This window comes from Pseudomonas avellanae BPIC 631 (assembly GCF_000444135.1).
Taxonomy (GTDB): Bacteria; Pseudomonadota; Gammaproteobacteria; order Pseudomonadales; family Pseudomonadaceae; genus Aquipseudomonas; species Aquipseudomonas avellanae.
Window position 1 is genome coordinate 1 of record NZ_ATDK01000242.1, and the last position, 57,671, is coordinate 57,671.

Sequence of the window (57,671 nt, forward strand, 5' to 3'; positions counted from 1 at the left end):
CGCTCTGCGTCGCATGCCGTTCTGGACGCTCTGCGTCCGATCCTGGATGCATTGGTCAGGGCACGAGCGTCGCAACGTCAAAAGCTCAATCCCTGAGCGCAATCTTCTTGCCGCGTCGCGCAGCGATATCGCTGGCCTGGCCGTCGCGCTGCTTGCCCGTACGCGCCTGGGTGATGAGTGCCGGGATCAGTGGGCCTTCGGGCAGGTTTTTCCAGAAGCGTGAAGGGAAATGACCTTCCATGACCTTGGGGTTGAGGCGGGCAGGGTTGAAGATGTGGCTGTAATAGGTCAACCACAATTCGCAGTGCGGGTCTTCGACCTGTCGGGCCATTGTTTGCCACTCTTCAGGGCAACGGCGTTCGTGGATCAGTTGCTTGCCGTCGTAATATACGCCGTCTTGTGGCGTGGCAATCATCCAGCGGTGCTGGCCCATGCGGCCGATGAAATGCTCGCTGGCACTGAGCAGAATATCGTGGGCAGGTTCATGCCAGGCCACGTATTGCGGGCGCATGATCGCCGCATCGTTGTCGGCCGGCGGCAATGCGACAAAACGCAAAAAGGCATGCAGGTGATGCGCCTCGCGGCGTACAGCCTTGAGACGTCGATGCAGCTCGCTGCCCAGTTTGTCGCCAGCCATCATGGCCGTGCGGTCCCCGTGAGTGACGCGCCACAGCACTTCGTACAGCAAACTCCAGCGCTGTTCGCCTCGATAGCGCGATGTGCTTTGCAGCAGTTGCAGCAATTCCAGCGGCACACGGGCTTGAAACGGGCCGGACTCCTCTGGGTATTGTTCCTCGCTGCCAAACAGGTCGGCGGCATCGGGGGATTTCCAGCTGACCTGGCTGGGGTCAATTTCATGGCTCAACAACCAGCGCGCTTGCAGCCGCCAGGTGTCGAACAGGTCGTCACAGTCGAGGCAGATCATCCCCATAGCCCCATTTGCTGCGGTTGCGGCCGGTCACGCAACTGGTGATGGAGGAACTCGCTGGTGGTTTCAGCATGCGGCGGGTGGTAATCACTGGTGATGATGAACGGCTTGGCCTTGGCCAGTATGCAGCGCATGCGCGTCAGGTCTTCGTAGCGGATGCGCCGCTGCATGCGCAGTTCGACCAGCCGCTGTGTGGTGCGGATACCTATGCCTGGCACCCTCGCAATCAGTGCCGCGTCGGCCTTGTTCAGGTCCAGCGGAAATACCTGTCGGTTACCCAGCGCCCAGGCCAGCTTGGGGTCGATGTCCAGCGCCAGATCGCCGGGGCCGCTGAGCAATTCGCCTGCGGTAAAGCCGTAGCCGCGCAGCAAGAAGTCGGCCTGATACAGCCGGTGCTCGCGCATCAAGGGCGGCGCGGCCAGCGGCACGCTGTTGGGGCTGTTAGGGATCGGGCTGAACGCCGAGTAATAGACCCGGCGCAGCTTGAAGTCGCTGTAAAGCGACTGCGCACTGTGCAGAATGGTGCTGTCATCGGTGGCGTCGGCGCCAACGATCATCTGGGTACTTTGCCCGGCCGGGGCAAAGCGCGGCGAGCGCGGTTCGTTGCGCACGGTCTGTTCGCCGGTGTAAATCGTCTGCATGGCCTGCTTGATGGACGCGACGTCTTTTTGCGGCGCAAGGGTTTGCAGGCTGACGTCCGTGGGCAGCTCGATATTGACGCTCAGGCGGTCCGCGTAACGCCCGGCTTTTTCGATCAGCGCCGGGTCAGCGTCGGGGATGGTCTTGAGGTGGATATAGCCGCGAAACTCGTGCACTTCGCGCAGCAAACGCGCCACTTCAACCAACTGTTCCATGGTGTAATCCGCCGAGCGGATGATCCCGGAACTCAAAAACAGCCCGCTCACGCAATTGCGACGGTAGAAGTCCAGGGTCAGGGTGACCACTTCTTCAGGCGTAAAGCGCGCGCGGGGCACATCACTGGAGCGACGGTTGACGCAGTACTGGCAGTCGTACAGACAGAAATTGGTCAACAGGATTTTCAGCAGCGAAACGCAGCGCCCGTCAGGCGTATAGCTGTGGCAGATGCCCATTCCGTTGGTGGAACCCAGCCCGGATTTGTTCTGCGAGCTGCGCTTGGGTGCTCCACTGCTGGCGCACGACGCATCGTACTTGGCGGCGTCGGCCAGGATGCTGAGCTTGTCGATGAGCTCCATGAAGTGCCCCTTAACTGTTTGGATGTACAGTATAGGGTTGTCCGTGCAGACTCAAGCAGCCTTACTCTGATCAGACCGAAGGTCGACGCACCCGTTAGCTCTGCAGCCGCTGTAAACTTAAATGTTATTTTATAACGGAAAAACGTATGGCTATGTAATACTGTAACGAATAGTTGCAGGTTACTCTCGCGTGAAAATTCCTTCTACCTCTTCAGTAGCAAGTGCTTCGATATCAGGCTCCGTTCTGGCTCAGCCAGCCTGGAAGCGGGTCCTGTTTTCTCTGGCCATATTGGCGTTGCTGTGGCTGGCCATCGGCTGGTCGGTGGCCATTCCGTGAGCGCTGCCATTGCCCTGGAAAACCTGACCGTCGCCTACGAGCGTCGCCCGGCGGTGCACCACATCAGCGGGCGCTTCGAGGCGGGCAGCCTGACGGCGATTGTCGGGCCGAATGGCGCGGGCAAATCGACCCTCATCAAAGCCATCGCCGGCACAATGAAACCGGCCCAGGGGCATATCGACCGGGGCCATCTGGCGACCCGCACGATTGGCTACCTGCCGCAGGCCGCGGAGATCGACCGCAGCTTTCCGCTGAGTGTTGCCGACACCGTTTCGATGGGCGCCTGGCACAGCATCGGGCCATTTCGCAGCCTGACGCGCAATCATGCTCGCCTGACCCAAGAGGCCTTGCACACGGTCGGGCTGGAAGGGTTTGAAGCGCGCAGCGTTGGCTCGCTGTCATCCGGGCAGTTTCAGCGTGTGCTGTTTGCGCGCCTGTTGTTGCAGGACGCTTCGGTGATCCTGCTGGACGAGCCGTTCACCGCCATCGACGCACGCACCACCCGTGACCTGCTGGAACTGGTGCGGGTCTGGCACGGGCAGGGCAGGACGGTCATCGCCGTGCTGCACGATATCGAACAGGTCAGGCAGCACTTTCCGCAAACCCTGCTGATGGCCCGCGAAGCCATTGCCTGGGGTGAGACCTTGCACGTGCTCAGCGACGCCAACCTGCGTAAGGCGCGCAACATGGCTGAATACTGGAGCCCCGACGCCTCGCTGTGTGATGCCGAGGATGAACGCTCATGATGCTGTATAGCCTGATTGTCGAGCCGTTTGTCGAGTTCGGTTTCATGCGCCGCGCGCTGGTGGCGTGCCTGGCATTGGGGATTGGCTCAGGCCCGGTGGGTGTGTTGCTGATGCTGCGGCGCATGAGTCTGGTCGGCGATGCGATGAGCCATGCGGTTCTGCCAGGGGCTGCGGTGGGTTTCATGATCGCCGGTCTGTCGCTGCCTGCGATGGGCTTTGGCGGGCTGATCGCCGGGCTGGCGGTGGCGTTGCTGTCCGGGCTGGTCAGCCGGCTGACCTCGCTGCGTGAAGACGCCAGTTTTGCCAGCTTTTACCTGACTTCATTAGCTGCCGGGGTGCTGATCGTCTCGCTGCATGGTTCCAGTGTTGACCTGTTGCATGTGCTGTTCGGCACCATTCTGGCCATCGACGACACCGCCATCTACATGGTGGGCAGCATTGCATCGTTCACGCTGGTGCTGTTGGCGGTGATCTATCGCCCGCTGGTACTGGAGTGCTTCGATCCGGGGTTTCTGCGCGCAGTCGGCGGGCGCGGCTCGCTGTACCACGTGCTGTTCCTGTTGCTGGTGGTGCTGAACCTGGTCGCAGGTTTTCAGGCGCTGGGCACCTTGATGGCGGTGGGCATGATGATGCTGCCTGCCACCGCCGCACGTTTCTGGAGCAATTCGCTGAGTGGCCTGATGGTCATTTCGACGTTGATTGCCACGCTGTCCGGGCTGATCGGCCTGATCGTTTCCTACCACCTTGGCGTCGCTTCGGGACCGGCCATCGTCCTGACCGCCAGCGCGTTTTACGGCTTGTCCCTATTGTTCGGGCGCACGGGCATCGTGCGTCGACTGTTCCCCAAACCTCACCTGGCTCACTGAAAAGGTATGTCATGAAACGATTGATGGTGTTGAGTTCCCTCGCTGCACTGGCGCTGTCGGCATTTGCCAGCCTTGCCCAGGCCAAACCGCTGGAAGCGGTGGCATCGTTCACGGTAATCGCCGACATGGTCAGCACCGTCGGCGGCGACCGTGTCCATGTCAAATCGCTGATCGGCCCCAATGGCGACCCGCACGTCTACGAGCCGACGCCCGGCGACGCTCAGGCGCTGAAGAATGCCGACCTGGCGTTCGTCAGTGGTCTGCATCTGGAAGGCTGGATGGACCGGCTGATCAAGGCGTCGGGCTACAAGGGCCAGCCGGTGGTGCTTTCCGAGGGTATCAAGACCCGCAGCATGGACGAAGATGGCAAGCGCATTGTCGATCCGCATGCGTGGAACAGTGCGGCGAACGGGGTGGTTTACGTGCGCAATATCATCGCTGCGCTGAAAAAAGCTGATCCACAAGGGGCCAGTGAATATCAAGCCAATGGCGAACGTTACATTCTTGAATTGCAGCAACTGGATCTATACGCCCGCGATCAGATCCATTCGATTCCTGCGGCCAACCGCAAGATTCTCACCTCTCATGACGCGTTCGGTTATTTCGGCGATGCCTACGGTGTGACGTTCCTGTCACCGTTGGGGCTGTCCACCGAGTCTGAAGCCTCCGCAGCCGATGTCTCGAAACTGATCCGTCAGATCAAGGCCGAGCACGTCAGCGCCTACTTCTTCGAGAACTCCAGTGACCCGCGTCTGGTCAAGCAGATTGCCGAAGCCAGCGGTGCTCAGCCGGGCGGCGAGCTGTATGTGGAGTCGTTGTCGCCCGCAGACGGTCCGGCAGCGACTTACGCGAAGATGTTTCGCTACAACGTCGATACCCTGACAGCGGCCATGAAGCGCAATCAATAAACTGACAGTCGCGCAGCTCAGGATTTGCCGGAGCTGCGCGAGTCGGCGCCTCAGTTGTTCAGGAATTTGAACACGGTGGTCTGGGTGTAGGCCTTGCCTGGGTCCAGCCGGGTGCTGGGGAATTTCGGCTGATTGGGCGCGTCAGGGTAGTGCTGGGTCTCCAGCGTGAAAGCGCCCCAGTGCGGATAGACCTTGCCGCCCTTGCCGTGAATGCTGCCATCCAGGAAGTTGCCGGTGTACAGCTGCACGCCGGGCTCGGTAGTGAACAATTGCAGCGTGCGGCCCGATTGCGGGTCGCTGACCTCGGCGGCGAGTTTCTTCACATCACCTTTGCTGTCCAGCACCCAGTTGAAATCAAAGCCGCCCTGTTTGGGTTCGGCATATTTCAGCTGCTGATGGTCATCCTTGATGTGTTTGCCGAACGCGGTGGGTTTGAGGAAGTCCACCGGTGTGCCGGCGACGGCAGGCAGTTCGCCCGTCGGGATCAGCGTGTCGTTGACCGGGGTGTAGTGCGAAGCGTGAAGGGTGGCAACCTGTTTGAGCACATCGCCGCTGCCTACACCCGCCAGGTTGAAATAGCTGTGGTTGGTCAGGTTCAGCACCGTGGGTTTGTCGGTGGTGGCGCGGTAGTCGATTTTCAACTCGTTCTTGTCGTTCAGGCTGTAGGTGACTTCAGTCTGCAACCTACCCGGGAAACCCATCTCGCCGTCCGGCGACACGTAGGTCAGCTTCACGCCGACCGAATCAGCGGTCTTGGTTTCTTCCGCCTTCCAGAGTCGCTTGTCGAAACCTTTGTCGCCGCCGTGCAGGGCATTGGTTTTGTCGTTCTGCGGAACCTGGTAGGTCTTGCCGTCCAGACTGAATTTGCCGCCCGCCAGTCGGTTGCCGAAGCGACCGATGGTCGCGCCGAAATAGACCGTGCCGTTGTTCTGATAGCCCTGCACGTCGTCGAAGCCCAGCACGATGTCATCCACCTTGCCAGCCTTGTCGGGCACCAGCAGTGATTGCAGGGTTGCGCCATAAGTGATGATGCTGGCCTGCACGCCATGGCTGTTGCGCAGGGTATATTTCTCGACGGCGGTGCCGTCGGGCAGTTGGCCAAAAGCGCTGTGTTCGCTGGAGAGTGCTGCGGCCTGTGCGGTCAAGGTGCTGATCATCAAGGACAGTCCGAAGGTGCTGAGAAGAGCATGCTTTTTCATCTGATCTACCCGCTTTTATTGTTATTGGTAAGACTATTTGACCGGATTTCATCCGATGCATGCATTTATAGTCGATAAAATGCCGCTTGAAAAATGAATTGTAATACTATTTAGTAGTGCAAGCGGTACTGAGCGGTAGAAGGCAGCGTGCAAGCGCGTCGAGCCACCTTAGCCGATCTGACCCTGCTTTTTCGCCCGGCAGGCCCAATCCACGAGAATCGGGCTGTCGGGATGCGCAGGCTGGCAACGCGCCTCATAAGCCGTGCCATGCTTGCAGAAGCAACACAGACACATCAAAAAGTGCCTTTACAACAATAACAAAGGACATTTTTCATGAACTGGCTGCCCGTTTCCGAGCACCGTTTCAAACTGGCCGAAGGCGCCTTCTGGGATGCCGAAGAACATGCCCTGTACTGGGTCGACATTGCCGGATTTCTGGCCTGTCGGCTGATCGCCGGGGAGTATCGTCAATGGCGCATGCCCGAGCCGGTGTCTGCGTTTATCCCCACTGAGCAGGGCGATGCCCTGGTGACACTGGCCAGCGGCGTCTATCGCCTGGACCTGACCTCTGAAAAAACCTCATTGTCATTGTTCTGCGTGGCAGACCCTACCCCCGGTAACCGCGCCAACGAAGCCCGCTGCGATACGAGCGGTCGCCTCTGGCTGGGCAGCATGCAGAACAATATCGATGCTGAAGGCGGCGATGTACCTCTGGTTCGTCGTTCGGGCGGGCTATTTCGGGTCGATGCCGACGCGAGTGTGACGCGTTTGCTGGACGGGCAGGGCATCGTCAACACTTTGCTCTGGAATGCCGACAGCAGCGTGCTGTACAGCGCCGATACCCTCGATGAGGTTATCTACCAATACCCCGTGCTGGCAGATGGCACGCTGGGGCCACGCCAGATCTGGGCGGCCGAGCAAAGCCGTGGTTCGCCCGACGGTTCGGCGATGGATGCCCAGGGCTATGTCTGGAACGCACGCTGGGGTGGCAGTTGCCTGATCCGCTTTGCGCCCGATGGCAGCGTCGATCGGGTTGTCGATTTACCGGTCAGCCATCCCACCAGTTGCGTGTTCGCAGGTCCCGACCTGCAGACGCTGTATGTCACCAGTGCAGCGCCTGGCGATGCGCATGGCCAGTTCGACGGCGCGGTACTGATGGCGCACGTCGGCGTCAGCGGCAAGGCATGTCAGCGGTTTGCAGGCTGACGAAGCGTGCGCGGCCGACCGCATTTACAAGAGTGACATTCGGTTACATAGCGGTCATTCATTATATGGTATGACTATTTGATCGGTTCTGGGCGCATCCGCGTTCTCGACCGCCACCTCGCTGAACGTTGTAGCTATTCAATAAAAATAAGGAGTTAGCTATGTTGAGTCGTCACGGGATTCGTTCCCTGTGCTGTGCCGCCGTCACCACTGCCATTCTCGGCATGAGTGGCGTCACCTCTGCCGCTGAAGAAGTCAAAATCGGCTTCCTGGTCAAGCAGGCTGAAGAGCCGTGGTTCCAGACCGAATGGGCATTTGCCGAAAAAGCCGGCAAGGAGCATGGTTTTACGGTGCTCAAGATTGCCGTGCCAGACGGTGAAAAGACCCTTTCCGCTATCGACAGCCTGGCCGCCAACGGCGCCAAGGGCTTTGTGATCTGCCCGCCCGATGTTTCTCTGGGCCCTGCAATCGTGGCCAAGGCCAAGGCGCTCGGCCTGAAAGTCATGGCCGTGGACGATCGTTTTGTCGACGCCAAAGGCAACTTCATGGAGGACGTGCCGTATCTGGGCATGGCAGCCTTCGAAGTGGGCCAGAAGCAGGGGGCCGCCATGGCCACCGAAGCGAAGAACCGCAAGTGGGATGAGGGCGGATGGAAAGGCACCTACGCGATCATCAACACCTACAACGAACTGGACACCGGCAAGAAACGCACCGACGGTTCTGTGAAGGCGCTTGAAGAGGCCGGTTTGCCGAAAGATCACATCCTGTTCACCGCGCAGAAAACCCTTGATGTACCGGGCAGCATGGACGCCACCAACTCGGCGCTGCCAAAACTGCCGGGCGATGCGAAAAACCTGATCATCGGCGGCATGAACGACAACACCGTACTGGGTGGCGTACGCGCTACCGCCAGCAACGGTTTCAGCGCCAAAAACGTGATCGGTATCGGCATCAACGGCACCGATGCCATCGACGAACTGAAGAAAAAGGAAAGCGGCTTCTTTGGCTCGATGCTGCCAAGCCCGGACAAGGAAGGCTACAACACCGCGCTGTATATGTATAAGTGGGTCACCGAAGGTGTGGAGCCGCCTAAATACACCGCCATGGACGACGTGACATTGATCACCCGCGCCAACTTCCAGGAAGTATTGACCAAGATCGGTCTGTGGAAGTGAGCTGAACGAGGGGCCTGATTTTCAGGCCCCTCACACGTGCGAGGAGGTTGGTTTCATGCAACAGGCTATCGAGCAAACAGCCACAGGCGGTGCCTTGCGCTTCAATGGCATCGGCAAGGTATTTCCCGGCGTCAAGGCGCTTTCGGACATCAGCTTCGAGGCCCGCCCTGGCAGTGTCCATGCGCTGATGGGGGAGAACGGCGCAGGCAAATCCACGCTGCTGAAGATTCTGGGCGGCTCTTATCAGCCCAACAGCGGCGCCCTGCAGATCGGTGAGCACAGCTACCAGTTCAAATCCACTGCCGAAAGTATCGCGGCGGGTGTGGCGGTGATTCACCAGGAGCTGCATCTGGTGCCGGAAATGACCGTCGCCGAGAACCTGCTGCTCGGGCATATGCCCAACCGTTTTGGCCTGATCAATCGCGGCGCCATGTACCGTCGGGCCGGTGAGTTGCTCAAAGGTCTGGCCGACGAGATCGACCCGCGTACTCGCTTGGGCGACCTGTCGTTGGGCCAGCGGCAACTGGTGGAAATCGCCAAGGCCATGTCGCGCAACGCTCATGTCATTGCTTTCGACGAACCCACCAGCAGCCTGTCGGCACGTGAAATTGACCGTTTGATGGCGATCATCGTGCGGCTGCGGGATGAGGGCAGGGTGATTCTTTATGTGTCGCATCGCATGGAAGAAATCTTCCGCGTTTGCGATGCCGTGACCGTCTTCAAGGACGGTCGCTTTGTCAAAACCTTCGAGCAGATGGCTGATCTGGACCACGACCGGCTGGTGACTTGCATGGTCGGTCGCGATATTCAGGACATCTACAACTATCGTCCACGTCAGCATCAGGGGCCGAGCCTGCGGGTGACCGGTCTGTTGGGGCCGGGCTTGCAGGAGCCTGTGAGCTTCACTGTGCAGAAAGGCGAGGTACTGGGCTTTTTCGGGCTGGTGGGCGCGGGTCGTACCGAGTTGTTTCGCATTCTTTCCGGGCTGACGCGCAGCACTGCCGGCAGCCTGCAACTGGACGGCCAGCCGCTGACCTTGAAGTCGCCGCGTGATGCCATTGCGGCCGGGGGGCTGCTCTGCCCGGAAGACCGCAAGAAAGAAGGTATCGTGCCGCTGTCCAGCGTCGCGGAGAACATCAACATCGGTGCGCGGCCCCGTCATGTGAATCTCGGCTGCCTGATCCAGGGCGGCTGGGAGCGGGACAACGCGCGTACTCAGATCAAGTCGATGAACGTCAAGACGCCATCGCCCGAGCAACAGATAATGTTCCTGTCCGGCGGTAATCAGCAGAAGGCCATTCTCGGCCGCTGGCTGTCGATGCCGATGAAAGTGCTGTTGCTGGACGAGCCCACTCGCGGCATCGATGTCGGTGCCAAATCCGAGATCTACGAGATCATTCACAAGCTGGCCGCCGATGGCATTGCCGTGATCGTGGTGTCCAGCGACCTGATGGAAGTCATGGGCATTTCCGATCGCATTCTAGTGATGAGCGAAGGCGCCATTACCGGTGAACTCAACCGCGACGAGGCTGACGAGTCGCGACTTCTGCAATTGGCTCTGCCACGCACGCGCGGCTAAAACGGTCCCCTGACCATGAACAATAAAAAAGAGGTGCGTATGTCTACCGAATCCAGCCTTCAGGCTCCCCGTCAGGGCATGAACCTGCGTCGTTTTGTCGATGACTGGGTGATGCTCCTGGCTGCCGTGGGAATCTTCCTGCTGTGTGCCGTGTTCATCGACAACTTCATGTCGCCCCTGAACATGCGCGGTCTTGGCCTGGCGATTTCTACTGTGGGTATTGCCGCCTGCACCATGCTGTTCTGCCTGGCGTCCGGGCACTTCGACTTATCGGTGGGCTCGGTGCTGGCTTGCTCCGGGGTCATTGCCGGTATCGTCATTCGCGACACCGACAGCGTGTTTCTCGGTGTGTCGGCAGCGCTGGCGCTGGGGCTTGTGGTGGGCCTTATCAACGGCATCGTCATCGCCAAGCTGCGCATCAATGCGCTGATCGCGACATTGGCGACCATGCAGATCGTACGCGGGCTGGCCTATATCTTCTCCAACGGCAAGGCCGTCGGTGTTTCCAACGAAGACTTCTTCATCTTCGGTAATGGCCAGATCTACGGCGTGCCGGTGCCCATCCTGATCACCATTGCCTGCTTCATGTTCTTCGGCTGGCTGCTCAACTACACCACCTACGGGCGCAACACCATGGCCATCGGCGGTAACCAGGAAGCTGCGTTGCTGGCAGGCGTGCATGTCGATCGCACCAAGATCATCATCTTCGCGGTACACGGCCTGATCGGCGCACTGGCGGGTGTAGTGCTGGCCTCCCGCATGACCTCGGGCCAACCGATGATCGGCCAGGGCTTTGAGTTGACCATCATCTCGGCCTGTGTGCTGGGCGGTGTCTCGCTGAGCGGCGGTATCGGCATGATTCGTCATGTGATCGCAGGCGTGCTGATTCTGGCAATCATCGAGAACGCGATGAACCTGAAGAACATCGACACCTTCTACCAGTACGTGATTCGCGGCACGATTCTGTTGCTGGCGGTGATCATCGACCGGATGAAGCGTCGCTGAGCTGCACAGGGCGCTGGCTCCCATGAGCCAGCGCCTTGCCGTCACACCGAATTCAATCCCTTCTCGCGCCTCATCTGCGTAACCAGCGTAAAGCGGTCTTCGGGATGAATGGTTTCTGACACCACCATCAAGACGCCTGTGTCATCACGATACTGACGCAGAATCTTCAGTCCCGGTGAGCCTGTCTCTGCATTCAGGCTTTTGGCGTTTTCGTTCGTCAACAGTACGGCGCGTACCTGCTGGTCGATCACCTCGATATGGCGGCCAAAATGCTGTTCGATCAATGCTGCGATCAGTTCTCCGGGCTGCTCGCGGGCCAGTTCGATCACCTCGCTGTAAATTTCCTGAGCGTATACGTCGGTCCAGCACAGCGGTGCCAGCGGGTTGTCGCAGTCAACCCGAATGCTTGACACACAAAAGTAGTGCTCTCCCGGTATCAGCCCCAGACGCCTGGCCTGGGCGATGTCTGCCACAAAATGGCTGACGTTCCGGATGCTGCGCACTTGGGTTTCGGCCAGATGCGCCAGATCTGCAACGGTCGCCAGCGATTGCGAATAGCCGCCTCTGGGCGATGCCGATTCGACCCGCGTGCCGACACGCTTGCGTCGTGACACCAGGCCCTGCGTCTGCAACTGGGTAATTGCGGCGCGAACTGTATGGCGGCTGACGGCGTAAAGCTCGCACAACTCAAACTCGGTCGGCAGCAGCGAGCCGACCGGGTAACGACCACTGGCGATGGCCTCGATCAGGTCTTTGGCAACCACTGCGTAACGTGTTTCGTTCATGCCTTTTGTCAGCTCTGTGGTTTAAGCGAGTTGACAGTGTATCAGTGCGGGCGTAAGAATTATGTACGGACATATATAATATGTACGATCAATAACAACATAATCAGGACCTCGCTCATGTCCAGCACCGTTTTTGACTCCGCCCTGTTTCGCGACATGTTCGGCACCGCCGAAATGCGCGCTGTGTTTTCCGATAAGTCCCTCATCGAACGTTACATCGAAGTAGAAGTGGCGCTGGCCCGCGCCGAAGCCCGGTGCGGCGTTATTCCTGCTGACGCCGCCGAACAGATCGCTGCGCTGGCCACCTACGAGTCGCTTGATCTGACGCTTATGCAGCATGAAACCGAGATCGTCGGTTATCCCATCCTGCCGCTGGTGGAGCAGTTGTCAAAAACCTGCGGCGAGGCTGGCCGTTATGTGCATTGGGGCGCAACCACCCAAGACATAATGGACACCGCCGTTGTACTGCAGGTGCGCGCTGCGCTGGCCATCGTCGAGCGTGATATCCAGGCCGTACGTGGTTTGCTTGCTGACCTCGCGTTGCGTTATCGCACTACGCCGATGGCGGGGCGTACCCACCTGCAACATGCGCTGCCGATCACCTTCGGTTACAAATGTGCGGTATGGCTGAGTATGTTTGACCGTCACGCAGAGCGTCTGGTCGAGCTGCGTCCGCGTGTTGAGATCGGTCAGTTTGCGGGAGCTGCCGGTACGCTTGCCTCATTGGGCGACAAGGGGCTGGAGGTGCAGGAAGCGCTGATGAGCGAACTGCAACTGGGTGTGCCGCAGGCGACATGGCATGTGGCGCGTGATGGTCTTGCGGAGACACTCAACTTTCTGGGGCTGGTGACCGGCTCGCTCGGCAAGGTTGCGCTGGACGTCATGATGATGATGACCAGCGAGTTGGGCGAGGTGTACGAGCCCTTTGTCAAAGGACGTGGCGCCAGCAGCACCATGCCGCAGAAGCGCAACCCGATATCGTGCGAACTGATGTATGCCGCGGCCAAGGGGGTACGTCAGCACGCCGGGCTGATGCTGGATGCCATGATTCAGGATTTCGAGCGTTCCACAGGCCCGTGGCAAGCCGAGTGGATCGCCATTCCAGAGGCTTTCGCCCTCAGCGCAGCGTCTCTGGGACAGGCGAAGTTCATGCTCGCCGGGCTGGAGGTGCGTACCGAACGTATGCGTCAGAACCTGGACATGACTCAGGGGCTGATCGTTGCCGAAGCGGTGATGATGGGCCTCGCACCAGCGCTCGGCCGTCAGGTTGCTCACGACGTGGTGTATGCCGCCTGCCGCATGGCCAACGATCAGCGCATCAGCCTGCTGGATGCACTGTTGGCGCAAGGCGAAGCCACAGCGCAACTGGATATCGAAGAACTCAAGCGTTTGACCGATCCGGCCAATTACCTGGGGCTTGCGCCGCAAATGGTGGACATCGCCCTTGCGCGTCCTGGTGCTATTAAACGTTGAGTCATCTCGCCTCTGGTTCACCCGGAGGCGAACAGTCCTGCAGCCGCTCTTAATAACAACAACGAGATCGCAGACATGTCTTCATACAGCAAGAAACCGTTCTACAGAGACCTGACGTTTCAGGTAGTAGCCGCCATGCTGTTGGGTATCGCCTTTGGCTTTATCGCTCCAGAGCTGGCTGCCAAATTCAAGATTCTCGGCGACATTTTTCTCAAACTGATCAAGACCGCCGTTGCGCCATTGGTGTTTTTCACCGTTGTGCATGGCATCGCATCGGCGGGGGATATCAAACGCGTCGGAAAAGTAGGGTTGCGTGCGTTGATTTATTTCGAAGTGGTGTCGACCATTGCTTTGGCGATCGGCTTGCTGTGGGGCAACCTGCTGCAGATCGGTTCTGGCATGCACGACGCGCACCCCAGTAGCGCTACGGCTGCCGCATCGGCAGCGGCGGTCGCCAAAGGGCACGCACCGGCTTCGACGATGGATTTCATCTACGGAATCTTTCCGGATAATTTCGTCGGTGCGTTCGCCGGTGGCCAGTTGCTGCAGGTGCTGGTGATTTCCGTGCTGTTCGGTTTTGCCCTGCTGTCACTCAAGGAGGAACGTCGGACAGTGATCGAAGAAGGCCTGAGCCGGATTTCCGAATGTTTCTTCGAGTTCATCAACCTGATCATGAAGTTCGCGCCGCTGGGTGCATTTGGTTCGGTGGCCTACGCAGTGGGCAGCAACGGGACCGCAGTGCTGATGTCGCTGGCCAATCTGGTGCTGATGTTTTATCTGTGCATCGCGTTTTTCATCTTTGTTGTGCTGGGCATTGTGTGCCGGATTTCCGGTTTCAGCCTGTGGCGTTTCCTCAAGTACATCAAGGATGAAATTTTCATCGTACTGGGCACCGCTTCTTCGGAAAGCGCCTTGCCGCGCCTGCTACAGAAACTGGAAAAATTCGGTTGCTCGAAACAAAGCGTCGGCCTGGTGCTGCCCACCGGTTATGCATTCAATCTGGACGGCACGTCGATTTACATGTCGTTATGCGTGCTATTTATCGCCAATGCCTACGGTGTGCCGCTGAGCTGGGAGCAGCAGTTGGGTATCATCGCGATCATGCTGGTGACCTCCAAAGGTGCGGCAGCGGTGTCCGGTGGCAGTTTCGTGGTGTTTGCCGCCACAGTGACAGCCATTGGCGTGCTGCCCGCCGAGGGCCTGGCGCTGCTGTTCGGTGTCTATCGGTTCATGTCGATGGCCATCGCGACCTGCAATACCATTGGTAACAGCGTGGCAACAGTGGTTGTCTCCAAATGGTCGGGCGAGTTTACCGAGCAGACTGCTCGTCGCGAGTACCACCGGGTGCTGGGGCGCAAGCTGGAGGCGGCGCTCTGAGCGTGTCGGCTGTTGACTTCAATTTTGCAGTACAGAGCAGCCGCAACGTTTAAGGTGCGGCTGCTGTTTCGGTGAGGTGCTTTTAGCCGCGAGGGCAAGGGAGGCCGGTATCATCACAGGCGGTGTTGATACGCAAGCCGCTTTTCAGCCTCGTCGCTACTTGCAGTGGTGCCGATGTGGTGCGGGTGGCTTCAGTCTTGCCGGCCTCTTGCACGAGCGCGTGTTTGCCATCGACAGCGGGTGCGGTTTGTATACCGGTGGCGGCAAATGCCGTGCCCTGCAGGCCGATGATTGCAACGGTTGTGACAACGAGAACTTTCAATGCGGACTTTGCTGTTACTCGGTTCATGATGTTTCCTCTGCGTGGATGAATGATTGAATAGCGACAAGTTGCTGAATGGCTGAGTGAGGTTCTATTTCGATAATGTACGTTGTTTGTTGCGATAATAATACTCATCGAAACATGAACAAAGTTTAACTTAGTGTGCTTATTAATAGGCAGGCATCGATGATTGTATGGTGGTGATCATCTAATAAGTATGCCAGCGTTAGTATGCATTTATTATCAGGCTGACGGGTACTGCACTGTCTGAACCCGAAAGTCCAGCCTCGCGCGGGTGCCCAGTGTCGGCATCGATTCGAGGGGCAGCGTCCACTGAAAACGCTCGCAGATTCGCCGCACCAGGAACAGCCCCAGGCCTTTCCCGATGCCTGTTCTGGTCGAGTTTCTCAGCAGTGACAGGTAGTGGCGGTCGGCTTGCGCCGTGTCGAAGCCTTCGCCCGAATCGGTCACGCTCAACACGCCTTCCTTGAGTTGCACGGCAATTGTTCCGTCGTAGGTATTTCGGCGGCATTGCGCAACAGGTTGCCGATGGCGATGCGGCAGCAGATCACCGTCGGGCACGCTGTCGCCCCAGATGAGCAGCTCCAGCTGCGCGCGTGTGACAACGTGCGGCGAGTTGCGCATCAGAACCCTCCAGCAGGGTTCGTCGGATCGGCGAAAAGGGCAGCTGGACGCCGCCACGCATGATGGTTTATGTGCCAAGGTCGAAACACAGATCAGCGACTTCCAGCACCTGCCGCACATCCGAGCGCTTGTGACTGCGCGCGGCCAGCACCCGCAGACGAATTTCCAGCTCAGGCAGGGCCAGCGGTTTGACGATGTAATCGTCCGCGCCCGATTCAAAGCCCAGTAGCTTGTCGTCCAGTTGATCCTTTGCGGCCAGCGCCAGATTGTCTTCGACGATTAAAACACTCAGTGATCGTTCGATCATGATGGGCTCACAGTGAGTCGATTTCAGGCGCTGCACAGGCAGTTTGCTGCATCAGAACTTCCTCGAAATGCCGATGAACATCGACGTGGAACTGTCTGTGTCACGCTCCAACAGCGGGCTGTCGCTCAGTTCATCCGGCAGTGCGCTGTAGCGCAGGTTGCCCGAGACTTCCCATTGTTTGCCGATGGGTTGGGAGAATCCAAGCCCCACATAGGACACCGTGGCGCTGCCTGGGCGGTACTGGGCAATGCCGCGTTGCTCTTCTTCTTTCAGAGTACCGTAGTAGTAATCCACCAGGTTGCCAGACATATGGGTGGCACCGGTGTTGGGCTTGAAGCGGGTGTTGCCCCAGGTGAAGGGGTACGCGTATTCAAGGTTCAGCGAGTAGCCATCGCTGGCACCGCTGATGTCGTTTTTGGCGACCACTTCAAGCTGGCCGGCAGAGCCGCGCAGTTTGGCGGCCAGTCCTGCGTCGATGCCGTTGTCGCGGTCTTCCAGCAGGTCGCGGTCGATGCCGTTTCTGGCCAGTTCGCGGCGACCAAAGTCGTCACGATCGATGCCGTCCATCTGCAGGGCAACAATGGCATCGAGGGAGAACGACTCGGTGTTGATCAGGTGGTAACCCGCGGTTACACCGTTCACGTAAAAGCGTTCGCCTTCATATTTAATCAGCGGGATCGGATTGACCTGTGTGCCGACGCCTGCATAAGGGCTCTCGCTGATTGCCGCGCCCAGGCCCAGGCTGAAATCGCCGGGTTCAGCGTGGGCGAACGGCAACGACAGGGCAGGCAAGGCAACAACGGTCAGTGCGGGAAGGAAAAAGTGTTTCATGAAGGTGGCTCTCTGAGTGATCTTTCTGACGTGCATCAGTGTGCGATGGCGCGTGTCGTTTGCATGTCGCTGTGGGTGATCTGGCCGGGTGTGCCGGTCACCCTGGCCAGATAGCGCTCGATGGCTGCCGCGAAGTCGTCCACGGCCACCAGACCGACATACCCGTCGGGCCGTACCAGAAAAATGATGTTTTCCTCAGCGCTCACGCCATAGGCTTGGCAAGCCTGAGCGGCTTCATCAACCAGACCGTCGCGGTCATCACCGATGTACGCGGGCCGCACGGCAAAGGCCTGCAGGCAGCGCTTGTCGTGGCTGTCGAACGCTTGCACCGCCGCGATGGCATGCGCACCGAACGCCAGCAATGTGAAATGCCCGCCCCTGAAGACGTCGAACAGCTGTGTGCTCCCGGAGCGCTGCTGGGAGCAGGTGGCATCGGGCGCGCGGTCGCCTGCCTGGACCTTGCCTTCGACGTTGTCGTTACTGTTCACCGAAAGCGACCTGCCGCGGTAGTTGAGCAACAATTGCCGCTCCTTGTCGCCACGCCTGAACTTGGGTATGCCGGCCCCGGTGGTGTTATTGAACAGTTCGCTGGACAACTCCAGCACTGCCGCCGCCACCGGTCTGCGTTCCTCTTCGTAGGTGTCGAGCAGTGTTTCGGGCGCGCCCCCCAGCACCGCTGCGAGTTTCCAGCCCAGGTTCCAGGCGTCCTGCACGCCGGTATTGAGGCCTTGTGCGCCTGCGGGGGTGTGCACATGGGCAGCGTCGCCCGCAAGAAACACCCGTTCGACCCGATAGCGCTCGGCCAGGCGCACATTGGGCCGGAACACTGAAAGCCACGTCGGGCTGTGCAGGCGAATCTTCTTCTCGCCGGTGGCTGCCAGCCAACGGGTCTGGAGGGTGTGCTCTGACAGCTCCGGAACGGGTTCGTCGGCGTCCAGGCGCATCATCAACTGGAACAGGTTTGAATGCGGCATTGGACACAGGCCGATCATTGCCACTGCGCTGGAGACGGTCGATGAGGTAGGCGCGCAGGCGTTCAATATGCGCATGCTTGCCGAGCGCCTTGGGTCCGGGACGGCGACGCTCTATCGGCATTTCGCCAGCAAGGACGAGATACTGATTTACGTGGTCGATAGCGTGCTGGGCGAAATGCGTACGGATCAGCCCAAGGTGGCTGAACACGCACTACAAGGGCGGGGCAGCGGCGGACATTCCTGTCAAAAGGCCTGCGCATCCGGGGCCGAGCGCCTTTATGGCGTGCTGCGCAGGCATCCGGGCATCTTGCCGTTGCTGGTGTCGCAGATACCCATCGGGCCTAACGGGCTCAAGCGCCGCGAACAGGGCATTGCGCTGTTTCTGGCTAATGACTTCCCTGCCGAGCTGGCTGCCCGTGCCTATACATCGGTCGCTCACTATGTACTGGGGTTCGCCATACAACAGCATTCAAACGCCTCAAGCGAGGCTGCGGAAGGTGAGGAGCTGGTCGAGTTTTTCGCCGCGCTTGATGCGAGCGAATACCCGGCCATTGCCACCGCCGGACGCCATCTGCCCGGTATTTCGGTGGAGGATGAGTTCAGGTTCGGCCTGAAGCTGATCATCGACGGACTGGAACTCGCAGCGTCGGCCTGGCGAAAGGCTGACGTGGGCTGAAGCTCTCCTATTGATTAAAAGCAGAAAAATATGCATGAACCTTGTGCGCTTTTCAGGGTCCTATTCGGGCCCTGAAAATCAAGGCGCACAGCGGTCATCATCCCTCCAGAGCCAGCCCCCAATGCCTCAATTGCGTTTTCTTTCCTGGTCTCTTGTCGCGCTGCTGGCACCGCTTGCCGGCGCCGCCAGTGCCAGTGGCGAGCAACAGCTGGTCGAGTCGGTCAACGACTATCGTGCTCAGCCGCAGCGTTGTGAAGCAAACACGCCCAAGGCCTCCAGGCCGTTGGTGCTCAAAGCGAACGTGGCCTTGCCAATTGATTTTTCCGGTAGTTCTCGCGAGGCGCTCAAAGCCTCGGGTTACCAGGCGGTGACGGTGCGGACCCTCCGGCTGGTCGGTGCGCAGAGCGCCAGCGAAGCGTTCGGTATGCTCAAAAGCCGCTACTGCAGCGCTTTACTCGACCCGCAGTACGCTGACATCGGTATTACTCAGGAAGGCGCCGATTGGCGTGTGGTGCTGGCCAAGCCGTTGATCGACAGCAGCAAGCTGGAAGATGCGCGTTCTGCTGGCCGACTGTTGCTGGCGCAGGTCAATGCGGCGCGGGCCAAGCCGCGGATGTGTGGCAAACGACCTTTTCCGTCGGCTCGCCCACTGGCCTGGAACACCACACTGGAAATGGCCGCGCAAGGGCACAGCCAGTCGATGGCCAGCGAAAACTACTTCAACCATCGCGGCTTCGATAACGATTCACCCGCCGATCGTGCACGCGCGGCGGGCTATGGTGGACGGCAGATTGGTGAAAACATCGCCGCAGGGCAGAGCTCTGCAAGCAAGGCGATGGCCAGCTGGCTGGCCAGCCCTGGACACTGCGCCAACCTGATGAACCCGATGTTCACTGAAATGGGCACGGCGTACGCGACGGGCAGCAACACCGATTACGGTATTTACTGGACCATGCTGTTCGGCGCGCCTTGATTAGCCGGCAAGCCGCCTGCCGCAGGCGGCTTGTCTGCCATCAGTCGGTGGCGTCAGACTTTCGAGCCACTCCAGCGAGGCGCCTCTCGCAACTCGTCACGCTTCTGTTGATCCGGCGATTTGTGCGGCTCACCGTATTCCACATGGAGTTCACCATCAAGGCGGTTAGTGGAAGAGCCGTCCTTCTGTGGCGTCTCGTCGAAGTGTTTCCATTCGGCGCTCTGGAAGCGGAACAGGCTGTCGTCTTCCGGTGCTTCGCGCTCTTTATAGTGATGGATCGAGTAGTGCGCGTATTCCACCTTGTCGCCCCAGTCGGCTTGCAACACCCCGTCAGCCGCCAGATCACGGTACCAGTCGTTCTCTTTTTCCGAGGCTTTCTGCTTTTTATTATGGTCGACGAAGTAACCGATAATTCCGCCTACTACGGCAATCACCACCCCGACCAGAAAGAACGGCCCGGCCAGCGCGGTGGCCGCAGCGCCCCCTGCACCGACCAAAGCGGCCGTTCCCAGCACCCCGGCTGACGCGCCGAACGCACCGCCGGCGATTTGCAGCCCACCAGCGGCCTGCGCGAGCTTGTCTCCGGATTTGACGCCATCCTTAATGGTGAATGCGCCCAGCACGATGTCGGCGAAGCCGCCTGCCAGATCCGTCGCAGGCCCCAGTACCTTGACCACCGAACCTGCGATCTTGCTGGCAGTTGCAGAAGGCAGCTTGGCGCCTGATGCCTGCACAGCGTCATTGAGGCGCTGGGTGATTCCTCCCATCGCCTGCCGCTCGGCTTCTGCGCCACCCGCCATGTCACCCAGCGTGGAACTGAGCCGGTAATCGTCCGTCGCGTCCAGCGCGGTGCGGATCTCGCTCAGGTTACTGGCGGAGATGCCACTGACTCTTACTTCCTTGGACTTGCCGAAGCTTTCCTTGCCCCAGATTTCCGGTAACGTCTTGTCCAGCCCGAGCATGTCCACCAGGCCGCCTTTACCCATCAGATCGCCGACCTGATCAGCCAGACGGACAAAATGGCTGGCACCGCCAGCAAAGCTCAGAAAATCCTTGGCAATGCCCAGACGTTGAATCGGTGTTTCGCCAAGCTTCCCGCCGTTACCGACCAGTTGATAAATCGCCGAGAACAGCGACACGCCGCCTGCCACAGAGCCCATCACGCCCTTACTGTTGAGGGTGTTGAAGATTTCACCCAGCTTGCCGCGATCAGCGACCGGGATGTAGGGTTTGGACAAGGCTGTCTTGATGTCCGCCTCGCTGACCGTGCCATTTTTTTGATAGGCATCGCCGATCTCCTTCAGCGCTTTGGCGATGTCGGCGGGCTTGGCGTTGCCCACAACACCTTCCTGAATAAATTTCTCGAAGGTCGGTTGCAGGAAGCGGGGCATGTCCACCAGAAAACCTTTGAGTTCTGCCTTGAGCAAGCCGAACAGGTCCTTGGTCGCCAGCGCATTGTTCTCGTCACTAATTTTTGACGGGTCAGCGACCAGATCATTGAGGTCGCTGGTCAGGCCATCGGCCTGGATGGATTGAGCGGCCTTGCTGGCACCCTCTGGATCCACCAGCGCCAGCGAGGACAGCGTGTCGCTCAGGTCCTTTTGCGCTTCCTGACCAAGCCCCTGATTTTTCAGGTCCTTGAGGTAAAGCACGTAATCGGGGTTGGCGGTCAGGTCGAGCAGCTTCTGTTTGATTGCATCCTTGTTGGGCACCTTGTCCAGCGCATCGGTCATTTTGCTCTGGTAGTCCTGCTGCACCGTGGGGTCGGAAAACAGGGTGGTCAGTTGCTCCTGCAGCTTGCCGCCATCAATGATGTCGTGCATGTCGGCCGAACTGAGCTGGGTCTGTTTGCTGTCGAACTCGCGCCAGGTGCCACCGAATGCACCTTGTGCCTCTTCATAGCCGGTCAGGCCGCGCCCGTTGTCGTAGGCAGCCTGTGCTTCTATGGCGCGGACCAGTTTGGCGCGCGGGTCGTCCTTGGGGATTTCACCCTTTTTCACACCTTCACGGTACTGATCGAGCAGTTCCTTGGTCGCCAGTTCACCGACGTTGAGCTCTTCGGACTTTTCGTCATCCTTGTCGGCCTTCACGCCGGTTTTCTGACCCATCAGATCCACATCGCCCACGGCAGGCAGGTTGTGCTTGCTGCGGGTCTCACTGATATTGCCGGTGCCCAGCTCGTTCCATTTTTCCACGACGTCATCGTACAGCTGCGGGCTTGCATCCTTGGACACGATGAACTTTCCGTCACCGTTTTCAAAGCGGATAAGCCCTGAGCCCAGCTCGTCCGGCGAGCCGATCGTGATGTTCTGATTTTTCAGGAAGTCATTGGGTTCTGCCAGTTTGTAGCCTTCTTCGCGGCTACTGTTGATCTTGTTCCACGCGTCATGAAGGGTGGTAACTTTTTCAAACAGATCAGGGGTCAGTGCTTCAGTGACGACGATATTTTCGCCTTTCTGATTGCGGTAGCTGATCTGGCTCTCTTCCTGGCCGGGTATCCAGTTGAACTCGACAATGTCGTTCAGACCGGGGAGGGGGGTATTGCCATCGGCGAGGATTTGCCCGTTGTTGACCGCTTTTTCCATCGCCGATCTTTTCTCCGGGTCGGTAACAACGGTCTGCAGGGCTGTCAGGTAATCAAACAACTTGGGATTATCGTCGCGGGCGACCACCACTTTTTCGCCGTTGTGCTCGTAACGAATGGTGTCCGGCCCGGCTTCATTCGGCGGGCCGACGGTGGTGCCGAATACCGGTGGCCAGACCTCGTTGTCGCCGGCCTTTCGATAACCTTCGGCTTCACTTTTGCTCAGCCCGGTAAGGGTTTTGAATGCATCTTTTGCAGCGCTGTACAGCTCGGGGTTATCCCGCTGGGCCACCACGACCTTATTGCCGGCGCGATCCACATAGCGCATCACGCCCGGTCCAGCTTCGTCTATCGGGCCGATCACCGCAAAGTCCCCCAGTTTTTCGGGAGGTTTTTCGTCCGCGCCTGCGACGCGATAACCCTCTTGCTGACTGCTGGCGACACCGGACAGCGACTTGAAGTCCGACGCTACTTGCTTGAAGAGTTCCGGGTTCTGTTGCTGCGACACGATGACTTTACTGCCGTCAGCAGCTTCATAGCGAATCAGCCCAGGCCCCATCTCGTCCGGCGCGCCGATACGTGCATAACCGCTCAACGTCGCAGGCACGGCGGCATCTGTGGTCGCTGGCGCATAGCCCGCCGCCACACTGGCCTTGAACCCGGCGACTTTGGGTTGATCTTCGACGACCTGTTGATAGAGCGTCGGGGTGATGGATTTGCTCACCAGCACATGATCGCCTTCTTCAGTGACGTAACGCACTGTGTCAGCGGCCACCGTGCCCGGTTTTTCTATGGACGCATAACCTCCCAGCGCCGGGGCGTTCTCGTCTGCGGCGGCTGGCCGGTACTGACTGCCATTGCGATTGATGGTCTGCAGCACCTGATTGAATAGCGTTCGTGCGTGGGTGCCCGGTGCCGGGGAGGGAAGAGGGCCAGGCGTCGGACTGATCGTGGGCGTCGACATAGCATGTAACTCCTGTTGTTAACCACTGAACTTGGGTCAGGCCGCTCGACAGATCGCCGCGCAATACCGGAGGGCCTTGCTTATCAATCGGTGTGTGCTGTTCGGGCTGGCTGGAAAGTTTGAACTGTGTCTCGTTTTAATATGATGAAGTGCGTTGCTTATTTTTCCGACACTAACATTCCAACGGGAAAAGTGGCGGTTGAGAAAACGCTTTTCACAACATTTCACAGGAGTGAATAAACAGTGCGTGCGTCGTCGGGTGGCCCGTAAACAGCCGTATCCCAGTAAGGGCGTACATGAAAATATAATTTCAATAGAAATAAACCAGAAACAAATATCAGTTTGATATCGCTGATGTTCATTGCTTTTAATCGTCTGTGAATTGCTGATTTCACAACGTTTCACAGCATTGAACAACGGACGCTGATTACTATTAATTCGCCACACAGTGAAGTGCATCTACATCGCTGCCAGTTGTTGGGTGATGGCACTTTGATCTGTTTCAAGCAGATAAAACTTCCCCTCGAAGCAACGCCAAGCAAGGAGAAACAACATGAGTTCGACGCCACCCGTAAGCTCCGGCAACTCCGACGCAGCCATCGAAAAGATGTCGGCCACCTTTGATATGGCCATCGAGAAATCGGCCAAGATCACTGAAATCTCCACTGCCAAGAAAGCCGAGCTGGATGCTACCAAGCAACGTCCGCAGAACTGACGTTGTCGTGCAGGCAGCGCTGCAGCTGCCTGCACCCACTGCGCATGGAAAGTCTTCCGATCGACAGTTTTACCCGGCTTTGACGCGCCGTTTCCGGTAGATCACACGGTGGTGACTCGATCATGACAGCCTTGATTTCATTGAGCGCGACGCCCGACGCTTCGGCGCAAGAGAGCGGTGCCGTCGAACTCGACATTCTCCATGGTTTGCATCAGGGTGTTTCGCTGGCACTTGGCAAACCCGTTTACGTGATTGGCAGCGCTGCGTCGGCCGACCTTGTGCTGGGCGATGCTGATGTGGCGCAGCGGCACGTGCGCCTGCGCTTTTCCTGCGGGCAAGTTGCAATAGAGGCGCTGGGCGGCGACGTATCGGTAGTCGACCGGCTTGGCAAGCACCTGTCGATCAGTCTCGGACATGGCCAGCGCCTCGACCTGCCTGTCGAGTTGTCGCTGGGCCAGAGCCAGTTGCGCCTGCGCAGCACGCGAAGTGCGCCATCCTCGCTCACGTCTTCGGCGTTAATGTCAGGCATCGTCCAGACCCTGAAGTGGCCGGCGCTGGCTGCGCTGTTGCTGCTGGTGACGTGCGCAACCGCGTTTGCCTTTCGCGCCCCGGCGCAAGTCGTCCCGCAAGGTGCTTCAACGACAGACGTGGGTTTGCCGACCCGGATTGCTCCGACGCTGGTGCAGGCCCGCAGCTGGCTTGAAAATGCGCTGCAGAACGCCAGCCTGGTGCAATTGCGCGTGCACGAGGAGGGCGGCCAGCTCAGCGTCGCAGGCGATTACCCTGCCGCTGACAAGGACCGCTGGCTGAAAATTCAACAGGCCTTCGACAGCCGCTTCGGCCAGCATATTGTCCTCACGCCCAAGGTGCATGCCAGCGCACCCGTCGCCACGCCTCGCGTGCGTTTTCAGGCCGTGTGGTTCGGTCGTAATCCCTACGTGATCGACGAGCATGGCAAGCGCGTCTATCCAGGCGCTCTGCTGCCGGACAACTGGAGGCTGGACAGCATCGACGGTGATCAGGTACGCCTGGTACGCGGTCAGGAACGGTTTGCCTTCACCTTATGAAAGTCGATCCGCGGCCCACCGCGCTGCCGTCCGCCACTACCTTGCCAGCCGTCGAGCGTGTTGCTCCGCCGCAGCCACGTCAGGGGCCCCGGTTCGAAGCATTGCTTGATCAGCGCGAACGCAAAACCCGCCGTTCGTTGCGCGGTGAGCTGGAGCAGACCGGGCAGGCCGCCAGCGTTAATGCGCAGTTGTTCGGGACCACGCGTTCATTGCAGGTGCTGCGCTATCTGCTGGACGAAGTCTTGCCGACGCTTGATGCCGATCCTGAGATCAGGGCGCTGGCGGAAGACGTGATTCGTGAAGAAATCGATATCCGCCTGTTGCTGGAACAGCAACGTGCCCAGGTGCAGTCATGAGTGTGCGCCAGGACCGCGAATGCGTCGAACTGCTCACCGGTCTGGGCGATCTGTACCGGCGCAGTGGTCAGCCGCAACGGGCGCTGGTGATGCTGCTGATAGCCATCCAGCTGGCACCGACGGACAGCGCGCTGCTGCACAGTCTGGTGCTGGCATTCACTGACAGCGGAGACGCCGACCGGGCGCTTGCCGCGCTGGACAGGCTGGTTGAGCAGCAGGGTGAAAGCGTCGCGTTGCGCCTGCTGCGCAGTCGTGCCCTGTGGAAGGCCGGGCGTAAGGACGAAGCGCGACTGTGCTTCAAACGTTACCTGGATGCCCGGAGGGCTGCGCAATGACCCTCATGAGTGCGCTGAACCGGCTGGTCGAGACTGCTTCCAAACGCACCGATGTGATCATTGTTGCGTTCATGCTCATGGCCATTGCGATGATGATCATCCCGATGCCAACCTATCTGGTCGATGCGCTGATAGGCGTCAACATCGCCCTGAGCCTGCTGATTCTCATTGTTGCGTTCTACATCCACCACTCGGTGGAGTTCTCGGCGCTGCCGCCGCTGATTCTGCTCAGCACGCTGTTTCGTCTGTCCCTCTCGATCACCACCACGCGCCTGATCCTGCTGGACGGCAATGCCGGGCATATTGTCAAGGCGTTCGGGGATTTTGTAATTGCCGGCCAGGTGGTGGTCGGGCTGGTGGTGTTTCTGATCATTACCGTTGCGCAGTTCGTGGTCATCACCAAGGGCGCTGAACGGGTCGCCGAAGTGGCCGCGCGCTTTACCCTGGATGCGATGCCCGGCAAGCAGATGAGCATCGATAACGATCTGCGCAACGGCGATATCGATCAGGCACAGGCGCGCAGCCGTCGTTCGCGTCTGGAGCGCGAAAGCCAGATGTTCGGGGCAATGGACGGCGCCATGAAGTTCGTCAAGGGCGATGCCATTGCCGGGCTGGTGATTCTGTTCGTCAACCTGCTGGGCGGCATGATGATCGGCATGGTCCAGCGTGGTATGCCGTTTGCCGAGGCGGCGCATGTCTATTCCTTGCTGACGGTTGGCGACGGCCTCATCGCGCAGATTCCGGCGCTGTTGATATCGGTAGCAGCAGGCACCGTGGTAACGCGCGTCAACAGTGATGGCGAAGAGCGCGATCTGGGCACGGAGATTGTCAGGCAACTGAGTGCCAGCCACCGGGCGCTCGGGCTGACTGCGGTGATTTTGCTCGGCGTCGGCATGCTGCCGGGCTTTCCGTTGTTGGTATTCGTCGGACTGGCTGCGGTGCTGGGCGGCAGCGCATTCCTGCTCTGGCGGCGCGACAACCGGGCAGCACGGGCGTTGGTCCATGCAGAGCTGCCCACGCAGGACGTGTTGGCGGAGCCTGAACCGTCCGTGGCGCTCGCGAGTGTACTGGACACTGCAGAGCGACCACACGACAGTCGAGTGCTACTGAGTATTGGCGCCGGTCTGGCGGAGGCCGCGCCATTGCAGCCCCTGCGTCAGCGCATCGAAGCCCTGTGTCACGACATTCGTAATGAACTGGGTGTAGAGGTGCCGGTGCCCGAGGTATACCTGGACCGAGCCCTGCCGGCAGATCGCTTTCAGGTAGAGCTGGAAGGTGTACCGGTTACCGAAGGGGAGTTCGGCGCAAAACTGCTGTTGCTGCAGGACGATCCGCTGCACGCGCAGCTGATCTCCCTGGAGCCGGTTGAAGCCCCGTCGCCCATCGCCTCGCGTCCCGGTCGTTGGATAGGTCGCGAGCATGTCGGCGCGTTACAGGACGCCGGAATAGGTTTTCTGTTTGCTGATGAAGTGTTGCGCGAAGTGCTGGACCGCATGTTGCGTCGTTACGCTGCTGATTTTCTGGGCATTCAGGAAACCCGCCTGATGCTTGAACAGCTTGAGGGCAAGTATGGCGAGCTGATCAAGGAAGTGCTGCGCATCATGCCCCTGCAACGTGTCGCAGAAGCCCTGCGCCTGCTGGTTGCCGAGGGCGTATCGATACGCAACCGTCGTGGTCTGCTGGAGTCGATGGTCGAGTGGGGCGGTACCGAGTCCGATGCTGGAAGGCTGACCGAGCATCTGCGTGCCGGGCTGGCGCGGCAGATCAGCCACCAGTACGCCGATCGCAACAGGATGATCAGTGCTTTTGTGCTGGCACCAGCGCTGGAAGAGCAACTGCGTGGCGCGCTGGGCCGTCAGGACAAGAACCGCGACTCGCTGCCGGACGATATCGGCCGCACGGTGCTGGTCCAGCTGCGTCGTCTGTGTGATGTGCTTCCGGACCCGGACCTGACGGTATTGCTGGTGCATTCGGAGCTGCGTCGGTGCATGCGCCGTCTCATTGTGCGCGGCGAGCTGCAATTGCCCGTTCTGTCGTTTCGCGAGCTTGCCACCGAATACAACCTTCAAGCGGTCGGCACTGTCAGCCTGACCGATGTCATTGCACGTCCGGCCTCCAGGGCCGGTGCTGTCACTCCTCTGGCGACTGCCTTATGACCTCAGTAACTGTATTACGGTTTTTTACCGTCGCGGCGGGCATGTTGCTCATCGCCACGGGGGCTTGTGCCGAAACCATCGCCAAGGGCGCCAAGGGCACTGTCGATCTAGCCATCGGCGAAGGTCGGGTGCTGCATTTTTCGGCGCCTGTCGATTCGGTGATGGTGGCCGAGCCGGGCATTGCTGACTTGCAGGTGGTGTCGCCCGGCGTGATCTACGTGTTCGGCAAGGCCGCTGGCCAGACCAGCCTGATTGCGCTCGACAGCGAAGGTCGCGAGACGGCGGCGTTAAGCCTGGCGGTAAGCAGCGGAACTGCCGCAGTGACACGCCCCCTCAAGGCGCTGCACCCACAGAGCCAGGTGCGCATCAACGCCTCGGGCAGTCGAGTAATCGCCAGTGGCTCGGTGCAGGACGTCGGCGAAGCCACCGATCTCAATGCCTTGTTGAGCACCGAAGGGCAGAATTTTCAGTCGACGGTCAACAGTGCCACCTACGCCGGGTCGGCGCAGGTGAATATCCGCGTGCGTTTCGCCGAAGTCTCGCGCTCCGAGCTGCTGCGCTACGGGGTGAACTGGAATGCCTTGTTCAACAACGGCACCTTTTCATTCGGCCTGCTCACGGGCGGCGGACTGGCTGCCGATGCGGCGGGTGGCGCATCGAATGTGATCAGCGCTGGGCTGGCATCAGGCAACGTCAATATCGACGCCATGCTCGAAGCGCTGCAAAGCAATGGCGTGCTTGAAGTGTTGGCCGAGCCGAACATCACCGCGATGACAGGGCAGACCGCGAGTTTTCTGGCCGGCGGCGAAGTGGCCGTGCCAGTGCCGGTCAATCGCGAAGTGGTCGGTATCGAATACAAGCCTTATGGGGTGTCGCTGCTGTTCAGTCCGACGTTGTTGCCCAACGGACGCATTGCCCTGCAGGTACGCCCGGAGGTCAGCAGCCTGATGAGTACCTCGACGCTGGACGTCAATGGCTATCAGGTGCCGTCGTTCCGCGTACGCCGCGCCGATACCCGGGTTGAAGTGGGCAGCGGCCAGACGTTCGCGATCGCCGGGCTGTTCCAGCGCGAAAGCAGCCAGGACATGGACAAGGTACCAATGCTGGGTGATATGCCGATCCTCGGCAATCTGTTCCGCTCCAAGCGTTTTCAGCGCAACGAAACCGAACTGGTGATTCTGATCACCCCTTATCTGGTCGAGCCGGTCAAGGCGCGCGTGGTCGCTACGCCGCTGGACAAGCAGCGCGCCGCCAGCACCGCATCGGCCGGTCCGCGCAGCGGCGGCGCGTTCGGCTTCTACATGAACTGACAGGGAACGGCCATGAACCTGATTTCGATGATGCCACGCCTGCCTGCACTGGTGCTGTTGTGCGTGCCGTTAGGCCTGTTGCCAGGCTGCAAGACGCACCTTGATCCGGTCAGCTATTCGCCGGATTACAGCGCCATCACCCGCGCTGATGGCCGAGTGGAGCTTGTACCGCTGGCCTGCGGGCAGCCAGCCGCGCAGGACGAGGTGGGTGTGGGCGAGGATTTTCAGCCGCTGTTGCCGCCGGGCTGCGCCAGCAACCTGATTCTGCTGCAGATGGTCGAACAGCGCGCCGACGTGTTGCACGGCCGCAGCACAGGGCCTGTCATGGCGGCACCGGTCGGGCGCGCCGCGCAGGTCTACATCGATGGCTATGACCGCGAAGAGCTGCGTCGGCGTCAGGCCGAGCAACAGGCCAACGCCACTACTCAGGAGGCGCGATGAGTTCAGTTGCCGTCAATCAAACCCAGTTCGCGTGCCTGTTCGGCGTGGTCCGGTATGGCTTTGACACGTCGTGCTTCGGCGATCAGCTTGCCGCGCTCGGCCTTGGGAATGTCGTCGAAGGTCATGCCTTTGAGGTCTTTCTCTTTTCCGGCCAGCACCATGACCAGCAGCTGATTGCGTTGATGGCGCGGTTGCGCCAAGGGCGATTGGCTGACGCTGCGAATGGTCTCCAGCGCTTGTTGGTTGTCGTCGCCCAGCGCGTAAGCCAGGGCCAGATTGCAGCGGGTGTCGAGGTCGTTCGGGGCGAGTCGCAGGCTGGTTGTGAAGGCCGTCTGCGCGGCGTTGGTCTGGCCGCTCAGAATCTGCGCAATGCCAAGGCGGTTCCAGGCTTGCGGCTGTTGCAACGCGTTGGCAGCCTGAGTCAGCGCCGTGACAGCGCGCTCCAGTTTGCCTTGGCGCAGCTGTGCGGTGCCCAGCCCCAGCAGTGCATCCGGGTCATCGGTCTTGAGCTCCAGCGCCTGCTGATAAGCACGCTCTGCGCCGCGCGTGTCGTTGCTGGCGAGCAGCGCAGCACCCAGTTTGCGCCACGATTCGACACCGGCCTCAGGTTGCTGCGTAGCGCGCTGATAGAAAGACGCCGCTGTGGTCGAGTCACCGCGTTTTTCCAGGTCTGCGGCCAGCTGCATGAAGCGTTCGTAGCTGGCATCCGGCCTGGGCTGGGTCGAGCACGCCGCCAGAGTCAGGCAGCCAAGCAACAACAACGTGGGGACAGAACGAGGTGGCATGGACAAGGCTCTTGTGAGGGACAGGGCGCGGCGGTTCAGCCGTCGATGGCCTTTGCAGGCGAGCGCCATTTTATAGCCCCGGCGCTGAATAGCGACCGTTTTCTGAGCGCTGTCCGTCATGTACCACTTCACCGTCAGGGGGAATGCCGTGTCGTACTTGAAGGCTGATGGGCGCTTGTCGCAACTGTTGATGCTGATACTGCTGTGCACGCTGTCCGGTGGGTTGAACGCATCGCCGGAACGCACGCCCGACTGGTTTGCCGAGCCTTACGCCTATGTACTGGTCGATCAGGACATTCGTGGCGCGTTGACCGAGTTCGGCCAGAACCTGGACCTGATTGTGGTGTTTTCCGAAAAAGTCCGTGGCAATGCTCGCGGCACCGTGCGTGGCGGCACCGCTGGCGAGTTTCTCGGCCGTCTGTGCGATGCCAACCAGTTGAGCTGGTACTTCGACGGCAATGTGCTGCACATCGCCAGCGCTGATGAAGTCGGCACCCGGGTATTCGGCCTGCAAGGTTCGCAGTTGGATGAATTGCAGGGCTATCTGGCTCGTCTGGAAGTGTCCGGTCAGCCAATGTCCACTCGCGTCAGTGCCGATAACGACAGCCTGTTTGTCTCCGGACCGCCCGCCTGGCTGGCGCAGATTCAGCAACACATCGATCGTCAACCTGTCGCCGAGGCCGCACCGGTGGTGCGCGAGCGCGGTGTGCGGGTCTTTCGTGGCGGTGTCGTCACTCAAGTCGCCACCGACCGTCAGTAACCAGAAAAGGAGCACTACCCATGTCCGTCAATTCCGTAGACAGCAACGTAGACACCAGCGTTTCCGGCCAGGAATCGCGCTTCAATGCCGCCGTCGAGAACGCCGAACAGGCTGCCAGCGACAGCGAGTTCAACGATGCCCTGATCACCCAGGCGGTGACCATCGGCGGGCAGTTCATCATCATGCCCCGCGCTCAGGAAATGCTTAACGAAGCCCAGTCCGACGACGACTCTGAATAGGTTCCGACCATGACCGTCAATCTCGCTGCGTCACCGGCGGCAGCTGCCTTGCCGTCGCCGGGAGGAGGCGCGGGGCCACAGGCTTCGCAGAACCTCTTCGAACACATGGCCGAGACGTCCAAAGGCATGCCGCAAGGGGCAAGCCCGCATCAGATCGGCAGCAACCTGATGGAGCGGCTGGACGGCTTCATTGATCGTTCGCGGCAGTTTTCCGAACGCGCCGACGCGCTGACCCAGGGTAACGCGCCGCAGTCTGCCAGTCAGGCTTCGACGCCGAGCGCCTCGGGTGGTCAGGCGCCCGGTAAAGTCGGTGAACCGCAGGTGGACCGTATCGTTCAGTCGCTGGGGCGGATGTTCGATTACTCCATCGAAACCCAGATGGTAGTGCGCGGGGCCACACAGATCTCCGGTTCCGCCAATACCCTTCTCAAAGGTCAGTGAACCATGCCCAGACGTTGCCGTGTCCTGCGCCTGTTAATCGTGGCAACCCTTGCCAGCCTGTTGCAGGCCTGCGACATCGATCTTTACACCAACCTCGGCGAACGCGAGGCCAATGCCATGCTCGCTGTGTTGCTGCGCGACGGCATACCGGCGTCGCGCAAGGTTCAGGACAACGGTCAGCTCAAGGTCATGGTCGACGAAAAGCGCTTCGCCCAGGCGATGGCGGCGCTGGACGATGCCGGTTTGCCGGGGCAGAGTTTTTCCAACATGGGAGAGGTCTTCAAGGGCAATGGCCTGGTGTCCTCACCGGTGCAGGAGCGTGCACAGATGGTTTACGCGCTGAGCGAGGAGCTGTCGCATACCGTCTCGCAGATCGACGGCATTCTTTCGGCGCGGGTGCATGTGGTACTGCCTGACAACGATCTGCTCAAGCGGGTGATATCGCCTTCGTCGGCGTCGGTGCTGGTTCGCTTTGACCCGCGAACCGACATCAATGTGCTGATACCGCAGATCAAGACGCTGGTTGCCAACGGCATTTCCGGGCTGGGTTATGACGGCGTGTCGGTCACGGCGATCAAGGCGGTCAAGGCGGTCATCCCCGACAAGGCCGGCACTCAGCCGCAGCTGGGCAGTTTTCTGGGCTTGTGGATGCTGAAAGGTGACGTGCCCGCTGCGCGCTGGTTGTTTGGCACGCTGTTGCTGATCGTGCTGGTGCTTGCCGGGTTGCTGACGCGTCAGTTTTGGCACCGGCGCCGGGTTGAAACGACCTATGCCCTGAGTGACGCACCATGAATGCCTCACTGATCAGCCAGTGGCAGACGCTGACCGAGCGCCCGCTGAGTTTTGTAGCCGAGCACAGGCTGGCCGAATGCCTGGCACGCGATGTGGATGCCCTCCAGCTTGCTGCATTGCGCGATACGCCGCGTTTCAAAGAGCGTTTCGAGCAATTGCTGATCGGGCATTTCAAACTGCGCCCGTTGGCGCAATTGGAGCCGCCGGCGCAGCAGGACCTGACCGTTCTGCTGCTGTCCGATAACGATTTTTCACGCCTGCCACGCCTGTGCGGCGCGGTCTGGCACGCGGCGACCCTGAGCCGGGAAATTCGCGGCGAAGTGGTCAGCGAATACCGACGCTTGCTGGGCGACGATGCGTTCACGCTGGCGTTGGCGCATCGACAGCTGGCGGGGGCGGCCAATCTGTTGCGTACCCCGGACGAGCTGATTCAGGTCATAGACCGCGACGGTGCGGCCTGCGTGGCCGCCTGGCTTGAGGCTCAGCCTGCACAGCTGCGCGCCTTGTTGCTGCTGCGTCTGCAGGCGCCTGCGCAAGAGAAACACCCACAACCTGACAATGAACAGCAGGTCACCGTGGTGCAAGCCGTTGCTCGCCATTTGACAGAGGTCAACGCGCATGAGTGAGCTACCCAGCCGACCTGCTTCCCGGATAGTACGCGCCGCAGAAGCCGATCAGTGGATTGACGGCTACGCCTTTGTCGAAGCCGCTCACCGGCAAGCCCGGTCTGTTCGCGAAAACAGCGCACAGTGGCTTGAACAGGCGCGTGCCGAAGGCTTCGAGCGCGCCCGGCAGGAAGGTGCCGAGCAGGTAGCCGCGCTGCTTGCACAGGCCAGCGTCGGGGTCGATCGCTACCTGGCCGGGCTGGAAAACGAGCTGGCTGAACTGGCGCTGGGTATTGCCCGTCAGGTACTGGGCGAGATGGATGATCGCGAGCGACTGTTGCGCTGCACCGCGCAAGCATTGTCGGCGTTTCGTCAGGATCAGACCTTGACCCTCTACGTGCCACTTGCTGAGGTCGAAGGCCTGCGCCAGCAACTGGGGCACGCGCCGCTGGCATTGAAGGCATTGAGCATCGTGGGCGATGACCAGTTGCAGGCGGGTCAAGCGCGGCTGGGTGGCCCCGCAGGCTCCGTGGAACTGGGGCTGGACGCGCAACTGGACAACTTGCGCCGCGCATTGCTGCCGTTGGCAGAAGGGGACTCTCTATGAGCGAGGCCTTGATGGCGCTGTTGCCTGATCTCGAACGGCGTTTGCAGCTTGCCCAGCCCAGGCCTATGCGCGGCACCTTGCGCAGCATTCGCGGGGTGCTGTTGCGCGCCAGTGTCGCCGGGGTGCGCATCGGTGAACTGTGTCTGCTGCGTGACCCGGGTAACGGGCGAGAGCTGTCAGCGGAAGTCATCGGCTTTGATGAGGATGACGCGATTCTGTCTCCGATTGGCTCGATGGAAGGGTTGTCGACCCGCACCCAGATCATTGCCACAGGCCAGGCGCTGGGGGTGCAGGTCGGCGATGCGCTGCTGGGCCGGGTGAATCAGCCCGATGGGCGAGTTCCTCGACGGTCCCGCGCCCGTTGCGGCGCTCGGGTTACAGCGTTACCCGCTGCACGCCGAGCCGCCAGCGCCTTTCAGTCGCCAGCGCATTGTCAAGCCACTGTCGCTGGGCGTGCGGGCTATCGACAGCCTGCTGACCCTCGCCCAGGGGCAGCGGATGGGCATTTTTGGCGAGCCCGGCGTGGGCAAGTCTTCGCTGTTGGCGAGCATCGTGCGCAACAGTGACGCTGACGTGATCGTCATCGGGCTGATCGGCGAGCGGGGCCGTGAGGTGCGCGAACTGCTGGAAGGCCAGCTGGACGCCACGGCGCGCGCACGCACTGTCGCGGTGGTTGCCACCTCGGACCGTCCCGCTGCCGAGCGGGTCAGGGCAGCCTATGTGGCCACGACTCTGGCCGAATACCACCGCGACCAAGGCCGCAATGTGCTGCTGTTGATGGACAGCCTGACCCGTTTCGCCCGTGCCCAGCGCGAGATCGGTCTGGCGGTGGGTGAGCCGCCGACCCGACGCGGTTATCCGCCTTCGTTTTTCTCGGCATTGCCACGCTTGCTGGAACGCGCCGGTCCCGGCCCGTCGGGCAGTATCACGGCGTTGTACACGGTATTGACCGAAGGCGACGCGACGACGGACCCGGTGGCCGAGGAAACCCGCTCGATCCTTGATGGGCATATCGTGCTGAGTGCCGAGCTGGCTCAGCGTGATCACTTTCCGGCAATCGATGTGCTGCGCAGTCGCAGCCGTCTGATGGATCACGTCGCCACCCCGGAGCACAAGCGCCTGGCGTCGCGGCTGCGTGAGTTGATCGCCCGGCGTCAGGAGATCGAATTGTTGATTCAGGTGGGCGAATACGCCGCCGGCAGCGACCCGGTGGCGGACGAGGCGATTATCCGCCACAGCGCAATTGAAGCGTTTCTGCGCCAACCCGCCGCCGAACACGACAGCCTGACTCAGACCCTGGTTTATCTGCGCAAGGTGCTCGCATGACACCGGTTTTTCAGCCTGCCCTCGGTTCACTCCCCGATGGGGTGCCGACGGGCCTTTGCTTTGGAATACGCTTATGAAAAAGGCTGACCTGTACAGTCTGCAAGCCTTGCGCCTGATGCGTGAGCAACGAGCTGCCGCGCTACTTACCACTCAACGCGAGCGTTGCCGGGACGCGCACCATGAGCTGGATCAGGCGCGGGAAACATTACGTCTGCACCGGGAACGTCTGGTTCAGGAAGCCGAGCGGGCTTACGGCCGTTTCAGCGAGGGCCTGTCGGTCAGCGAATCAAGGGCCATTCAGGAACGCCTGGAGCAACTGAATGAGGAGCGCCAGGCGTTGCAGGCCGAAGCCGAGGCGGTGGCCTTGACCGTGGAGTCTGCAGAGCAAGTACGCGAACGGCTCAGGCAAACACATGTGCAACAGCAACACAGAAGCCGCGCCTGGCAGAGCCTGGTCGAGCAGCGCATGCGCGAGGATGTGCGGGTCAGTGAACAGCGCGATGAAGCGGATCAGCCAGAGTTGCCCGCTGGCGGGTCGAACGCTGGAGACAAGCGATGACCGCGTTCGCTCAACCGGTGCCGGCCTCGGTTTCCGGCGACGGCATCGCGCGCAGCAGGCTGGCGCAGTTCGATGCCGTTTTGCTCAGTCTGCATAACCGCTTGCATCGTCAGACAGCGCCCTGGCGGATTGTCCTGGGCCAGCGGCCGTTCGGGGTGCGCTGGACCAGCCAAGGGGGCGAGTGTCAGCAGCCGGTGCGTGTGGCGGTCAGGCTGGGGCAGCGCGAGATGGCGCTGGATGTTCCGCTTGAGCTGTTTGAACAGTCGGGATTGGCCTGGCAGCCCGGTCCGGCAATCGCCACGCCGGCCGACGCGTTGCTGCTGGAGCACGCGTGGCTGAGTTGGATTGAACCGCTGGAAACACTGACGGGCGAGTCTTTTCAGGTGCTCCCCCGGGCTGCAAACCGGCCAGCGGAGCTGCCTGGAAATGGCATCAGTGTCGCGATGGAAATCCAACCGGATAACGGCCCGACACACACGCTGAGCCTGCATCTGCAGGCGGACAGTGCGCGTCAGGTCATTGCGCTGCTGGAACGGCATGCGGCGGTAAAGCATGACCCGCTTGTGGCTGTCAGGCTCCAGCTGAGTGTCGAGGCCGGGCAGGCGCCGCTGAACACGAGCGAGTTGCGCAGTCTGGTGCCGGGCGACGTGGTCATGCTCGACACCTTGCCTGACGCTCAGGTGCAGCTGCGCTTGGGCAGTCACTGCCAGACAGTCGCCAGACGCCAGGGTGAAACCCTCGAATGGCTGGGCCCGCTGCGGTCTGTCACCCGGCATCACGCCGCCCACACCTTCAACAGGAATGATTTGATGAGCGAAATAACTGCCAGCCCCGACCTGGATACGTCGCTGGACGACTTGCCGCTGACGCTGGTCTGCCAGTTGGGCACGGTCGAACTGACGCTGGCGCAACTGCGCGAGATGGCACCGGGCAGCCTTTTGCCCTTGGCCACCCCGGCGCACGATGAAGTAGACCTGATGGTGAACGGACGAAGGATAGGCCGTGGCCAATTGGTCAGTATCGGCGACGGTCTGGGTGTACGTCTGCTCGGTTTCAACGGCTCATGAACGGTTATCAGCCAAACCTGATCGAGATCATTGTCGTCGTAGCCACCATCGGTTTGATACCACTGGCCGTGGTGACCCTGACGGGTTTCATGAAGATATCCGTGGTGCTGTTTCTGATCCGTAATGCGCTGGGCGTGCAGCAGACACCGCCAAATCTGGTGCTTTATGGCATTGCGCTGATTCTTTCGGTCTACGTGACCACGCCGCTGATCGGCGATATGTACCGGGAGGTGCAGGGCCGTGACCTGAGTTTGCAGAATGTCCAGCAACTGGAAGAACTCGGCAGCGCCTTGCGACCGCCGTTGCAGGCGCATTTGTCGAAGTTCGCCAACGAGAGCGAGCGTGGTTTTTTCGTTCAGGCCACCGAGACCATCTGGTCTCCCGAGGCACGTGCCGATCTGCGCGATGACGACCTGGTGGTACTGATTCCGGCGTTCGTCAGCTCTGAACTGACCCGCGCTTTCGAGATCGGCTTTTTGCTGTACATCCCGTTTCTGGTCGTCGACCTGTTGGTCTCCAATGTGTTGATGGCAATGGGCATGTCAATGGTTTCGCCCACCTTGATTTCGATCCCCTTGAAGATTTTCCTGTTTGTCGCGCTCAGCGGCTGGTCGCGGCTGATGCATGGCCTGATCCTGAGCTACGGAGGCTGACGGCGTGGGCCAGGACGTATTTCTCTCGCTGATGAACAAGGCCTTGATGACGGTGCTGCTGCTCTCGGCACCGGCGCTGATCGTCGCCATCGTCGTGGGGCTCAGCGTGGGCCTGCTGCAGGCGCTGACCCAGATTCAGGACCAGACGCTGCCCCAGGTGGTCAAACTGGTGGCCGTACTGCTGGTGATCGTGTTTGTCGGCCCGCTGCTGGCCGGGCAGGTCGCCGAGCTGGGCAATCTGGTGCTCGACAACTTCCCCTTATGGACCTGTTGATCCGTCATGGGCGCTGATCTGACCAACGCGTTCATCGAAGTTGCCTACCCGGTGATCAGTTCCGCATCGCTGGCGGCTTCGCGGGCAATGGGGGTGGTGATCATCACCCCGGCGTTCAATCGTCTGGGCCTGACCGGCATGATTCGCGGTTGCGTTGCGGTGGCGATTTCGGTGCCGATGATCCTGCCAGTGTTTTCGGCGTTCACCTCCATGCCTGAGCACAGCGTTTTTTTCCTCGCGGGGCTGATGATCAAGGAGTTACTGATCGGATTGCTGATCGGCCTTTTGTTCGGCATCCCGTTCTGGGCGGCGGAAGTGGCTGGCGAACTGATCGACCTGCAACGCGGCTCGACCATGGAACAACTGGTCGACCCGCTCGGGCAGGGCGAGGCCAGCGTGATGGCGACGTTGCTCACGGTCACGCTCATTACCCTGTTTTTCATGTCGGGCGGTTTCATTCTGATGGTCGACGGGTATTACCACAGCTATCAGTTATGGCCGGTGACCGAGTTCACGCCGCTGTTCAGCGGCGCTGCCCTGATGTCCATTCTGGCCATTCTCGATCAGGTGATGCGTATCGGCGTGCTGATGGTTGCGCCCTTGTTGATCGCAATGCTGATTACCGACCTGATGCTCGCCTACCTGTCTCGCATGGCCCCCAGCCTGCATATCTTTGACCTTTCGCTGCCGGTCAAGAACCTGTTCTTCGCCGTATTGATGGTGGTTTATATCGGCTTTCTGATTCCGGTCATGATCGAGCAACTGGGGCAGTTTCGAGGGACGGTCGAGGTGCTCAAGGCACTGGCCAGCGAGGGTCCCTGAATGGGTGAGTCCAGCGAGGAAAAAAGCCAGCCGGCCACGGACAAGAAGCTGCGCGACGCACGCAAGAAGGGCCAGGTCGCGAAAAGCCAGGACCTGGTCTCCGGCATGGTCATTCTGCTGTGTACCCTGTGCATCTCGGTATTGCTGCCCAAGGCGCGTGCGCAGGTCGAGGCGTTGATCGATCTGACCGCACTGATCTACATCGAGCCCTTTGCCGAGGTCTGGCCTCGGCTGCTTGACCACGCCGAACAGATTGTCATCGGTATTACCCTGCCTGTGGTCGCGGTTACCGTTGGCGCGGTGATTTTGACCAATATCGTGACGATGCGCGGCGTCGTATTTTCGGTCGAGCCGATCCAGCCGGACATCAAACGGATCAATCCGGGCGAAGGGTTCAAGCGCATTTTCGCCATGCGTAACCTGATCGAATTTCTTAAGGGGCTGGTCAAGGTCGTTTTGTTGGGCCTTGCATTTTACGTGGTCGGCCGACAGGCCCTGCAGGCGTTGATGGAATCATCGCGCTGTGGCGAAGGCTGTATCGAATCCACGTTTTACCTGGTGCTCAAACCGCTGGTGTTTACCGTACTGGCGGCCTTTCTGCTGGTTGGCGCGGTGGATGTGCTGATGCAGCGCTGGCTGTTTGGCCGTGAAATGAAAATGAGCCACAGCGAGCAGAAGCGCGAGCGCAAGGACGTTGACGGCGACCCGATGATCAAGCGCGAACGCCAGCGTCAACGGCGTGAAATGCAGGCGCTGGCCACAAAGCTTGGGTTGGGACGGGCCTCTTTGCTGATCGGTGACAGTGGCGGCTGGGTGGTGGGGGTGCGCTATGTGCGCGGTGAAACGCCGGTGCCGATTGTGGTCTGCCGCGCCGCGCCGCACGACTCGGCTGCCTTGCTGGCCGAGGCCGTACCACTGGGCATTGCCCGCTGGTCGGATGCGAGCCTTGCCGAGACCATTGCCCGGCGCAGCGTTGCGGGTGATCCAGTGCCGGAAAACACGTTTCAGGCGGTCGCCGATGCGCTGGTTGCGCAGCGGCTCATCTAAACCCGCAGGCCTCGGTTCTGCAGTTTTCAGTGCACTGCCGGGCAATGGCGCGGTTTGGGAGTGCCGGGGGCGATCTTCAGGCGATTGAGGTCTGTGTTGATGCGCCACGCCCAGAAGTGAGTGCCGTCCTGGCGCGCGGCCTCCAGTGCCTGAGTGAGCATTTTTCGCACGTCTTCCAGCGAGTGGGTGTGCGGCTGACTGAGCATCAATTGGGCCTTGATCCGCATGATCTCCGGCAAATACCAGCGGTCATGGTTTTCTACAGCTCCGAGGTGCAACTCATCGAGGATTTCCAGCGCCATTGGTTCAAGCTTGAGCGCCGCTAGCCCCAGCGCGTATTCGGTTTGCAGCATGGCGTGCAACGGCGTTTCAACATGGTTGCGTAACTGCTGCAGGGCTTCCCCCAACAATGGAACGCCTTGGGCAGCATCGCCCTCACGGATTGCCAAAATGGTCTCATAGCAACGGGTCAACTGACGCCATATATGCAGCGGCTGCCGCTCGCTGCTTTGTTTGAGGATGTCGAGAAAGTACCGTGTCTTGTTCAACGTACCGATGATCAGCGTCGCGGGAATCGCGCTGATTGCCAGGGTGTACCAGAGCGTTGCAGGGTGGCTCAGGGTAATCGCCTGTCGCACATTGGTGTCCAGCGCAACCATCGCCTGCCCGGTATTGCCGATCAGCAGCTGGACCTGAGCCCGTAATGACTGCGCAGCGATACGCTGGTCGAAATGCATGTCGATGATGTGCGATGACGGCGACCTTGGCGCGCCCAGCGCTTCTTCGATGGCCTGGCTTGCGGTCTTCATGTCGCCCATGTAGAAAGCGCTGGTCGCGCGCATTCGCCTGCCCATTAACTGACAATCGGCAATTCTGTAATCCTTGCCCAGCGCCAGGAACCGCAAGGCAACTTCCTTGCCCTGTACGTGGCGTTTACTGCAGGTGTGATCGTTCCATTGCCCCCACAGTGCACGCAAACGGTACTCGGAGTCGTTCAGCGACTCTGCATCCTCGCCGACCTGTTGCCAGACCTCGCGCATTTTCTGCCCGGCACCGTAGGTGAGCATCAGAATGCTGCCGGACATTGTCAACAAACGCATACGCTGGCGGCGGTCCATCTGCGCCTCATCCGCACAGCGTGGCATGCCGTGATTGACCCAGTCCTGATACTCGCGCACCAGCGAAAGCCTGAGCCACAAGGGCGCGCTGCTCAGGGTCAGCTCCACGCCCAGCTGCCGATCACCCTGAGCGGAAAACGCCCAGGTCAATGCTGCGCGAAGGGTGTCGATTTCTGCAGCGTAGCGCTGTGTCCAGACGTCTTGGGACAGATGATCGAGGTCAAGTCTGGCCTGATTCAGCAGGCGCAGCGCCCATTGAGCATGGGTCCGGCACAGGCGCGGTACGTCATCCAGCTGGATGAGCTTTTCATGGGCATACAGCCGTGTGGTCTCCAGCAACCGAAAGCGCTTGCCCTGGCTGTGATTGAACGTCCCGAGTAAGGATTTATCCAGCAGGCTTTCCAGCATCGGCAGGGTCATGCGTACGTCCGGCAAGCCGATATTGACCACCGCCATGACGCCGTCCAGCGTGAATGAGCCATTGAATATCGACAGTTGGCGCAACAGCGCCTGCTCGTTTCCGGTGAGCATTCCGTAGGTCCAGTCCAGCGTGGCACTCAGCGAACGCTGGCGCGGCAGCGCGGTACGCAGGCCGGTCATCTGCAAGCGGAAACTGCCATCCAGCAAGCCGACCAGGTCGGTAATGCCGAATGTTCTGACACGCGCCGCAGCCAGCTCGATGGCCAGCGGATTGCCGTCCAGTTTGCGGCAGATGGAGGCGACCGCCGCGGCGTCGCTGTCGTTGAATACGAAGGCTGGGTCCTGCTCTCTGACGCGCGTCACGAACAGCTCCACGCCGGAATAACCCAACGCCTGCGAGGCGCTCACTGCAAGGTATGGGTCGGGCACTTGCAGAGGGCCGAGCTCATGCACCCACTCGCCTTGCGCACGCAATGGCTCGCGGCTGGTGACCACCACGCAACAGAGCGGCGCATTGGCGAGCAACGCTTCGACAGCCGATGCGGTTTCATCCAGTATATGCTCGCAGTTGTCGAGCACCAGCAATTGAGGGCGCTTTGCCAGCGAAGCGGGGATGTCGCGCAAGGGTTGTTCGTTTTCTGTGCTCAGGCCCAGCGCGAAGGCTATCCTTCCCAGCACTGGCTGGGTGCAGGTGACCGGTGTCAGGTCGACAAAAGCGACACTGAGTGAAGCATGCACTGCCAGACTGTCGGCCAGTGCCAGCGCCAGCGCCACGGTCGTCTTGCCCACGCCACCAGGTCCGGTCAGGGTCAACAGGCGACGTTCGAGAGTCAGTTCGAGCAGTTGCCGAACCAGCTCGTCACGGCCCAACACCTGTCGCTTGGTCACCGATGCTGCGGCGAACGTATCCTGCCGGGGCGCGAGTGCAGGGCTGGCGAGAGTGGCTGGCTGAACACTGACCGGTGCGCTGAAGCGGTAACCACGGCCGGGTACGGTGACGATGTAGTTGAAGTCTTCCTGATCTTCCAGCGCTCTGCGCAAGGTCACGATCTGCGCGCGCAGGTTGCACTCTTCAACCACCGCCCTGGGCCAGGCCAGCGTCAGCAATTCGGCCTTTTCGAGCAACTCGCCGGGTCGTGTGGCAAACGCTACCAGTAACGACATCGCGCGGCTGCCCAGCGGCACGGGCTGTGCATTCTTGAACAACAACTGCTGCTGGGGATGCAGGACAAAAGAGCCGAAGCGGATCGCATGCTGGCTCTGAAACGACTCGCTTGTTCTGATATCGGCCATTGTACCCGGGCCGCTTGCTTCGAAATCCATGCTTAGACCTGTATCAGAGGTAACAGCTGTGCCGCCGCACCGTGCGGGAGCATAAAAATGTCAGTAGATGCCCGTGTTCTGTTTGCAGCCTTACATCCAGTGACGCAGCGCTGAAAGACATGGGACGCTTCAGCGTTGTCGCTTTTATGACACGTAGCCCACGGCCGACGAGGCAGACGCTTGATTCGGACGCGATCAGGCTGCTTTCTGCACCCGGGGTTCAATAGGAAGAGGTAACGCTGAAGCTTAGTTACCGGTTATGACCGTTTAGTTAGTCATGCATAAAACAAGCCCGTAGCAATGGACATCAATTGCCGGACAACCTGACTACCGTTGGTCGCTTGATCGATTTTTTTGTCAGCCCTGATGGCGCTAAAGGTGGCAGCTTCTATCGAACGCCCCAAAGCGAGTGAGCCAGGTAACACGCGCAGGCAAGCAGTAACATAGTGCGCGTCTTAACGTTACCCGTAACGAGTGGCGATATGCCCGTGTTGAGGCGGCTTATCCTGGCAACTATCCCTGACAAATAGTCCTGGCAACTTTTCCATCTGTGTCATCCCTCCTTAACGCAAAGCCGCTTTAATCGAGCTCGATAGCGGGTGTCCGTTAGTTACCAGGCCCCGTGCCTCTGCCTCATAGTCAGGCCAGCTCGCACCAGCATGACCCGCGGCGCAGCTCGTGCATTCAAGTGAGCAGCAGTTGTCGCTTCGATCTTTCTGGTGACCAAAGGAAGGAACAGACAATGACCTCTGTCAGCAAGATAACCACTGAAAAACCAACCGATCCGGCAGACGCCAAGGCCTGGGAACAGGCCGTTCAGCAGTCCAGGGATGCCGGTATCCAGTGGGAGTTGCCATCGGATGACAAGCGTTCTGCGCAGGAAATCATTGACGATAACCCGCTGCTCAAAAGTCTCGGCGGGCGAGGCGACCGTAGCGAGGCCAAAAAGAATCTGATCGCTCAGGTGGGTGATTACACCAAGGACTCGAACGCTGCATTTCGTGCGGTACAGCTGCTCGAACACATCGAAACCTTCGACGCCAACGGTAACCGTCTGGCCAGTAACGACATCGGTAACAATCGCATCGACGGCTACACCAGCAGCAGCGACGCGAAAAATGGCACCGAGGCAGGTCGTTTGAAGGACTTCGGTAAATTCGGCTTCTCCAATCTCAAGGGCACACTGCACGAGGTCAGATCGCCAACTGATGATCCTGCCACTCGTGAGCAGGCCGAGAAACTGGGTATCCAGTGGGTTCGTCCCCAAGGCGATGATCGCGACGCGCAGGCCATCATCAACGGCGACCCTTTGCTGAAAAATCTGGGTAACCAGAGCGACGTCAAGAACATGCTCAAAGAGCAGGTCGGTGATTTTGAAAAGGACGCTGACGCAGCTTACCGTGCCACGCAGGTGCTGGCCCACATCGAACAGTTCGACGGCAACGGTGCGCGCATTGTGGGTAACGATGTTGCCAACGGCAGTATCAATGGTTTCACCAAAAGTGGCGAAGCGAAGAACGGCACCGAGGCGGGCCGCCTGCAGGATTTCGGCAAGGACGGCTTTGCCAGCCTCAAGGGCGAGATGACCAATGTTTCGGCGGCCGGCGACAACCAGCAAACGCGTGAACAGGCCGAGAAACTCGGGTTTCTGTGGGAATTGCCCAAGGACGACACGCGTTCAGCTCAGGACATCATCGACGAAAACCCTCTGCTCAAGAATCTGGGCAACCAGAGCGGCGTCAAGGACATGCTCAAGGAACGGGTTGGCGATTTCGAGAAAGACGCCAACGCCGCTTTCCGAGCGGTCCAGGTACTTGACCGGGTGACGATGTACAACGACAAGGGTGACATTCAGTCAGGCGGCGGTGCCTTCAACAGCAGTGTCGATGGCTTTACAAAGGGTGCCGAAGCCAGGCACGGCACTGAGGCTGGCCGTTTGCAGGACTTCGGCAAGCTGGGTTTCGACGCCTTGCCTGAGCTGAAAAAGACCGAAGACATCACCAGCTACAAGGATTTTCTCAAAGCCAACCCTGACGCCGACGCTGCGTCGAAACAGATCGCCAGGTATGCAGCGATCCTCGACGAGAATTACGACGCGATCAAAGGCAAGACCGGTTCGGCCGACTTCAATTCGGAGGCGCTGGCGGCTTACAACAAGCAAAACCCTCAGTTGGGCAAGGAGGTCAGCGAAGCACTGGATTTCTGGTCGCAGCCTGGCGCCTTTGCGCTGCTCGACAACGCGAAAAACCCGCTTGAACAAGGCACGGACGGCAAGGCCAGCCGCGGTGATGTGCAGGCTTTTATGAAAAACACTGCGCCAAAGGAAGCGGGGGCGGTAGGCACGCTGCTGGAAGCCGTCGCCGAAGGCAACCTGCTTGGCAAGGTCAATACCGATGCGCTCAACCAGGACGTGTTCGAGCATCCGCAAAACTATACGGCAGAGCAGAAGGCTGCAGTACTTCAAGAACTCAAGGCTGCACAAACTCTGATTGTTCAGGGCAGCGGTGCCGGGATGTGGAAGGACGACAAGTCCAAGGTCCAGATTGCCAACAAGGTCAGCAGCCATCCCGACCCGCAGAAGCTGCTTGATGATGTCAACAGGCATATATCGGTGCTCGAAAAGGACGCCGAAGTGGTCATCTACAACGAGAACGCCACCAGTGAGTTGAGCAAGGTCCTGGACGGCAGCGCGGGCCTCAAAGAGGCGCTGCAAAGTACATACGACAACGACATCAAGACCGGTAACGCGCTCGATAAACTCTGGGACGCCAATACCAAGGATGGCAAGACCGATCAGCAAGGCGCGCTGGCGCAGTTCTACAGCTCGGCACAAAGCGTCCAGGACGCGCTGGGCTTCAGCAAGCCGGGTGAAATTCAGGAAGCTGTGCAGAAATCCGCGCACAACAAGGATTTTGAAGCGTTCTACGAAAAATCGCTGGTGTCCGGTGAGCGTCTCAAAGAGCTGCTGAAGACTGAAAGTTTTGAAGTTGGGACCAGCCAGTTCAGCATGGAGGTGGCCATGTACAACGCTGCGCTGAACCCGGAATTCACGGGCAAATATGACGACAAACTGACCGAGAACTACACTGCTATTGCGCAGCAGAATGTCTTCAATGAGGCCAGCTTCAACGACCTGAAGAAGGCTTTCGGCAAGGAAGGCGGCGAAGCACTGGACGAGGCCAAGGTCAAGGCGCTGATTGACGAGATCAGCAAGAGCAACCCCGAATTGCTGATGAACGCAGATGGCAAACCTGCCACGTCCGACCAGATTCTGGGCGTGTTCAGAGGCAACTGGGATTTGCTGCGCCAGGGCACCAAGTCCATTTCCGAGCTGGGCCTGTTCAGTGAAAACTCCTCGATCAAGGCGGCCTCCGGTGCCGGTGTCCTGCATGGCGTCAGCGGTCTGTTCATGGCCGGGATCACTATCGCCAAGGGCGCAAACGGCGCCGGTGCCCTGACTGATCGGCAGATCGTCGACATCACGACCGGTTCGGTGCAAAGCGCAACGTTGCTGGCCGAGGGCGGTATCAAGAACGTGACAACACAGTTCAAAGACATCAAGGAGATGCTTGAGCCGGATGTCTACAAAGACATAACAACCAACCTGTCGAAACTGGAAAACGGTGCCAAGGGGCTGGGCGGCCTCGCGGGAGTGGCCGCAGGTGCCTATGGCATCTTTGATGGCGTGAAGTCGATCAGGCGAGGCGAACTGGTCGGCGGCGGCATGAGCATTACCGCAGGCTCCCTGGGGGTCATGGCAGGCCTGGCGTCAGCGGCCGAAGGCGCAGCAGGTGTCATGCAGCTGACCGGCAGCGTGGTCCGCGCCTTGCCACTGCTCGCGGGCAGTCTGGGAATTGCGGCTGCCGGTGTGGGTGCACTGGCGCTGCTGATTCCGGGTTTGATCGAGGAGGGCAAGCAGGAAACCCGTGTGGATCGTTTCTCCGACCATCTCAGGGACTACCTGACCCAGTACGAGATCGACGGCGTGGAAAACGGTGACATCTACGATGTGCCTCTCAGCGAGTGGCCAGGACCGGAGGAGAGCACTATCGCGTCCTGACTGAATCAGGCTGGGTTACGCCCAGCCTGATTTACCCCCCGTTTCGAGACACCTCCGTTTCATGCCTCTGGCCCGGTCTTGATCAGTTTTTCATTAACGTCTGACAAATTTCAAACATCCGCTCCCTGATGATGGCCATCGTTCGCGCTTGGCGAACGAGCTTGCGCCTCGATCAATCAGGTACACGACATGAATAAACTGCCACAAATAACCCTGGCGTTCTGGATCATGAAGATCTGTGCGACCACTCTCGGTGAAACGGCGGGCGACTTGTTGTCGATGACGCTGAATGTCGGGGATGCGCTCAGCTCGCTGATTCTGATCAGCCTGTTTGCGGCCACGCTGGTCACCCAGCTTGCGTCCAGGCGCTATCACCCGATGCTTTACTGGCTGGTCATTCTTTCTACCAGCACTGCTGGCACCACGATGTCAGACTTCATGGACCGCACGCTCGGGCTTGGCTACGCAATGGGCTCCACGGTTCTGATAGCCATGTTGATCGCTGTTTTTTGCGCCTGGTACGCCAGCGAAAAGTCGCTGTCGGTGGACAAAATCACCACGTTGAAAGGCGAGGTTTTCTATTGGGTCGCGATTCTCATCTCCAACACATTGGGCACAGCACTGGGCGATTATCTGGCCGATGATTCGGGCCTGGGCTTTGCGGGAGGGGCGTTACTCATTGGTTCTGCCATCGCGTTGGTCATCGTCCTGCACTACACGACCCGACTGTCTTCGATCATGCTTTTCTGGGTCGCTTTCGTGTTGACACGGCCGTTCGGTGCAACACTGGGCGATGTGCTGACCAAGCCTCACGAGAAGGGCGGGCTGGATTTCGGTACGGTAGGGTCGTCCGCCGTATTGCTCGCTGTGTTGTTGCTGCTGGTCGGGTTGGCGACCTATTACAATCGCAACCGCAAAACTGCAGTCATTGACAACAGACTGCCGGACAGTTGATTGGGCAAACCCTGCTCATACCTTGAGCAACTCGCTCAGTGCCTTGTCCAGCTGCTCGGCACTGAACGGTTTGGCAACGCAGCGCTGGTCGATCCACACGTCGGGTATCCCCAGCCTTCCGTAGCCCGAGCAAAACATGAAGGGGATGCCGCGATGGGCGATAGCGGCGGCGATCGGAAACGAATTACCGCCGATGATGTTGATGTCCAGTATGGCGAGGTCGTAGTCGCCATTGCGGGCGTATTCGATGCCGTCGTCCAGCGTGCTGGCGTGATAGGCCGTGGCGAAACCCAGGTCTTCGAGCATCATTTCCATCAGCATCGCGAGCATCGTCTCGTCTTCCACCAGCAATACCCGTTGGGGCGGGCGCTGGTTGTCTGCATTTGAATTCATAGACTGCTTTCCGGCTTTTCTGGCCAGGGGATCAGCATTGACCAACTGACACCTGTACTGGCGAACTTGATGTCGACCTTGCCTTTGAGTTCGCGCTCGATACTGCGGCGTATCAAACGCAGGCCAAAGCCTTTTACCGTGCTTGCAACGACCGGTGGGCCGTCTGTTTCCAGCCAGTCGAGACTCAACGTGGGCGGGTTGTGATGACTGTTAAAGGTTGACGCCACCGTCACCTGACCTGCAGATGATGACAGCGCACCATGTTGCAATGCATTGGCCATCAGCTCGTGAAGCACCATTGAAAGCGTCAGGGAAATCCGCGGTTCCAGTCTGACCGGGTCACCTTTGAAGGTAATCCGGTGCTGCCCGCCGTCCACTTCTTGCAGCTGTTCCAGCAGATCGACCAGCTCGGTGGACATCCACTCTGCGCGTGCCAGCGCATCGTGCGCCTGGCTCAGTGCAAACAGGCGTGCATCGAAGCTTTTGCGAAAGGAGTCGAGTGAAGCCGAGCTGTTTACCGTAAGAGAAGCGATAGCCTGAACGGTTGCCAGCGTATTTTTGACCCGGTGATTCAACTCGTTCAACAATCCCGCGCGGGTCAGGCGATCTTCCAGTTGCTGACGCTCCAGCTTGCTGGAAATCGACTGCGCCAGGCGGTGTGTGGTGCCACTCTGTTTCAGGAAGGTCGACTCGCCAATCGTGTCCTGCCCTTGGTGCATGGGCAGCGTGAAGGAAAACACACTGCCTGAATCCAGCGAGCTATCGGCCCATAAACTCCCGCCGTGAGCGGTGATAATGCCCTGGCAGATGTACAGCCCCAAGCCGTTGCCACGCGGGTTGCCTTCTTTCACGGACCAATAGCGCTGAAAAATATAGGGCAGGTGTTCCGCCGGAATGCCGATCCCGTCATCACTGACCCTGAACAGCACGTCGTTGCCGTCGGCGACTGCGTCAATGTTGATTCGACCGCCTTTGGGGGTGAACTTGATCGCATTGCCCACCAGATTCGACAGCACCTGAAAGATCCGTTCCGGGTCCGCGTCGATCACCAGGCCCTGCGCAGAGGTGCAATTGAGCTCGATATTCTTCTCGGTCGTCAGCATGACCAGCAGGCTGCAGGCTTCTTCAAGCAGGCTGGTGACACTCAGTGCAAGGCGCGACAACTGATAACGGCCAGCCTCGATCTGCGCGGTGTCGAGCAGATCCTCCAGCAGGCTGTTCATGCGCGTTGTCGCTTTCTCGATAGTGCCCAGAGCGCGACGGATGTTGCGGTTTTCAAAATTAGTGTCGCCGACCGCCCAGCGCTGCATCATGCCGCATTGCATGATGATGATAGACATCGGGTTGCGCAGGTCGTGGGAAACCACCGCAACCAGTTCGTCACGCAAGCGAACCGCTTCCTGCTCGCGCTGCACCTGGCGTTCCAGGTCACTTTCCAGGGCCGAGCGGCGAATGTCTTCCGCGCCATAAAGATCTGCCCGCGACCAGGGGCGGGCGATGCCGGTGACTTCCTGCTGCCAGACATCGAACGATTGCCGTGGGCGCAGGCGATGGCTTGCCGAGCCTACCGGGCTGGTACTGACATGATGCGCCGGGTTGCCGCTCCAGTTCATGGTGGAGGCAAGCTGGGAGCGAAACCACATGACGGCATTGTCGACCGGCTTGGGCAGGATAAAGGCAATGACCCCGCTGGCAGTCTCGCGGTAGGCGGCGCTCTCGGGGTGTTCCCTTTGCATCGAGTCAGTGTGAAACACGCCCAGCCCTTGCAGGCCCGTGGCACGCTCTTTAGACCGCTGTCGGGTGAGGCCGGTGTCACGAATCCACTGGTAAAGGGCTCGAACCTCCTCGGCCGTGGGGCACTGGCCGAACAGATGAACCCGGTCGTCAATCAGTACGGCAGCGCCATCGGCCAGGGTCAGGGTCTGAAGCAGTTCCGGACGGCTCACCAGACCGTGGAGGATTTCATGGTCGGCGCGATTCATTGCATCCGCCAGTTGCCCGAGCAGGACGACTTTTTCTTCGCGCTCGCGCTGGATGTGAGTGGCGACGATTGCGGAAATCTTTACTGACAATAACTGGCCGATCATTGCGCAGGCATCGCGCAGTTCTCTGGACACCAGCAGCGGTTCGGGATGGCTGCAGGTAATCAGCCCCCACAGCTCGCCGCCGTCCAGAAGCGAGATACTCATGGATGAGCGCACGCCCATGTTTTTCAGGTACTCGCAGTGCACGGGGGACACGCTGCGCAGTGTCGAGAAGCTCAAGTCCAGCGGTTGCCCGGTCGCGGGACGCAATGTCGGTATCAACGCCACAGGAACATAGGTGGCATCGGGGATGACCCGAATCCAGTTCAGGCGATACAGCTCTCGCGCCTGGGCGGGAATGTCGGAACCCGGGAAGTCAGGCCGCTGTAGCTGGGCAGGGGGCCGGTGAGTGCCTGGGCAACGACCTTGCCATGACCTTCGGGCTCGAACCGGTAAATCATGACCCGGTCGTAACCGGTGAGCGCCTGAATCTCGTGCACGCCGATGTCGAACAGCGTCTCGAGGGTTGTGGCGGCCTGCAGATTGCGCAACACACGGGTGATGATTCTGGACTGTTCGTGAGCGGCTTCGACAACGGCCTCCAGCTCGATGATCAGTACATCCCCGGCCCGGCTCAGCGACGCACTGTAATCTACGGCCCTCACCGTGAGTCGTATCGGATCGCTGTTGGGCATCGCAGGCTGGCTGTACGCTTGATTGATGAGCATTGAGTGTGCTGGCGACAACAGGATCGAAAGGGGCTGGCCCAGCAGTTCACCGCTTTCCAGGCCAAGACTCTTCGCGCAATTGGCGCTGACCTGCTCGATGCACAGCGGATCACCCGCAACGCTGAGCAAGACGCCATGCGGCTGAATCGCGCCTGGGACCCGGATCGGCTCACGTGCACATTCGGCAAGCGCTGCTTCAAGCGCTGCATCGGGATTCGCGTCCCGTGTGTGCTCGGTCATTTGCATCCACTCCATCTGATACTTCAACCGGAAACAGCCAGCCACTGTGCTTGCCACACGGTGCATTGGTGATGCACTACGAGGGATTTGAAGAGGTTTTCGTCACTCACAGCAAAGCTTCGGGCGGCTAGCGGCCCAGATTGACAGCGCAAGAAAATGCGAGGTTGCCGCGAAGGTGCGGCGTGGAGACCTGGATGATGCGCTCTGCTCATGCAAGCCAGAGACGGAAGGAAGTGTGGCCACCATAACAGGTGCCGGAGCGATGCGTGGCTTTAACTGGTTTTTTCGGACGGTATACGTTCATTACAAAAAAGCCCCGCCAGACGAGGTCTGGCGGGGCTCTGCTTCAAGCGTTGATTGCCTTAAAGCGCCATGTCACTGGCCGGGTTGCTTTTTGCTGGCTGGGCAGCAGGCGTTGGAGCCGCGCCTGCCTTGTTCACCGGCGGTGGTGGAGTCAATTGCAGGACTTCGGCTGTGTAAGCCCATTCCTCGGCAACGCGATCCGGGTTGTTGTTCAGCTTGGTGCCGTAGCTAGGCACGATCTGGCGCAGTTTTTCCTGCCAGGCCGGGGTCGCTACCTTGTCCTTGAAGACCTTCTCAAGCACGCCGAGCATGATCGGCGCTGCTGTCGAAGCACCTGGCGATGCGCCCAGCAGACCGGCAATGGAGCCGTCCTTGGAAGCAACGATTTCGGTACCCAGCTTCAGAACGCCGCCTTTTTCTTCGTCACGCTTGATGATCTGCACGCGCTGGCCAGCCTGCATCAGACGCCAGTCTTCTTTCTTGGCGTTCGGGAAGTACTGTTGCAGAGCAGCGAAACGATCGTCGTCAGACATCATCACCTGACCGGCCAGGTATTCGATCAGCGGGTACTGTTCGATACCGACGCGGGTCATTGGCCACACATTGTGCGTGGTGGTGCTGGTCAGCAGATCGAAGTACGAACCGTTTTTCAGGAACTTCGTCGAGAAGGTCGCGAACGGGCCAAACAGGATCACGCGCTTGCCATCCAGAACTCGGGTGTCCAGGTGGGGAACCGACATGGGTGGCGCGCCAGTCGACGCGATGCCGTAGGCCTTGCCCATGTGTTGCATGGCCAGGTCCTGGTTCTCGGTGACGAGCCACGAACCGCCAACCGGGAAGCCGCCGTATTCCTTGGCTTCCGGGATGCCCGACTCTTGCAGCAGGTGCAGAGCAGCACCGCCGGCGCCGATGAACAGGAACTTGGTGTCGGTTTCGGTGGTGGTGCCGTCTTTCAGGTTCTTGTACTTGACGCGCCAGGTGCCGTCGTCGTTATGAGTGATGTCTTTGACTTCGCTCGACAACTGCAGGTTGAAGTTGGACTTGGCTTTGAGGTTACCGACGAACTGACGGGTGATCTCGCCGAAGTTGACGTCGGTGCCGATCGGGCTCCAGGTCACGGCCAGCTTCTGCGCCGGGTCACGACCTTCCATCATCAACGGGACCCACTTCTTGATCTGCTCGTGGTCTTCGGAGTACTGCATGCCGCTGAACAGCGGGCTGGCTTGCAGGGCTGCGTAGCGCTTGCGCAGGAACTGGATGTTGTTGTCACCCCACACGAAACTCATGTGCGGTGTGGAGTTGATGAACGAACGCGGGTTCTTCAGAACGCCGGTCTTGACCTGCCAGGACCAGAACTGACGGGAAATCTGGAACGCTTCGTTGATCTCGATAGCCTTGGAGATATCAACGTTGCCGTTCTTGTCTTCCGGGGTGTAGTTCAGTTCGGCCAGTGCCGAGTGACCGGTACCGGCGTTGTTCCAGCCGTTGGAGCTTTCTTCGGCGACGCCATCGAGGCGCTCGACCATTTCCATCGACCAGCTTGGCTCCAGCTCGTTGAGCCAGACCGCCAGGGTTGCACTCATGATGCCGCCGCCGACGAGCAGTACGTCGACTTTCTTGGTTTCAGCCGCCTGCACAGGCATCAAGCCCATGGAAATGGCCATACCCAAAAGGGCCGTATTCACTTTTTTAAACATTCTGCCATCCATTTGATAAACGCCATCCGCCGACTATTCCTCAGGATCAGGCCTGTCACACGCATCGAAGCCTGCGACAAACGCTCGCACCCAAAGGGACTAGAGGTGGACATACAAGGCCAATATAATACCGCTCGAGGCCTCAATTTATGTCCTGCTGCGCTGACTTCTTATCATCATTGGATTCAGCGTCATGAGTGACATTTGCTCTATTGGCATGCTGCGCTGCCCCGGGAATCGTTACCCGGAAAGCGGCTGCAGACACACCTTGTCAGCCTGTTCACGGAGTCTGAGACGCCGCATTGGGGCGTGGAGGCACGTTTGACGCGTCATTTATGCACGCATGCTGCGCCACACCCACGGTGCCGTATCGGCAAAGACGCGGCATTTTCGCATAATCTGCACCCCCGTTGCGAGATGCCATCATCAAATCAGGCTTGAATGCCTTGATTTAGACGCTTCAAGGTTGACCCAGTCGCTGTCTGTATCGTCATTTCGCCCCAGGTCTTTAGCCCGCCTGGCGGAATGCACCCAGCCTTTTGCCTGAAATTTCCCCCGGCTTTCCCCACTCAATGGCATTCATGAGCCTGGTTCATAAGGGCTTGTGGGCGTCCGCGGCTAATCAACGTTCCTGCTGGCTGTTAGGGTCAACAGTCGGGTGTCGTGTACAGAGGCTGCAATCTCTGCACACAGGTACCCCGTCAATGAGTTGGAACTTTACCCGCGCTCGCCAGTTAAACAGTTACCGGTGATAGCGTTTTGGCTCTTATTGCCGACGACAGCAACGTGTCAGCGAGCGGCCTGTATGCATACGGTTCAGGTCCGGGCCGCTGACCACACCATAACGTCCGTCGCTTTATAGCAGCGTCGGCTATTACCGAGTGACCCTGATGAGTGAACCCAAGAAGCACAAGGACGCTGCTGTGGACGACAGCGCTGTGCAGCCATCGCGCCGCAATTTTCTCAAGTTTGGCGCTTCAGGCATTGCTGCCGCCACGCTTTCCACCTGGATCCCTTCCGACGGCCTGCTTCAGGCAGCGCCTGTTGCGCCGGTGCTGCCGGTCGTAGAAGAAAGCGGCGCACCCGCTGCCGGAGAGCACCGTATTCAACTGAAGGTCAACGGCCAGGTGCATACCCTGAACGTTTCGGCCAATGCGGTATTGCTCGATGTGCTGCGTGACCGCCTGCAACTGACCGGCACCAAGAAAGGCTGCGACCATGGCCAGTGCGGAGCCTGGACGTTGCTGGTCAACGGCATGGCAATCAACTCGTGCCTGTCCATTGCGGTTCAGCATCAGGGCGACAGCATTACCACCATCGAAGGCCTGGCCGAGAACGGCAAACTGCACCCGGTTCAGGAAGCCTTCTGGGAACATGACGCTTACCAATGCGGCTACTGCACTTCGGGGCAGATTATGAGCGCGGTCGCGATTCTCAAGGACCCCAATCTTGGGGCCGATGATGCCAGCGTGAGAGAGGCCATGAGCGGCAACATCTGCCGCTGCGGTGCCTACAAGAATATTCTGTCGGCCGTGCAGTCGGCGCGCTCGAAGATGGGAGCAGTCTGATGCGCACGTTCGATTATTCGCGGGCCGCGTCGCCCGCACAGGCTTTCAGCACGGCGTCGGGTCAGGGTCAGCGTTTCTATCTGGCAGGCGGCACCACGTTGCTGGACCTGGTCAAGCTGGACGTCATGCAGCCCGAGCAACTGTTGGATATCAACCATCTTGCGCTGAAACAGGTCGAATCGCTGCCTGATGGGCGTCTGCGTATCGGTGCGCTGGTCAGCAACACTGACCTGGCGAGCCACCCGCTGGTGCAGCAGCGTTACCCGGTATTGTCCGAAGCGATTCTGGCGGGCGCCTCGACCCAGTTGCGCAACAAGGCCACCACCGCGGGCAACCTCCTGCAGCGCGTGCGTTGTCCGTATTTTCGCGACAAGGTCTCGGCCTGCAACAAGCGCCAGCCCGGTTCTGGCTGCGCAGCCATCGGCGGCCTGAACCGCAGCGTGCATGCGGTGCTGGGCACCAGTGATCACTGCATTGCGACGCACCCCTCGGACATGTGCGTGGGCATGGCGGCTATCGGTGCGCAGGTTACCGTTCAGGGCGCCAACGGCTCGCGGGATATCCCGTTTGCCGACTTTCACCTGTTACCGGGTGATTCCCCGCAACGCGAACACGCACTGGCGGCCCAAGAACTGGTCACCCATGTAACCCTGGATGCACCGCTGGCGGGCAGTCGCTCTTCCTATCTGAAACTGCGGGACCGCACGTCGTACCAATTCGCGCTGGCGTCGAGTGCAGTGATTGTGGTGATGGACGGCAAGCGCATTACCGATGCGCGTATCGCGCTGGGTGGCGTCGGCACCAAGCCGTGGCGGGCCGTTGAGGCCGAGCGGGCCTTGATCGGCCAGCGCGCCGACATGGACACCTTCGCTCAGGTCGCAGCGCAGGCGATGAAGGGCTCGCGTGCCTACGAACACAACGCCTTCAAGATCCCGCTGGGTCAGCAGGTCATCGTCCGCAACCTTCGTGACCTCACGGCCTAGGAATTTCTCATGAGCGATAACATAATCGGCAAGCCGCAGCGTCGTATCGACGGCGGCCAGAAAGTCAGTGGTCAGGCGCGCTATGCGGCTGATCACCCCATGGACAAGATGCTCTATGCCTATGGCGTCTACAGCACGATTGCCAATGGCCGCGTGGTTGCCATCAACGATCAGCAGGCGAAGGCAATGCCTGGCGTGGTGGATATTTTTCACCACGGCAACTTTCCCACCCTGCACCGCACCCCGAATACCAAGCTGAGCTTTGCCAAAATGCTCTCGGCCAGCAAGGCTGACGAGCATCGTCTGCCGTTCGAGGACGACAAGGTGTACTACCCCGGCCAGTTTGTGGCGCTGGTGGTTGCTGAAAGTTTCGAGAAGGCGAGGGCGGCTGCCGATCGCGTAACGGTCGATTACGACGAGCGCCCGGCCGTCAAGGACCTGCAGGAAGGCTTGCGCGTGAACGGCACCCGTGATGGCGGCGCCGGCCACAACCGTGGCAACCCGGACAGCGCGTTTCAGCGCGCAAAAGTGAAAGTCGATCAGACCTACACCACGCCGGTTGAGGTGCATAACCCGATGGAAATGCACGCCAGCACTGCGTGGTGGCAAGACGGCAAACTCTTCGTCTACGAAAGCACTCAGGGAGTGGTCAACCACCGCAACCTGCTGGCCAACGTGTTTGACCTGTCGCCCGACCGGGTGGAAGTGCGGGCACCGTTCATAGGTTCAGGCTTCGGCGGCAAGCTGTGGCCGTGGCCGCATTCGGTGGCCGCCTGCGCGGCTGCCCAGGTCACTGGTCGCCCGGTGCAACTGGTGCTGCCGCGTGCGCAGATGTTCACCACGGTGGGCCATCGCCCCGAAACCCGTCAGCGCCTGCGCCTGGCCACCGATGCCAGCGGCAAGCTGACGTCGATTCGTCATGAGTCGCTGAACAACACCTCGATGCTCGATGACTACACCGAAAACTGCGGTGGTGTGACCAAAAGCCTGTATTCCTGCGAAAACGTAATGGTCAGCCACAAGATCAGCCCGATCAACCGTGGCACACCCACGTCAATGCGTGCGCCGGGCGCGGCACCTGGCCTGTTTGCCCTGGAGTCGGCCATTGACGAAATGGCTCTTGCCAGCGGCATTGACCCGCTGGCGTTTCGCAAGCTGAACCTGTCCGACAAGGATCAGAGTGTCGGCTTGCCGTGGTCCAGCAACCACTTGCCGGAGGCTATCGACAAGGCTGCCGAGCGTTTCGGCTGGCAGGCGCGCAAGGCCGCCGTAGGCTCGATGCGCGAGGGCGATGAAATCATCGGTTACGGCATGGGTGCGTGCAACTGGGAAGCCTATCAAGTGCCGACCGATGCGCGGGTGGTGTTGCGTTCAGACGGCACGGCGCTGGCGCAGTGTGGCTTGCAGGACATTGGCACCGGGACTTACACCATCGTCGCCCAGACCGTCAGCGAGTTGACCGGCATCCCGATTGAGCGCGTCGAGGTGGAATTGGGCAGTTCGTCCTTTCCGCCAGGCCCTGTTTCGGGTGGCTCCTGGGTGACCGCCAGCGTGATGCCGGCCATTGCCGGGGCCACGCGTGAAGCGTTGCAGAAGCTGCGCCAGTACGCCATCAGCAAGGGTGCGGTGTTTGCCGGGCAGGACCCTGAGTCGATCAAGGTCAAGAACGGTCAACTGGTCGTGGGTGAACAGCGCGCCAGCTTCGTCGATGTTCTGAAGGGGCAGCGCCTGTCGCGCGCCGAGGGCAACTTCCAGAGCGGTATGCCTGAAGCGGGCAAGTATTCTTTCCGTTCGTTTGGCGTGCATTTTGTGGAGGTGCGCTGGGATCCGGGTATCTCCAGCCTGCGCGTGTCGCGGGTAGTCAGTGCGATTGATGTGGGCAAGGTGATCAACCCGCTGGCGGCGCGCAATCAGGTCGAAGGCGCGATTGTCATGGGCATTGGCATGGCACTGTTCGAAGCCGGTGAATACGACCCGCGCAGCGGCATGCCGGTCAACAACAACTACGCCGAGTACGTGGTGCCGGTGCATGCGGATCAGCCGGACATCGACGTCCTGCTGCTCGATTACCCCGACTACAACCTGGGCGAGTTCGGCGCGCGGGGCATTGGCGAAATCGGTGTGACCGGGCTGGCCGCTGCGGTGGCCAATGCTGTTTATCACGCAACTGGCAAACGGGTGCGCAGTCTTCCCATCACCAAGGAAAAACTGATGGCAGGGTTGTAACGATGAAACAGCTCGACTTGCAGGTTGTGCAACAGGCACGGGACTGGCTGGCCGGTGGCAAACCGGTCTGGCTGTGCACGGTGCTTTCCACGTTCGGCTCGGCCCCGCGTGGGCCGGGGGGCCATGCTGGTGGCGCTCGGCAGCGGCGAGCATCGCGGTTCGCTGTCTGGTGGCTGCGTGGAGGAGGATTTTCTTGAACGTGT

General features: G+C 59.9%; 49 protein-coding genes and 4 pseudogenes (1 of these 53 running past the window's edge). 38 read left to right on the forward strand and 15 right to left on the reverse strand.

From position 1 onward, the window contains the following. Nucleotides 1-85: 85 nt before the first annotated feature. The gene (locus DW49_RS0113010) at nt 86-931 is read right to left on the reverse strand and encodes a TIGR03915 family putative DNA repair protein (protein ID WP_024419954.1); all 846 of its coding nucleotides are present in this window, start codon (nt 929-931) and stop codon (nt 86-88) included. Continuing rightward, nucleotides 922-2,142 (reverse strand): putative DNA modification/repair radical SAM protein, encoded by a 1,221-nt coding sequence (locus DW49_RS0113015; RefSeq protein WP_005617792.1) that lies wholly within the window; start codon nt 2,140-2,142, stop codon nt 922-924. The genes DW49_RS0113010 and DW49_RS0113015 overlap by 10 nt, the downstream gene beginning before the upstream one ends. Before the next feature lie 190 nt (nt 2,143-2,332). On the opposite strand from DW49_RS0113015, the gene DW49_RS1000000133110 reads away from it, so the two are divergent. From DW49_RS1000000133110 to DW49_RS0113030, 4 genes are read left to right on the forward strand one after another with little or no spacing between them, the layout of a single operon-like run. Then, nucleotides 2,333-2,479 (forward strand): hypothetical protein, encoded by a 147-nt coding sequence (locus DW49_RS1000000133110; RefSeq protein WP_154655504.1) that lies wholly within the window; start codon nt 2,333-2,335, stop codon nt 2,477-2,479. Beyond that, complete coding sequence (gene aztA, locus DW49_RS0113020) at nt 2,476-3,225, forward strand: zinc ABC transporter ATP-binding protein AztA (RefSeq protein WP_005617793.1); 750 nt, start codon at nt 2,476-2,478, stop codon at nt 3,223-3,225. Before DW49_RS1000000133110 ends, aztA begins: the two co-directional genes overlap by 4 nt. Further along, a complete protein-coding gene (locus tag DW49_RS0113025) occupies nt 3,222-4,091 on the forward strand; it encodes a metal ABC transporter permease (RefSeq protein WP_003376994.1) in 870 nt (289 codons plus the stop codon). The genes aztA and DW49_RS0113025 overlap by 4 nt, the downstream gene beginning before the upstream one ends. An 11-nt stretch (nt 4,092-4,102) precedes the next feature. Beyond that, entirely contained in the window at nt 4,103-4,999 is an 897-nt protein-coding gene (locus DW49_RS0113030; protein WP_005617798.1) for a metal ABC transporter substrate-binding protein, read from the forward strand. Between the two features lie 50 nt (nt 5,000-5,049). Here DW49_RS0113030 and DW49_RS0113035 read toward each other — a convergent pair whose 3' ends face one another. Beyond that, complete coding sequence (locus DW49_RS0113035; RefSeq protein ID WP_005617801.1) at nt 5,050-6,198, reverse strand: aldose epimerase family protein; 1,149 nt, start codon at nt 6,196-6,198, stop codon at nt 5,050-5,052. Nucleotides 6,199-6,531: 333 nt separating this feature from the next. On the opposite strand from DW49_RS0113035, the gene DW49_RS0113040 reads away from it, so the two are divergent. From DW49_RS0113040 to araH, 4 genes are all read left to right on the forward strand, one after another. After that, on the forward strand, nt 6,532-7,404 hold the full coding sequence (locus tag DW49_RS0113040) for an SMP-30/gluconolactonase/LRE family protein (protein WP_005617802.1): 873 nt from the start codon (nt 6,532-6,534) through the stop codon (nt 7,402-7,404). A 161-nt stretch (nt 7,405-7,565) separates the two neighbouring features. Beyond that, on the forward strand, nt 7,566-8,579 hold the full coding sequence (locus DW49_RS0113045; protein WP_005617804.1) for a substrate-binding domain-containing protein: 1,014 nt from the start codon (nt 7,566-7,568) through the stop codon (nt 8,577-8,579). A gap of 55 nt (nt 8,580-8,634) precedes the next feature. Then, the gene (araG, locus tag DW49_RS0113050; protein WP_024421277.1) at nt 8,635-10,158 is read left to right on the forward strand and encodes an L-arabinose ABC transporter ATP-binding protein AraG; all 1,524 of its coding nucleotides are present in this window, start codon (nt 8,635-8,637) and stop codon (nt 10,156-10,158) included. Between the two features lie 39 nt (nt 10,159-10,197). Beyond that, on the forward strand, nt 10,198-11,163 hold the full coding sequence (araH, locus tag DW49_RS0113055; protein WP_003377005.1) for an L-arabinose ABC transporter permease AraH: 966 nt from the start codon (nt 10,198-10,200) through the stop codon (nt 11,161-11,163). Between the two features lie 41 nt (nt 11,164-11,204). Here araH and DW49_RS0113060 read toward each other — a convergent pair whose 3' ends face one another. Continuing rightward, a complete protein-coding gene (locus tag DW49_RS0113060) occupies nt 11,205-11,948 on the reverse strand; it encodes a GntR family transcriptional regulator (protein ID WP_005617807.1) in 744 nt (247 codons plus the stop codon). 117 nt (nt 11,949-12,065) lie between these two features. Between DW49_RS0113060 and DW49_RS0113065 the strand changes: the two genes are divergently transcribed. Both DW49_RS0113065 and dctA read left to right on the forward strand, forming a co-directional pair. Next, entirely contained in the window at nt 12,066-13,421 is a 1,356-nt protein-coding gene (locus tag DW49_RS0113065; protein ID WP_003377009.1) for a class-II fumarase/aspartase family protein, read from the forward strand. A gap of 75 nt (nt 13,422-13,496) precedes the next feature. Continuing rightward, nucleotides 13,497-14,798, forward strand: a complete 1,302-nt coding sequence (gene dctA, locus DW49_RS0113070) for a C4-dicarboxylate transporter DctA (RefSeq protein ID WP_005617808.1) — start codon at nt 13,497-13,499, stop codon at nt 14,796-14,798. A gap of 82 nt (nt 14,799-14,880) precedes the next feature. Here dctA and DW49_RS0113075 read toward each other — a convergent pair whose 3' ends face one another. The 5 genes and pseudogenes from DW49_RS0113075 to DW49_RS0113095 form a co-directional block, all read right to left on the reverse strand. Then, the gene (locus DW49_RS0113075) at nt 14,881-15,120 is read right to left on the reverse strand and encodes a hypothetical protein (RefSeq protein WP_003377012.1); all 240 of its coding nucleotides are present in this window, start codon (nt 15,118-15,120) and stop codon (nt 14,881-14,883) included. Nucleotides 15,121-15,363: 243 nt separating this feature from the next. Continuing rightward, nucleotides 15,364-15,689, reverse strand: a pseudogene (locus tag DW49_RS01000000128330) (ATP-binding protein). Between the two features lie 143 nt (nt 15,690-15,832). Beyond that, nucleotides 15,833-16,108 (reverse strand): response regulator transcription factor family protein, encoded by a 276-nt coding sequence (locus tag DW49_RS0113085; RefSeq protein ID WP_017683242.1) that lies wholly within the window; start codon nt 16,106-16,108, stop codon nt 15,833-15,835. Nucleotides 16,109-16,123: 15 nt separating this feature from the next. After that, entirely contained in the window at nt 16,124-16,903 is a 780-nt protein-coding gene (locus tag DW49_RS01000000128335; protein ID WP_005617811.1) for a MipA/OmpV family protein, read from the reverse strand. 35 nt (nt 16,904-16,938) lie between these two features. Then, on the reverse strand, nt 16,939-17,952 hold the full coding sequence (locus DW49_RS0113095) for an FAD-dependent monooxygenase (protein WP_005617812.1): 1,014 nt from the start codon (nt 17,950-17,952) through the stop codon (nt 16,939-16,941). Between DW49_RS0113095 and DW49_RS0113100 the strand changes: the two genes are divergently transcribed. Both DW49_RS0113100 and DW49_RS0113105 read left to right on the forward strand, forming a co-directional pair. After that, nucleotides 17,846-18,553 (forward strand): TetR/AcrR family transcriptional regulator, encoded by a 708-nt coding sequence (locus DW49_RS0113100; protein WP_044424421.1) that lies wholly within the window; start codon nt 17,846-17,848, stop codon nt 18,551-18,553. The two genes, DW49_RS0113095 and DW49_RS0113100, sit on opposite strands and share 107 nt — an antisense overlap. A 121-nt stretch (nt 18,554-18,674) precedes the next feature. Further along, the gene (locus DW49_RS0113105; RefSeq protein ID WP_024419949.1) at nt 18,675-19,526 is read left to right on the forward strand and encodes a CAP domain-containing protein; all 852 of its coding nucleotides are present in this window, start codon (nt 18,675-18,677) and stop codon (nt 19,524-19,526) included. Between the two features lie 53 nt (nt 19,527-19,579). Here the strand turns inward: DW49_RS0113105 and DW49_RS0113110 are convergent, their stop codons facing one another. Further along, nucleotides 19,580-23,074, reverse strand: coding sequence for a hypothetical protein (locus DW49_RS0113110; protein WP_024419948.1), 3,495 nt, complete (start codon nt 23,072-23,074; stop codon nt 19,580-19,582). 553 nt (nt 23,075-23,627) lie between these two features. Here DW49_RS0113110 and DW49_RS1000000133115 point away from each other — a divergent pair. The 7 genes from DW49_RS1000000133115 to DW49_RS0113150 all read left to right on the forward strand — a co-directional run bounded on the left by DW49_RS1000000133115 (nt 23,628) and on the right by DW49_RS0113150 (nt 29,454). After that, nucleotides 23,628-23,789 (forward strand): hypothetical protein, encoded by a 162-nt coding sequence (locus DW49_RS1000000133115; protein WP_003377029.1) that lies wholly within the window; start codon nt 23,628-23,630, stop codon nt 23,787-23,789. A gap of 122 nt (nt 23,790-23,911) precedes the next feature. Beyond that, entirely contained in the window at nt 23,912-24,856 is a 945-nt protein-coding gene (locus DW49_RS0113125; protein ID WP_005617820.1) for a SctD/MshK family protein, read from the forward strand. Next, a complete protein-coding gene (locus DW49_RS0113130) occupies nt 24,853-25,212 on the forward strand; it encodes a hypothetical protein (protein ID WP_024419946.1) in 360 nt (119 codons plus the stop codon). Before DW49_RS0113125 ends, DW49_RS0113130 begins: the two co-directional genes overlap by 4 nt. Beyond that, complete coding sequence (gene sctY, locus DW49_RS0113135) at nt 25,209-25,547, forward strand: type III secretion apparatus assembly chaperone SctY (RefSeq protein ID WP_003377036.1); 339 nt, start codon at nt 25,209-25,211, stop codon at nt 25,545-25,547. Before DW49_RS0113130 ends, sctY begins: the two co-directional genes overlap by 4 nt. Continuing rightward, a complete protein-coding gene (sctV, locus tag DW49_RS0113140; protein WP_024419945.1) occupies nt 25,544-27,703 on the forward strand; it encodes a type III secretion system export apparatus subunit SctV in 2,160 nt (719 codons plus the stop codon). Before sctY ends, sctV begins: the two co-directional genes overlap by 4 nt. Further along, entirely contained in the window at nt 27,700-29,013 is a 1,314-nt protein-coding gene (locus DW49_RS0113145) for a type II and III secretion system protein family protein (protein WP_005617826.1), read from the forward strand. The genes sctV and DW49_RS0113145 overlap by 4 nt, the downstream gene beginning before the upstream one ends. A 12-nt stretch (nt 29,014-29,025) precedes the next feature. Continuing rightward, nucleotides 29,026-29,454 carry a hypothetical protein gene (locus tag DW49_RS0113150; protein WP_005617828.1) on the forward strand — a complete coding sequence of 143 codons (429 nt, stop codon included), beginning with the start codon at nt 29,026-29,028 and terminating at the stop codon, nt 29,452-29,454. 2 nt (nt 29,455-29,456) lie between these two features. Here DW49_RS0113150 and DW49_RS0113155 read toward each other — a convergent pair whose 3' ends face one another. Next, nucleotides 29,457-30,239, reverse strand: a complete 783-nt coding sequence (locus DW49_RS0113155; RefSeq protein WP_005617830.1) for a tetratricopeptide repeat protein — start codon at nt 30,237-30,239, stop codon at nt 29,457-29,459. Nucleotides 30,240-30,357: 118 nt separating this feature from the next. On the opposite strand from DW49_RS0113155, the gene DW49_RS0113160 reads away from it, so the two are divergent. The 13 genes and pseudogenes from DW49_RS0113160 (at nt 30,358) to DW49_RS0113220 (ending at nt 39,431) form a co-directional block, all read left to right on the forward strand. Then, complete coding sequence (locus DW49_RS0113160) at nt 30,358-30,999, forward strand: hypothetical protein (protein ID WP_029768507.1); 642 nt, start codon at nt 30,358-30,360, stop codon at nt 30,997-30,999. A gap of 20 nt (nt 31,000-31,019) precedes the next feature. Further along, nucleotides 31,020-31,238 (forward strand): hypothetical protein, encoded by a 219-nt coding sequence (locus tag DW49_RS0113165; protein WP_003377051.1) that lies wholly within the window; start codon nt 31,020-31,022, stop codon nt 31,236-31,238. Between the two features lie 9 nt (nt 31,239-31,247). After that, nucleotides 31,248-31,679, forward strand: a complete 432-nt coding sequence (locus DW49_RS0113170; protein ID WP_005617833.1) for a hypothetical protein — start codon at nt 31,248-31,250, stop codon at nt 31,677-31,679. 3 nt (nt 31,680-31,682) lie between these two features. Further along, nucleotides 31,683-32,471, forward strand: coding sequence for a type III secretion system inner membrane ring lipoprotein SctJ (sctJ, locus tag DW49_RS0113175; protein ID WP_005617835.1), 789 nt, complete (start codon nt 31,683-31,685; stop codon nt 32,469-32,471). Beyond that, nucleotides 32,468-33,097: a hypothetical protein gene (locus tag DW49_RS0113180; RefSeq protein ID WP_005617836.1), complete on the forward strand. Its 630-nt coding sequence runs from the start codon at nt 32,468-32,470 to the stop codon at nt 33,095-33,097. Before sctJ ends, DW49_RS0113180 begins: the two co-directional genes overlap by 4 nt. Further along, complete coding sequence (locus DW49_RS0113185; protein ID WP_005617837.1) at nt 33,090-33,683, forward strand: FliH/SctL family protein; 594 nt, start codon at nt 33,090-33,092, stop codon at nt 33,681-33,683. Before DW49_RS0113180 ends, DW49_RS0113185 begins: the two co-directional genes overlap by 8 nt. Further along, nucleotides 33,680-35,009, forward strand: a pseudogene (locus DW49_RS01000000128340) (FliI/YscN family ATPase). Before DW49_RS0113185 ends, DW49_RS01000000128340 begins: the two are co-directional and overlap by 4 nt. Before the next feature lie 73 nt (nt 35,010-35,082). Next, complete coding sequence (locus tag DW49_RS0113195) at nt 35,083-35,568, forward strand: hypothetical protein (protein ID WP_003377063.1); 486 nt, start codon at nt 35,083-35,085, stop codon at nt 35,566-35,568. Continuing rightward, nucleotides 35,565-36,635, forward strand: coding sequence for a type III secretion system cytoplasmic ring protein SctQ (gene sctQ, locus DW49_RS0113200; RefSeq protein WP_005617839.1), 1,071 nt, complete (start codon nt 35,565-35,567; stop codon nt 36,633-36,635). The genes DW49_RS0113195 and sctQ overlap by 4 nt, the downstream gene beginning before the upstream one ends. Further along, nucleotides 36,632-37,288 carry a type III secretion system export apparatus subunit SctR gene (gene sctR / locus DW49_RS0113205; RefSeq protein ID WP_003377067.1) on the forward strand — a complete coding sequence of 219 codons (657 nt, stop codon included), beginning with the start codon at nt 36,632-36,634 and terminating at the stop codon, nt 37,286-37,288. Before sctQ ends, sctR begins: the two co-directional genes overlap by 4 nt. A 4-nt stretch (nt 37,289-37,292) precedes the next feature. After that, nucleotides 37,293-37,562, forward strand: coding sequence for an EscS/YscS/HrcS family type III secretion system export apparatus protein (locus DW49_RS0113210; RefSeq protein ID WP_005617840.1), 270 nt, complete (start codon nt 37,293-37,295; stop codon nt 37,560-37,562). A gap of 6 nt (nt 37,563-37,568) precedes the next feature. Then, a complete protein-coding gene (gene sctT, locus DW49_RS0113215; RefSeq protein WP_005617841.1) occupies nt 37,569-38,384 on the forward strand; it encodes a type III secretion system export apparatus subunit SctT in 816 nt (271 codons plus the stop codon). After that, nucleotides 38,385-39,431: an EscU/YscU/HrcU family type III secretion system export apparatus switch protein gene (locus DW49_RS0113220; protein ID WP_003377072.1), complete on the forward strand. Its 1,047-nt coding sequence runs from the start codon at nt 38,385-38,387 to the stop codon at nt 39,429-39,431. A gap of 26 nt (nt 39,432-39,457) precedes the next feature. Here the strand turns inward: DW49_RS0113220 and DW49_RS0113225 are convergent, their stop codons facing one another. Then, nucleotides 39,458-42,292, reverse strand: a complete 2,835-nt coding sequence (locus DW49_RS0113225; protein ID WP_024421278.1) for an ATP-binding protein — start codon at nt 42,290-42,292, stop codon at nt 39,458-39,460. 742 nt (nt 42,293-43,034) lie between these two features. Between DW49_RS0113225 and DW49_RS0113230 the strand changes: the two genes are divergently transcribed. Then, nucleotides 43,035-46,352 (forward strand): type III effector HrpK domain-containing protein, encoded by a 3,318-nt coding sequence (locus tag DW49_RS0113230; RefSeq protein WP_005617843.1) that lies wholly within the window; start codon nt 43,035-43,037, stop codon nt 46,350-46,352. A gap of 189 nt (nt 46,353-46,541) precedes the next feature. After that, nucleotides 46,542-47,306 carry a COG4705 family protein gene (locus DW49_RS0113235; protein WP_005617844.1) on the forward strand — a complete coding sequence of 255 codons (765 nt, stop codon included), beginning with the start codon at nt 46,542-46,544 and terminating at the stop codon, nt 47,304-47,306. 15 nt (nt 47,307-47,321) lie between these two features. Here DW49_RS0113235 and DW49_RS0113240 read toward each other — a convergent pair whose 3' ends face one another. The 3 genes and pseudogenes from DW49_RS0113240 to mqo form a co-directional block, all read right to left on the reverse strand. After that, entirely contained in the window at nt 47,322-47,699 is a 378-nt protein-coding gene (locus DW49_RS0113240; protein ID WP_003377079.1) for a response regulator, read from the reverse strand. Next, nucleotides 47,696-50,691: pseudogene (locus tag DW49_RS01000000128345) on the reverse strand (ATP-binding protein). The gene DW49_RS0113240 and the pseudogene DW49_RS01000000128345 overlap by 4 nt, the downstream one beginning before the upstream one ends. Nucleotides 50,692-51,053: 362 nt before the next feature. Further along, entirely contained in the window at nt 51,054-52,691 is a 1,638-nt protein-coding gene (mqo, locus tag DW49_RS0113250; RefSeq protein ID WP_024419937.1) for a malate dehydrogenase (quinone), read from the reverse strand. A gap of 890 nt (nt 52,692-53,581) precedes the next feature. Between mqo and DW49_RS0113255 the strand changes: the two genes are divergently transcribed. The 4 genes and pseudogenes from DW49_RS0113255 to DW49_RS0113270 all read left to right on the forward strand — a co-directional run. Beyond that, entirely contained in the window at nt 53,582-54,259 is a 678-nt protein-coding gene (locus tag DW49_RS0113255) for a (2Fe-2S)-binding protein (RefSeq protein WP_024419936.1), read from the forward strand. Further along, nucleotides 54,259-55,242 (forward strand): FAD binding domain-containing protein, encoded by a 984-nt coding sequence (locus DW49_RS0113260; RefSeq protein WP_005617847.1) that lies wholly within the window; start codon nt 54,259-54,261, stop codon nt 55,240-55,242. The genes DW49_RS0113255 and DW49_RS0113260 overlap by 1 nt, the downstream gene beginning before the upstream one ends. Nucleotides 55,243-55,251: 9 nt before the next feature. Then, entirely contained in the window at nt 55,252-57,468 is a 2,217-nt protein-coding gene (locus tag DW49_RS0113265; protein ID WP_005617848.1) for a xanthine dehydrogenase family protein molybdopterin-binding subunit, read from the forward strand. A 2-nt stretch (nt 57,469-57,470) separates the two neighbouring features. Beyond that, nucleotides 57,471-57,671 (forward strand): annotated as a pseudogene (locus DW49_RS0113270) (XdhC family protein); it runs 769 nt beyond the window's last position.

Bases quoted from the DNA above. Each gene is read 5' to 3' on its own strand.
- DW49_RS0113130 (WP_024419946.1), top strand. From the start codon at position 24,853: ATGAAAGTCGATCCGCGGCCCACCGCGCTGCCGTCCGCCACTACCTTG.
- DW49_RS0113125 (WP_005617820.1), top strand. From the start codon at position 23,912: ATGACAGCCTTGATTTCATTGAGCGCGACGCCCGACGCTTCGGCGCAA.
- sctR (WP_003377067.1), top strand. From the start codon at position 36,632: ATGAACGGTTATCAGCCAAACCTGATCGAGATCATTGTCGTCGTAGCC.
- DW49_RS0113025 (WP_003376994.1), top strand. From the start codon at position 3,222: ATGATGCTGTATAGCCTGATTGTCGAGCCGTTTGTCGAGTTCGGTTTC.
- DW49_RS0113040 (WP_005617802.1), top strand. From the start codon at position 6,532: ATGAACTGGCTGCCCGTTTCCGAGCACCGTTTCAAACTGGCCGAAGGC.
- araG (WP_024421277.1), top strand. From the start codon at position 8,635: ATGCAACAGGCTATCGAGCAAACAGCCACAGGCGGTGCCTTGCGCTTC.
- DW49_RS0113145 (WP_005617826.1), top strand. From the start codon at position 27,700: ATGACCTCAGTAACTGTATTACGGTTTTTTACCGTCGCGGCGGGCATG.
- DW49_RS0113065 (WP_003377009.1), top strand. From the start codon at position 12,066: ATGTCCAGCACCGTTTTTGACTCCGCCCTGTTTCGCGACATGTTCGGC.
- DW49_RS0113255 (WP_024419936.1), top strand. From the start codon at position 53,582: ATGAGTGAACCCAAGAAGCACAAGGACGCTGCTGTGGACGACAGCGCT.
- DW49_RS1000000133115 (WP_003377029.1), top strand. From the start codon at position 23,628: ATGAGTTCGACGCCACCCGTAAGCTCCGGCAACTCCGACGCAGCCATC.
- DW49_RS0113265 (WP_005617848.1), top strand. From the start codon at position 55,252: ATGAGCGATAACATAATCGGCAAGCCGCAGCGTCGTATCGACGGCGGC.
- DW49_RS0113225 (WP_024421278.1), bottom strand. From the start codon at position 42,292: ATGGATTTCGAAGCAAGCGGCCCGGGTACAATGGCCGATATCAGAACA.
- DW49_RS0113185 (WP_005617837.1), top strand. From the start codon at position 33,090: ATGAGTGAGCTACCCAGCCGACCTGCTTCCCGGATAGTACGCGCCGCA.
- DW49_RS0113165 (WP_003377051.1), top strand. From the start codon at position 31,020: ATGTCCGTCAATTCCGTAGACAGCAACGTAGACACCAGCGTTTCCGGC.
- DW49_RS0113155 (WP_005617830.1), bottom strand. From the start codon at position 30,239: ATGCCACCTCGTTCTGTCCCCACGTTGTTGTTGCTTGGCTGCCTGACT.
- DW49_RS0113220 (WP_003377072.1), top strand. From the start codon at position 38,385: ATGGGTGAGTCCAGCGAGGAAAAAAGCCAGCCGGCCACGGACAAGAAG.
- DW49_RS0113105 (WP_024419949.1), top strand. From the start codon at position 18,675: ATGCCTCAATTGCGTTTTCTTTCCTGGTCTCTTGTCGCGCTGCTGGCA.
- DW49_RS0113150 (WP_005617828.1), top strand. From the start codon at position 29,026: ATGAACCTGATTTCGATGATGCCACGCCTGCCTGCACTGGTGCTGTTG.
- DW49_RS0113010 (WP_024419954.1), bottom strand. From the start codon at position 931: ATGGGGATGATCTGCCTCGACTGTGACGACCTGTTCGACACCTGGCGG.
- DW49_RS0113015 (WP_005617792.1), bottom strand. From the start codon at position 2,142: ATGGAGCTCATCGACAAGCTCAGCATCCTGGCCGACGCCGCCAAGTAC.
- DW49_RS01000000128335 (WP_005617811.1), bottom strand. From the start codon at position 16,903: ATGAAACACTTTTTCCTTCCCGCACTGACCGTTGTTGCCTTGCCTGCC.
- sctQ (WP_005617839.1), top strand. From the start codon at position 35,565: ATGACCGCGTTCGCTCAACCGGTGCCGGCCTCGGTTTCCGGCGACGGC.
- DW49_RS0113095 (WP_005617812.1), bottom strand. From the start codon at position 17,952: ATGCGCATATTGAACGCCTGCGCGCCTACCTCATCGACCGTCTCCAGC.
- DW49_RS0113160 (WP_029768507.1), top strand. From the start codon at position 30,358: ATGTACCACTTCACCGTCAGGGGGAATGCCGTGTCGTACTTGAAGGCT.
- mqo (WP_024419937.1), bottom strand. From the start codon at position 52,691: ATGTTTAAAAAAGTGAATACGGCCCTTTTGGGTATGGCCATTTCCATG.
- DW49_RS0113045 (WP_005617804.1), top strand. From the start codon at position 7,566: ATGTTGAGTCGTCACGGGATTCGTTCCCTGTGCTGTGCCGCCGTCACC.
- sctY (WP_003377036.1), top strand. From the start codon at position 25,209: ATGAGTGTGCGCCAGGACCGCGAATGCGTCGAACTGCTCACCGGTCTG.
- DW49_RS0113180 (WP_005617836.1), top strand. From the start codon at position 32,468: ATGAATGCCTCACTGATCAGCCAGTGGCAGACGCTGACCGAGCGCCCG.
- DW49_RS0113030 (WP_005617798.1), top strand. From the start codon at position 4,103: ATGAAACGATTGATGGTGTTGAGTTCCCTCGCTGCACTGGCGCTGTCG.
- DW49_RS0113110 (WP_024419948.1), bottom strand. From the start codon at position 23,074: ATGTCGACGCCCACGATCAGTCCGACGCCTGGCCCTCTTCCCTCCCCG.
- dctA (WP_005617808.1), top strand. From the start codon at position 13,497: ATGTCTTCATACAGCAAGAAACCGTTCTACAGAGACCTGACGTTTCAG.
- DW49_RS0113240 (WP_003377079.1), bottom strand. From the start codon at position 47,699: ATGAATTCAAATGCAGACAACCAGCGCCCGCCCCAACGGGTATTGCTG.
- araH (WP_003377005.1), top strand. From the start codon at position 10,198: ATGTCTACCGAATCCAGCCTTCAGGCTCCCCGTCAGGGCATGAACCTG.
- DW49_RS0113235 (WP_005617844.1), top strand. From the start codon at position 46,542: ATGAATAAACTGCCACAAATAACCCTGGCGTTCTGGATCATGAAGATC.
- DW49_RS0113260 (WP_005617847.1), top strand. From the start codon at position 54,259: ATGCGCACGTTCGATTATTCGCGGGCCGCGTCGCCCGCACAGGCTTTC.
- DW49_RS0113230 (WP_005617843.1), top strand. From the start codon at position 43,035: ATGACCTCTGTCAGCAAGATAACCACTGAAAAACCAACCGATCCGGCA.
- DW49_RS0113170 (WP_005617833.1), top strand. From the start codon at position 31,248: ATGACCGTCAATCTCGCTGCGTCACCGGCGGCAGCTGCCTTGCCGTCG.
- sctT (WP_005617841.1), top strand. From the start codon at position 37,569: ATGGGCGCTGATCTGACCAACGCGTTCATCGAAGTTGCCTACCCGGTG.
- DW49_RS0113035 (WP_005617801.1), bottom strand. From the start codon at position 6,198: ATGAAAAAGCATGCTCTTCTCAGCACCTTCGGACTGTCCTTGATGATC.
- DW49_RS0113060 (WP_005617807.1), bottom strand. From the start codon at position 11,948: ATGAACGAAACACGTTACGCAGTGGTTGCCAAAGACCTGATCGAGGCC.
- sctJ (WP_005617835.1), top strand. From the start codon at position 31,683: ATGCCCAGACGTTGCCGTGTCCTGCGCCTGTTAATCGTGGCAACCCTT.
- DW49_RS0113195 (WP_003377063.1), top strand. From the start codon at position 35,083: ATGAAAAAGGCTGACCTGTACAGTCTGCAAGCCTTGCGCCTGATGCGT.
- sctV (WP_024419945.1), top strand. From the start codon at position 25,544: ATGACCCTCATGAGTGCGCTGAACCGGCTGGTCGAGACTGCTTCCAAA.